Source organism: Nocardia sp. GP40, assembly GCF_050434125.1.
In the GTDB taxonomy this organism is placed as follows: Bacteria; Actinomycetota; Actinomycetes; order Mycobacteriales; family Mycobacteriaceae; genus Nocardia; species Nocardia albiluteola.
In genome coordinates, this window is the sequence record NZ_JBNPVW010000019.1 from 114,034 (window position 1) to 171,704 (window position 57,671).

Sequence of the window (57,671 nt, forward strand, 5' to 3'; positions counted from 1 at the left end):
GTTCACCGCCGACGCCGGTGCTCTCCGAAACGCCGCCGGTGGCTACCTGACTACCGACCACACTTCGGCGCAGGCGATCGTGCGGGCGGGTGCGAGCCTGGATCTTCCCGAGGTGTTGTAATGGCGGCCGATTACCGCGTGGATCTCGTCGGTTTGCAGCGCCTGATCGAAGATACGGCCAAAGTGGAAACCACGATCGAGGACGTCGCAGCCGAGATCGACAAGGGGATCGAACAGCTGCATGTCAACTGGACCGGTGCCGCCGCAGAAGCTCACCGAGCAGCCCACAACAACCGCATCGCGGCAGCAACCGAGATGCGAGAAGCCCTGAGCGCGCTCAGGGGCAAGCTCTCGGCCGCTTACGCGGCATATCACCAGGTCGGACCCGCCAACCACGGAATGTGGCCTCAGTGAGTCCGGCCCCGACTGTTCCGATCATCGTCTGCCGAGGCGACGAATATCACTCGGCGGGTGAGGTTTTCGGTCAGATCGCGACCGATGCGGCCACCACGCATGGCGGGCTGCTGACAGTGTTGAGCACATACGGGGGAATGGCCGGCAACGACAGTGTCGGCACGCAGTGGGCGGGCTCTTACGACCAGGCCGCACAGTTGGTCATCGCTACTGCGGCGAAACTCACCACCGCATGCGGTCAAACTCGCGATCTGCTCGTCATCAGCGCCTACAACCACGAAGTCGCCGAGATAGCTGCCAATCATCGAAACCTGCCAGCACCTACGAAACCACAACTCACCATCGATCCCTGTCTGGCCGAGACCGTTGCCTCGGCCGCCGGAAGCGGAATTCCCGAACCGTTCGGATGGTCGATCCTCAAGGACGCCGTCGGTGCCGCCTGGCCGGATGGCCATCAAGATCAGCTCGATGCCGCGAAAGACGCCTGGCATACCGCATCGAGCGACTACCGCGCACTCGCAGGCAACGTCTCGCCAGCGGTCGACCTACTGAACAATCAGCAGTCCCCCGAGATTCAAACCAGTATCGACACCTGCAACCAACGCAAGACCGACTTCAATGCCCTCGCCGATGCCTGCCAGTCACTCGGCGACGCCTGCGGCGAATACGCCAACCACCTTGACGAAGCCCACCGCAAGATCCTCGACGAGCTCCAAGAATTCTTGCTCGAGGCCGCCGCCTGGGAGGTCGGCGCCGCCATCCTCACCCCGTTCACCGGGACCATATCCGAATGGGTCGGCAACTCCGCCTTGGCCGGCAGGGTGGCAATGAAGGCCCGGCGTATCGCCACCATCATCGGCGAACTCGCCACCAAAGTGGCGAAACTGGTGACCGACGCCGTAAAACCACTGGTCGAACGACTGAGACCGCTCCTTGAGCGTGTCCGCAAATGGGTCGAGGACGCCTCGACGAAACTCGCACGTGACGGAAAAACATCCGGGCCGCGCACCGGACCAGCAGCAAGCTCCGCCGAACGCGATGAGATGATTCAACAACTCCAGAGTGAAGGAATCAAATTCGATCCCGACAAAGTCGTGCAAATCGGGCGGGACTCCGACGGCAAGATCATATTCCTCGAACAAGGAAACAAAAGGGCTGGACTCCAGCACATATTGTCTCACGCAACCGATTTCGCGAACAAGGGAGTTTCCCAGGACGAGATACCCGAACTGGTCACGCGAGCCGCAACGCAAGGCGAGAAAGTAGGAATATCAGGTAGGGATCGGCCGATTTACCAGATCATGCATAATGGAACTATGTTGAAGATAGCCGTCACTATCGGAAGTAATGGGTTCATTGTCGGAGCAAACCCTGTATCTTAGAGGAGTGCAATGCATCGCTTGAAACTGCAACCCGAGATTCAATGCTATCCCACGTGGGTCTACCGGGATGGGGTGTACGATAACGTTTCTCCGGCGTCGCTGAATGTATCGGGTGACCTTGCTGCCGCGTTGGACGAGTGGGCGGATCGCTGGGACGCAACTTACGATCTCGTCAACGATCCCGCCAATCCGCACTTCAGCTCACCCAACACCGAACAGCAATTCTGGGCAGACGGTAGACGCCTCGCAATTCGCCTTCAAGAAGAATTGAACCATGACTGGACGGTTCACTTTGATCCCGAGGAGCTAACCTAAACCAGACGCTCTGTATGAGGGCTGTGCACCCATGGCGATCTCGTGACTATGAGAGGGTTTTTCCAGTGGTGAATCTCGACGAATGGGAGCAGCAACTCCGGCGTCGCGTCGCCGAGATCCATCATCACGGCGAACAACTCGCAGCAAAGGCGGCCGCAGTCCGGGGCCGCGGCGAGGTCAACGGGGTTCATATCGAAGTTGACGCCAGCGGCGACATCACCAATCTCCACATCGCCCCGGGCGCGATGCGATGGTCCAGCAATCAGCTCACCGCCGCGCTACTCGAGTGTCACCGCAAGGCCCGCGCAGATGCCAAAGCAAAAACCAACCGCGCCATCGACGAAGCCGACCCACGCATCCGGACCCAACTCGAACAAGCACACACACCCGAATCAGCACCTCCTCCTCGCCAGGCATCGCTCACCGAGAACGACATCCAAGCCGCCGACGACGAGTACTTCGAACGCCGCAACCTCTACGGCGGATGGACCGACAGGCCTTGAGCGTTGGACGCTCTTACTGCCCTCCAGAAGTCCCTCGCTCAGGAAGAGGTGAAGCTCAATACCACTTGGACGCAGCCCGAAGGCTGGAGGTGAGTAGCCGGGAGATCGAAACACCCCGGTCTTCAACTGGGCGAACCTAGTGTCACGTAATTGAATGTCATTTATGTTTGATTTCGGTTGGTGTCGAGCAGTTTCTGATAGTCGCGTTCGAGGATGCGGACCTTGCCGATGATGCCGTCGGCGGTGGCTGTCCAGGTGAATGGTTCCGCGTTCTCGTTCCAGTGGGTGATGTAGTTGTCGATGTGCCGGATGAGTTGCCGGACGGATCCGAAAGTTCCTCGGCGAATCGCCTGCCGGGTGATGATCCCGAACCAGGTTTCCACCTGATTCAACCACGAGCTTCCGGTGGGAGTGTAATGGAATTTGACATTTGGGTGTTTCTCCGTCCACTCGTCGATTTGTTTTCCGTCGTGCGTGGATAAGTTGTCCACGATGACGTGGATCTCTTTGCCTGGGTGACGCGAGGTGACATAGTCGAGGAACTCGATGAATTCCGCCGTCCGACGCCGCGGGAAACAGCGGCCGGTTACCTCGCCCGTCAAGGTGTTCAATGCCGCGAACAGACTGGTAGTGCCGTGACGGACGTAGTCATGCGTGCGCTTCTCTGTCTTGCCGAAATCCATCGGCAGCAACGGCTGTGTCCTGTCGAGAGCCTGAACCTGCGTCTTCTCGTCCATCGACAGCACCACCGCCCCCTCGGGTGGGTCCAGGTACAGGCCGACCACATCGACCACCTTCGCCGCGAAATCGGGATCGCTCGACAACTTGAATGTGCCCTGCCGCCACGGCTGCAAGCCGTGCTCGCGCCACAATGTCGCGATGAAATTATGCGACACCGAGATGCCTTCGCGGTATTTCAGATATTTCGCCATCTCGTTGCTGGACCAATGCGTCAATCCCGTGCCGTCCGGCGGCGTGGTCCATGTCAACGCCAGTATTCTGGCGCGTGTCTCGGCCGGAACCGATCGAGGCCGACCTGTCGACTTACGACCCTCCAACCCGTCCACGCCGGACTCCGCATAGCGGTCGATCCACTTGTAGACCGTCGGCCTTGACGTCCCCGCCATTTCCGCTATCTCCGCCGCGGAATAGCCCTCGTCGTCCCACAGGACGATCTGCGCGCGCCACGCCACCGAACTGTCGTAGGAATCTGAATAAAGTTTCGACCGCAACTCGCCTCGCGCCTCACCGGAAAGACCCACCAGACAATACTTCCACAGACGTCAACCCAGGTAAAGATAATTCAATTAAGCGACACTAGGGCACCGCCACTCGGTACTAGGATATCTGACCTCGACCGAGCATGCTGCCCGCATCACAGTCGCCACCCGCAGCATCAACTGAAATTGGATCGAGTCGACCCCGGACTCAAGTATTGGGTTGCTGCATCGGGGATCGGCCATATGCGTTGGAGGACAATCTGAATCGCCACCGATGCACGAGGTGCGTCGGAAACGTGCGACAATGTGCACGTCTCATCGAGCGAACCAGCGACACGCAGTCAGATTGGTGCGCAGGGTGTGAGAATCCCCTGCACCCTCAAACTTTCGACGGACTCCACGATGTGCACCGCGGCCGATCTGTCGCGCAACAGAGCGCCCAGCTCAATGTTGCGCTGTCAATGCGCAGCATTGCAGTACTGGTGATGTTTGCGGACGCGACACCTGCGCTGGCAGTCCGCGCGGAGGCAAGACGACGAACCATCTGGCCATCTTCGCGCACAAGTGACGGAGACAGCGATCCCGATCGGCATTTCGCCTCTGAGTGGCCTGGGCCCATGGTTCTGCGGGGGTTACACAGACCGCCGCTGGGGCTTGCGGTGGGCATGGCGGTGGATCTCAGCGAGGCCCGGTTTGGTGGTGATGTCTCAGGAGGCGGATAGGCATCAGCGTGATCGCGATGGCCCGCACCGATCTGGCTTGTGGTTCGGCGAAAGGCTCTAAGCTGTGCAAAGTTTCGGCCGCGCGGTACTATCGTGCCTCGGCTCAATCAGAGTTCCGCGGGACATCGGGGGTGTGGTGGAAGGCAGCGGCGAAGCTTACGAGACGTTGATGGTGCAGGTTTCCCGATTGTTTCCCGAGGTGGCTGCGCAGGTCTGAGCCGATGTGACTGCAGGGCTGGATATTCCGTCCGACAACCAGTCCTCGTACGGGTACATGAAGGCAAGGACGCGGTCTATCGAGATCACGACACGCAGGTTCTCTGACGACGAAAAGCTGGAGATCCTGCTCGCCGCCTTGATCACTGCCACCAGGACAGCGATTGAATCACGCAAGCGAATCGCCGAGTTCTTCGGAGCCGGCGAGGACTCTGCAGGGCAGGGAGATCGCCTCACTTTCGCCTCACCCGAAACCGCCGAAGACCTATTCACCGTGTCCGCCGGGCAGATGGCGCAGATCGGTGAGATGGCCGAGGCGCTTGGAGATTTGGAGCAGGCACTGGCGTTGCTCGGATCCCGATGAAGGCGGGGGTCGGCAAGGTCGAGCTGGTTCAATTCGTCGAGCGATCACTGGGCGTACTTCACGCGAGCTATCGAGGATTCGCGAAGGAGTCCGACCTATACGAGGCCGCTCTGCTCTACATAGCCGTCGTTGCCGCGCACGCCGCGGGCGGCAACTCGATGATCACCTACGCGCATGGTGGGGAAGATTGCTCTGCAGACCGGCAGCCTTGAGGGGCCATGGCGTGAGAAGCTGGAGCATACCGTTGCCGCACACCCATTTGTCGCAACGGGCAAAGTGACGGGTAGACGGGTTGGGGACTGAATGGCCAGGAAAGTGGTGAAGGCGATGGCCGAGCGGTAAGACACCCTCATGAACCTCCGGTCGTACCCTGCGGACAACAGGAATCTCCTGCTATTGCCACAGCCCGGATCGCCGCCACGGATGGTTCGTCGATCAGCAGCGCGCCTGCGGTTTGCGGGGCCTGCTCCGACCACTGCGGCGATCTTGAACAACCTCAACGGCAAACAGTCTGCTAACCATATGGGGTAGCTGATGGACTGTGGTCTGCTACCGACTTTTTACCGAAACCGTCGCTTGATGTGCTGAGAGGGCCGTTTCGGTGGCTGTGGACGGTGGATGTGGCACCCGTCGATGCTGTAGGTCGGCCGACGGTCAGGTCGTTGAACAGCTGTTTTAGTAGTTTGGATGCCAGAGCGGTGGGCCGCGCCGCGCCGCCTCAGCTCAGTTTGTAGAGCGCTTCACCTCTAGCGAAAGGGTCGTAGTTCGAGCGCCTCGATACTCGATTTCGCGGGTCTGCAGCCGACCAAGACTGGCTGGATACAGCTGCCTGGCCTGCCGATTTCGCCACGTTGACCAGCGGTTTTCGTGATCCTGGCAGGAGACGATAGACTCGCCTGGCCGAAAGGTACGCCGCCTTAGCTCAGTCGGTAGAGCGCTTCACTCGTAATGAAAAGGTCGGGGGTTCGATTCCCCCAGGCGGCTCCATGTTTTCTTCCCCCTCGCGGAGCCATTGACGGCAGTTCTCGACGACAGTCAGGCTTTCCCGCCTGAACAAGCCGTCGATGTTGGCCACCGCTTCCCGCTGCACCTTCTCCACGACTTCCAGATAGAAGGTCGTCGTCGTGTTGATCGAGGCATGGCGCAGAATCCGCTGAACCGTCGCCACATCAACACCCTGAGCGAACAGCAGCGTCGCGCAGGAGTGACGGAGGTCATGCAACCGGATCGGCCGGCCGCCGGCCCGGGGTGAGTAGTCAGTGGGGGACGTGATCACGCTCCGATCTCGGCAGCCACTTTCGAGTGTCGGTGTGCCGCAGCCAGTATCGACCTTGCTACTGCCAAGGACCGAACCGAGCACCACGCAGAACGCTGAGCACGGCCAGGAACATCGTCAGGGCAGATGGCTAACCCGCCAGGAACTCGGTCGTGGTCACCAGGCTCACAGCCAGGAACAAAGTGAGCAGTCCTGACCAACTCCACCTGGCACGCAAGAAGCGAAGCCTGGCACGCAAGAAACGCCGTGTCGGACGGTACTCATCTAGGCCAAGAAGTGTTCAATCGCATCCTTGAATGGTGCGGGTTTTGCCTCGTCCGTAGCGTGGAGCAGCTTGCCCCAACGATCGTGCGCTGCTTGGCGCGAGACACCGCAAGCCAAGCCGATCGCAGCCCATGTTGCTCCGGCTTGACGTGCTGCCACCACAGCCTCCACCAGCTCCACATGGGCAGTGTGACGAATCCTTAGCTTCGTAAGCTCCAGCGCCACACGCACACGGCGAGAAGGCTGCTTCAACCCAATGGGTTCTGGCTGACCTTTCCGTCTTGCCGATTCATTGATCAGTTCAATAGCCAGCTTGTCAATCTCTCGTCTGAGAATCACGCTTAGCTGCCCTGCCGCGCGGGCTATTTCCCATTCCTCTGGCTTTGCTACCGGACTATTGTCGTTTGCTAGTAGTCGATGGCCGCTGACTGCTTGCTCTTTGTTGCTGTCAGATTCACTACCCTTCATGCGTCAAGTAAATCAGTACATGCTGAGCTATGTCAAGCAATGCTTGACAAGGATAGGCTTGGATAAGTAAGTGCAGAGAAACCAGCCGTACGGCAACGCCTATCGGTGGATGAAGGTCGAATCTGGGGCGGATGTCATCTTACTCGAAAGTAAATTGGTGATTCTAGTCACATATAGGGCGAATAACTGTGAATTGCGAGAAGTTTGCTAGCGAACTCGGTTCATCCTTCAACTTGCCTGACCTGGATATTCCCGACCATCAATGTGAAAAGCAATCGTGCCAGATGGTTTGAGAACGCTCACATGGGTGTTGCAGATCTGTTATTCGTGTCCGAAGAGGGGGCTAGAGTGGACCCCGCACCGCGACGAAGGCTCGCCGCTTGCTCAAGATGAGCCGTGCCCGCCCTTGGCAGAGGGCGGAGCACGACCCCGGCGGCCTCAGCCCGATGCACAGAGTGATTTGCGTACCAAACGACATCGTAGGAGAAGAGACGCCAGTGCTCACAGTATTCGCTAGGCTGCATCTGTTCAATCGAACGGGAAACATTTCGTCAAATATCACATCGCGTGGCGGCCACTACACGCACCTGACCGACCTCGGCGCCACTGCCGCGGCGAGCACGTCAGCGGGAGGTCTGGCCGCCAACCACCTTGCGTTCGTGCTGGCGATCTTGCTGGCCTTCGCGATCGCGACGATCTTCGCGGTGGCTGTCGGTTTCTTCTACAAGTTGGATGGCGGGCGAACCATCGGAGCGATGAAGTGCGGAGGCGCGGCCTTCGCGACGGTGGTCGGCATCGGCATCGCCGTCATCACGCTCTGCTGTGCCATGACATAGCCCTTCCCGCAGGCAACTAAGGAGCGGCGAACGGCTGGCCGTGCTCGACACACGGGACAACGCCAGCCGTTCGCTGCTCACAGCTGCGCCCAGCCCAATCTGACCCCGTGTGTAAAGAGTCGCGTGCTCACGCTGACGACATCTTTGACGACAACGGCGTCGACATTCCACGCCATCGACGCCGTCACCTGCTGGTGTCGTTTTTTTCTGTTTTCGCTGCTCACGCTGACCCTCGTAATGAAAAGGTCGGGGGTTCGATTCCCCCAGGCGGCTCCAGGTCAATCCGGCCCCTGACCAGCCGGTTTCCGGCCATCCGCCGTTTCGGGGCGATATCGGGGAGTTCATCACATCGTGAAGGCGCTGTCGGCGTGACGGAGCCATGCCGGGATCACCGCAATCCGCGACGAAATACTGATCACCGGGTTCACACACGTGGACCGATACCGCCGCGATTGGCCGTTGGTCCTCGAGCGCGGCCCACGGGAGGTCGCCGAGCTTGTCGCGATGCCGGTCGGCGTTGTCTGAGGCTCGAGCGAATGACGGCCGGCCGTCCCGCTGCCGTGTACTACCTGCGCGCTACCGGTCGTGGTGACCGTGTGGAATCGGAGTCGCACCGTGCGGCCCGGCCGAGGTGGGTGGGCCGCACGGGCACTCAGGCGCCGAAGTCGGCGCGGTGGTCGGCGGCCCAGTCGGCCAGGGTGCGGCCGGGTTTTCCGGTCACCGTGGTGACGGGGCGTACCCGGTCGGGGGTGGTGACGGTGTCGCTCCAGTAGTCGAGCAGCATCTTCATGATCGGCTCGGGGATGAATTGGGCCATCTCGGTGCGGAATTCGTCGGCGGTGATCTCGATCAGCGGGATCTCGCGGCCGATGGCGGCGGCGAGGGTTGCGACCTGGTCGCTGCGGGTGACCGCCTGCGGGCCGGTGATCGGGATGATCCGACCGGTGTAGTCGTCGGAGAGCAGCGTCTCGGCGGCGGCCTCTGCGACGTCGTATTCGTGGACCGGCGCCTGGGCGGATGCCAGGTACGGGGCCCGAATGGGGGCGCCCGAGCTGATCTGCCAGCGCCATTCGAGCAGGTTGTTGGCGAAGGTGCCGGGGCGCAGGATCGTCCAACCGCCGGTGCGATCGGTCACGGCGGCCTCGATGGCAGTGTGGTGCAGCTGACTGGCCGAGCCGTGGTCACGGGGGAATTCCTTGGCCGCGGCCAGCGAGGACAGGACCGTGAAGCGCTGCACGCCGGCGGCGACGGCCGCGTCGAGGAAGACGTCGATACCGCCTGCCGGGAAGACGAAGACCCGATCGACACCCTCGAACACCTGCGCGCCGAGCGTAGAGGCATCGGCGAGGTCGCCCGCGACGACCTCGACGGCCTCGGGCAGGTTCGCGTCCTCGGGCTTGCGGGTCAGGGCGCGGACGGTGGCGCCGCGCTCCAGGAGGGTGGCGACGAGGTGGCGCCCGACGGCGCCGGTCGCGCCGGTGACGAGGATGGTGGGGCGGGAGGGGCGGATCTCTGTGCTGTTCATGACATTTACTTTTCTCGTAAAGCCCCCGTCGCCACATCACGAGAATTCGTTATTTCCCGCCGCCTCCGGGGCCGGCGGCGATGTTCACACCAGCTGATCGCGCAGCCAGTTCACCATGAGCGGGATCACCTCGGGGAGTTTGGACGCCGCGACGTGCCCCGTGTCCGGGATGAGGTGGACTTCGGTGTCGCGGCGACCTGCGAACAGGAGGCTGTCCTGCTGGACGATGTGCACATCGTCGGCTCCGTTGACGATCAGCATCGGGCAGTTGACATCCTGGGCGATCAGGTCGGCGCGAATGAATGGTTGTGCGGCGGTGAGGATCTCGTCGATGGTGGGCTGGGTTGTGAAGCCGAAGGCATTGCCCGCGATGTCGGCCATGCCGAACATCAGGTGCGTGAAGTTCTCCGGTGTGAAGGATTCGACGATGGGCCCGCCGAGATCGATGGCGGCATCGACGATTCCACGTAGACCCGAGGCGGCGGCGAAGTTGCCGCCGTAGGACAGGCCGAAGTGGGCGACGCGGCCGTTGCCCAGGGCGCGGGCGGCATCGACGAGACCGTCGATCACGGTGTCGGCGTATGCGTCGAGCGGGGCGGGGGTTTCACCGGTGCCCGGGTGGTCGAAGGCCAGCACCGTCACGTTCGCGCTGCGGACGAACGCCGTCTCGATGGCGTGCAGGTCCATCTTCCAGCTGTCGATACCGCCGCTGACGAGGACCACCGGGCGCTGCGCGAAATCCGGTGTGGCCGAGAGCAAATGGACCGGCACCTCGGTGGAGCCGCCGCGATAGGGCAGCTCGAGGATGCGGCGCTCGAAGTGGATTCCGAAAGTGGTTGCGGCCTTGGTGTACTGCTCGACCTGCAGCGCCATCGCCGTGCGCTTGGCATCGTCGGCCAGCACCGGGAAGCGAGCCACACCGTAGGCCAGGGCGGCACGATAGTGTTCGCCGGCGTCGGCGTATTCGGCTGCCAGCGAGGAGAATTCGTAGGTCCAGCAGCCGGGGCCGTCCGACCACATCCGGTCCACCCTCGCCATGGCGCGGTCCAGATCGCCGGCGGGCAGGCCCTGATTGATGAACTGCGGGCGCCGCTCGTCGTAGAGAGCATCGAGATCGACGGCGAATTCGTAGGCCACGGCAACTCCTGATGTCCAATTGCAACTGAATGTTGTGTTAGTGAGTGTGGCATGATCGGAGTGCAAACGCAACAGGAGGTTGTATTTATGGCTGGGAAGGATGCCGGCACCGCCGCGCCGGGGACCGTCCGCGCCGGCGGCAGGACCGCCCGGGTACGTGCGGCCGTCCTCGAGGCCGCACTCGAGGAGCTGGCCGCCGACGGGTACGCGACGCTGTCGATCGAACGCATCGCGGAACGGTCCGGCGTGCACAAGACGACCATCTATCGGCGCTGGCAGTCCAAGGAGGCAGTGCTCGCCGATGCCGTCGGAGACCTGGTCGAGACGTTGTTCCCGATCCAGACCACCGGGGTGATCGACCACGATCTCCAGGTTTTCGCCCGCGCCCTGGCCGATCTGCTCAGCAGCGACTCCCCGATCGTCATTGGTGCCGTACGCGCACTGTTCTCCGACGCCGCCCACGACCCGCGCATCGCCGAGCTCAAACGCAATCTGTACGCCCGTCGCTACGACGAGGCCCGGGCGATCGTGCGGGCGGCGATCGAACGCTCGGATCTGCCGTCCGACACCGACACTCGTGAACTGGTGGGCCTGATCTCCGCGCCGATCTACTACCGATTCCTGGTGACCCAGGAGCCGCTCGACCACGCCGTCGCCGACCGGGCCGCCGCCACCGCCCTGATCGCCGTCCGCGCCGGAGCCTGCCGCACCCGATAGGGCCGATTGCTCGTGGCATTCGCTGGCCTCCGCTGATCGAGTGTGATGCGATCGAACCGCGAAATGTGACGCAGGTCATTGCCTGCACCGGCGTCATTGGGCATCGTCGTCGAATCGTTAACGGAAAGACCTGGTTGGAGTGCCCAATGGCCGACCTCGATTTTGCTTATGACCTCACGCTCGACGAGGCACGGCGACGTAGCGCCGTCCTCGCGGCGCTCGGCGACAACTGGGATCCGGTCGCGGTGCTCGCCGAGGAAGACCGCGCGTACGACATGCTGTACTCGAACCTCGACGACGAGCAGCAGCGAATCTACGACGAACTCGTCCAGGCCGGTGTCCTGCCGGATCGAGCCCCGCGCTCCATCGCCGACTGATTCAGCTGGAGTCTGCATCGGGCGGTCGGCCCGACTCTTGGGCTCCGAGGTTGGCGTCCAAGGTCAGTGCCGCACCCAGCTCTGCGCCCTGTCGGCCAAGTTCCACCACGAAACAAACTGTGCGTCTTCGGATTCCAGTTTCCAGTCCGCCGCCAGGGCGTCGAAGAACGCGTCGTCACCGGTCTTTCCGCCCTTCGGCTCGCCGATGTACACCACACGCTCGCCACCGGACGCCGTGAAGGCCGCCAACGCGTGGGATGCCATGGGGTTCCCCCATCCCGGCGGCCAGCACAGGAACAACACATCGTTCGCTCCGATGCCGCCGCGGGCCTCCAGCTCTTTCAGGTCACCGACGCTGTGCCACACGTCGGCTGGCCTAGTTGCGGGGAGGAACGAGGGGTTTTCCGTCCGATCCGGTGGCTCGGACTCGAACGCTTCGACCCGGATTCCGGCCCCCGCGAGCTGTGCGGCCCAATACCCACGGCCCGCCCCAAGCTCGACCACCGACCGTCCATCGGCGAACTCGGCCAGCCAGGTGACAGTGTCTGGCGACGGGGCCGCGTAGGCGTACGCCGCCTGCAGGATCGTTTCCGCGAACCCGAGCCGAGCACTCCCGTTCGGCCGGCCACCATCCACCACACGACGGCCCTCACGCATCGATACCGACGGGGAAATGATGTCCCAGTACGGGTTTTCGCTCACCATGTGGCCGCCGGTCATGAAGTGCACGAACCGCAGATCGAACGCGGCATCCGCCGCATCGTCGCCAGTGCCGGACAGCATCGGCGCGGTATCCAGATACTCCGAGGCCTTCGGATACCGATTTCGAAGAAGGTAGGTCAGCCTGCCGCAGCAGCATGGACCGACCATATGAGTTCGGGGACTCGCTCCGACTGTCGTCCTGAAGGGATCAGCCGTGGTCACTGCTCGTGAGCTTGTTCGGGACTGTTCTTGTCTCTTGCTCGACTTCGATGGGCCGATCTGTGGGTTGTTGTCCGAGGCTCTCGATCAGGTCGCTGCTGCCGAGATGGTGGCGGTTGAGGTGGAGCGGCGGTTTGCTGGGTGTGCGCGCCGACTGGTGCTGTGCTCAGTGGGCTTTCGGCTCCGCGTGCAGTAGCAGGAGGGCGAGGGTGTCTGTGAGCCACTGCTCGTAGGCATCGGGTGTCCAGCCGGCCTCGGTGACCAGGCTGTGGTAGACGTCGTCGGTCATCAGGGCTATTGCGACGTCGGTGGCGTTGGGGGGCAGGGAGATTCCGGTGTTGCGGATCTGCGCTATGACTTTGCCGATTTCGGTGCGGTTGCGGCGCATGCCGTCGGTCCAGGCGGTGGCTATGTCGGTGTCGATGGCTACGCCCGAGTGGAGGAGGGTGAGGATGTCGCCGCAGCGTTCTCGGACCTGGCGGCTTCCCTTTGCCAGGGTTCGGATCAGCTCCATGGGGTCGGCGAAGTGCTCGGACTCGGCCCGCAGGTCGATCAGGCCGGCCTCCTCCTCGAGCAGGTCTATCAGGCCTCGTAGCACTCCGGCCTTGGAGCCGAAGTGGGAGTAGATCGTTTGCGGTGCGACGCCGGCCTCCTGGGCGATGCGTCTGATCGAGGTGCCTGTGTATCCGCTCTCGGTGAAGAGGCGGCGTGCGGTGGTCAGGATGGTTCGGAGCGTCAGCTGTTCGCGTCGATCGCGCAGGCGGATCACGCCGGACTGTTCCACTGACATCTACTCCTCCTTTTGGGCGCCTGTGCCTGCGCTGCAGCGTATCGAGCCCTCGTTGACGGCTTGCTCGTGCCGCACTCAGTCTAAGTGAACATCGGTCCGCCTGCTAGACCAATGTTCCATTTAGAGGTCACTTGTTCTAGTATCGTGATCGTCATGGTGGCCGACGCGAACGGGCAAGACGTCCGAGGCAGGCGCCGAAGATTCGACAAGGACCCCGGATGAAACAGCTCTACTACGCGACGACCCTGTACACCGTTCTCGGACTGGTGGCCGGATTCTTCTATCGCGAATTCACCAAGGCCCACAATTTCACCGGAAAGACCGAACTCGCGGTCACTCATACGCACCTCTTGGCATTGGGCACGCTGTTTTTCCTGATCGTCCTGGTGTTGGACAAACAGTTCGCACTCTCCTCGCAACGGTTGTTCGGCTGGTTTTTCTGGACCTACAACGCGGGTGTCCTCTGGACGGTCGCGATCATGACGGCGATCGGCATGCGTACCGTGCAGGGCCGCGCCGAGAGTGATCTGCTGGCCCACATGGCCGGAGGCGGGCACATCCTCCTGACCGTCGGACTCACCCTGTTCTTCATCTGCCTGTACTGGCCGATCGCGGCCCGTCGGGAAGAACCCGCGCCGGTGTGACCGATCGGCTAAGCGCCGGGCAGGATGCCGAGGTGCCAGCCGCCGCCCTGGGGATCGGTGGTTCCGATGTCGTAGCTGCCGTCGTCGTTGCGACGTAGGTAGACGACCGGTCGGCCCGGGGTCGTGACGAGTTGGTCCACGACCCTGCCGTGCTGCACGACGGCGATGTTCGTTCGGGTCAGGTGGGCGCCGGCGAAGAGGGCGAAATTGATGGCGTCGTGGCCCTGTGCCTGGCCCGCGGCTCGGATCAGCCGGAAGACTCCCTGGGGGGCGAAGCCGTAGATTCGGGCGCCGGGCAGATAATCGCCGTCGGCGAAAGCCCGTTAAAAGTTCTCGGGTGTGAACGTTCCGAAACGGTCACCGTGTGCGCCGATTTCGTCGAAGTTAGGGGACGCCCGGGGCGACATCCGATGCCTCCGAGGAGGATTCGCCGAGCCCGCCGTCGGTTTCGGAGCCGTGTGCGGCAGGCTCGGCGGATTCGTGTTCTGCGCCGGGCTCTTCGAGGGACTGCGCGGGTTCGTTGGGCGGCTCCTCGGCCGGGTCGCCCTCCGCGAGGACTTCCTGCTCGTCGGGCGGCGCCTCAGCTGGGGCGTTGTCCGCGAGGGCTTCGCCGGGCGGTACCTCGGGGACGGGCGGCCGATAGTTGGGGTTGGGGATTGTTTGCTTGGTCTCGAGGTCGTAGACCTCGACGATGTCCGTGTTGGGGATGGTCTCGGTGAAGGCGACCTCCTTCTCCCAGTTGAAGACGTACCTGTGTCCCTGCAGGGCAAAGGTTTCGGCGACGTCGATACCGGAGGTCGTGGAGCGGATCTTGTATTTGTAGCGGTAGTGCTTGTGCTTGTAGGTCTCGTCCAGCGACGTCGATACGAACTGTGATTTTCCGGTGGTGCTGACGTGGGTGTGGATGGTTTGGGGATCGGCCGGGTTCTTGGGTGGAATGCCGGTGTTGAACGCCGTGTCCGGGCCGAGCTCGGTGGTGTGATAGACGATGGCGCCGGGTTCGGACTCGACGACCTGGCCGCGGTCCTCCGGCACGAGCAGGTCCTGGTTGACCTCCGGCGGCAGGTCGAACTCGTGCTGGGGGTGGTGGTCGGGCGAGGACTGCCGGGCGGTTGGCGCGGGGCGCGCGATGGCGGGGTCGGCGGGCAGGTACGGGGCCGCTACGTCGACGATCTGGGCCAGGTGGTGGTCCAGGACCCGGAAGGGGCCGTCGTTGTTCATCGCGCCCATCACATCGTCGGGCTGCGCCTGCGCGTTCGGGCCGGTCGGGCGCAGCAGGCCGCGCGGGAGCCGGTACCCGTCCTGCGGACCGTACGTGTGCAGGATCTCGTGTTTGAACTTGTCCGGCGCCGCCCCGGCGAACCAGCGGAGCTGATTCATCGGCTCGTCCTGGCTCGGCAGCCCCGGCATGGCCTCCACCACCAGGTGCGCGGTGGCCGGGTCGTCGACGAACTCCACCCTCGACGACATCGTCGCGTCGGTGCCGGGCAGCGTCAGGCCGGACTCGCCGATGTCCCGATTGATGCCCCGGTTGGCGCCGGCCGCCTTCGAGATGATCTCGGCCAGCGTCGACTTCGTCGCTCCGGCACCGGGTTTCAGGTGGACGCGGAGCCGGAACTTCCATTCGTCCGGCGTGGTGTCGAGGTCGTATCGCACGATCTGCCGGGTGCCGCTGTGATTGCCGCGGCCGATCGTGGGCTGCCCGTCCGGGGTGTCCGGCGGCCGCATGACGAAGGCGTCCTCGAGGGCGGGATTCGAAGCGTCGGCCCGTAGCGGCCGCCATCGCTCGGTGTCGATCGAGAACATCGGGGTATGGGTGCGTGTCGGGTTGGCGTCCGTGATCACGATCATCGGATCGAGCGGATCGCCCTCGGGCGTCCATCGCGACGGATCCCGCATGTGCAGTTCGGCGAGCGACTCGGTGATCTCCGGCGCGGGACCCCGAAGTTGCCTGTCCGCGGGGATGTTCGGCATGTTCAGCGATGTCAGCAACTCCTGCAGGCCGATCGGCGAGTTGCTCAGCGCGGGATCCAGCACCTGCCAGCTGGGCACGCCGAATTCGACCGTGTGCACGAGGATTCCGACGTACTGCCGGAGTGGCACCTGGCGCTGCGCCATGCCCGGAATCCGCGCGTTCACCCGCATGTCCGGGCCCGTGATGATGATCTTGCGGGGATGGGTGCCCAGGCGGGTCAGCGCCGAGGCGATTCGCTGCGCCCGTTCCGGCGATCCGACCTCGAGCGAGGACAGCGGCAGGTCACCGGTCGGACCCTCGAACGTTCCGCGGTACAGCGCGCGGATCCACTCGGTCGTCTTCTCCTCCTGGACCGGCGTCGGCGCGGCATCGGATGCCCAGGCCAGGACGGTCGCGGGCGGCTCGGCGAAGACGTGGTCGATGTAGTCGTGCTCGCCGGGGAGCGCGTCGCGCAGGTCCGCGATCAGTTCGCGTCCGCCGGACGCCCGCCGGTAGGCGCCCTGAACGGCCCACAGCCGCGGCGGATCCCGGTCCAGCCGCGTGACCAGTGCGAGCGCGGCGTCGGGTCGGCGGGAATCGACGTACTCCCACACCGCATTCGCGTAGTTTCGCACCTCCGGCAGGTCCTCCGGGTGCTCGCCCGGCGGAACGTCGGTCCGGGGCGGAGTCAGGGTGGCGGGGGGCTCGGCATCGGGCGCCCAGCCCATCAGTCGCGCGATCCGGGACACCTGAGGGCTCGTCAACCGGTCCGCCCGGCGGGCCTGGCGCACCGCGTCGTCCAACCGCATGGCGCCGTCCGTCCGGTTCTCGTAGCCCGCCTGGTAGGCGGCCTCCACGAAGGCGCTGTCGCGTTGCGCGGTCGCGTGGCGCAGATTGTCCAGCAGCGCACGGAAGTCGATCGGGCCGGTGCCGCCCAGGATCGTGGCGAGTTGCGAGGCGTATTCGTCGTCCGAGTCCGAGGCCCGGGTTCCCGCGATGAGGGCATCGAACCGGGTACGCAGATGCGTTCGCAGCTGCGCCATGAGTCCGGGGCTGTCCTCCAGCAATCCCACCCTCGCCGGGTTGCCCCTGAGCAGCGACCAGACGATGTCGAGGATCTCGTCCTCGTCGGGTGTTGTGCCCTCGGCCTCGCGGGTGCGGAGATAGTCCTCCACGGCATCGGAGACCTCGCCGCCGAGTTTCCGGCGCGCGATGATGTTCAGGTTTTCCAGCAGGCGCTTATCGCTGTCGTCGCTCGCCAGCGCCCGGTCGAGCTCCCGCAGTGTCTTCGAATGGTGTACCTGCTGACCCCGGTCGGGCGGTAGCAGCCGGCCCGGCGCCAGGGCCATCGCGTGCGCATCCGTGACGACCACGGTCGGATCGCGCAGATAGCCGCCGGGCCTCCACCGCTCCAGGATCCGGTCGTTGGCGACATCCTCGGCGCGGCGTCTGCCGAAGGTGTCGGTGACGTCCTCGACCGGCCCCTCGAGGCGTTCCGCGGTATCGGCGTCGATGCGTATGGCCGCCAGCCACTCTCGCGCTGTCACCGGTTCGCGGGCGACCGACGGATCCCAGACCATCCAGTCGGCGTGACCGTCCTGGTCGCGGGTGTATACGAGATTGGCGACATGGTGGCGCCACGCGAGCCGATTGGTCCAGCCGTCCGGCAGGTGCTGCGTCATCAGGATGTCCTCGCCGTTGACGAGGATCTTGCGGGGCTGCGTGCCCAGCCGGATCAGTTCCAGCGCAACGTGATGCGCCATCTGGACGCACCCGGTGTCGATGTAGGCGTGGGGCAGCGGGTGGTGGCCGGTCCAGTGTTCGAAGCTCATGTTCCCGATGTGCTCGAACCATCCCAGTGCCGTATCCCACTCGACCGGCGCCGGCTCGCTGCCGGGATTCCAGGCCGTGGATTCCGCCGGTGGTTCGGCGAGTACGTGGTCGATGTAGTCCTTGTCGTCCGGTAGCGCGGTGTGCAGGTCCCGCGCCAGGTCGCGGCCGTCGGTCTGCGCCGTGTACGCGGCCTGTACCGCCCACAGCCTGCGCGGGTTGCGGTCCAGCTGCTCCACCAGGGCCAGCACGCCTTCGGTGCTGGTGGCGGATCGAATCGCCTGGACGTAGTCGCGCACCTCCGGCAGATCCTCCGGCGCCTGGCCCGGTGGTGCCGCCGCGCGGGGCGGGGCGGGCGCGTCGGCGGGGAGCGTCTGCTTCGGCTGCCAGCCCATCAGCCGAGCCATCCGCTGTTCCTGGGCCGGGTGCAGCCGCTTCTGCTGTACCGCCTGCCGGACCGCATCCCGCAGCGTCCGGTCGTGCTCGGCCGCGAACGCTCCGTCGAGCGGGCGCGGGTCCCGCGCGGTGCTCGCGTGGCGCAGCAGCGTCAGGACACGGGCGAAGTCGATCGGTCCCTGCCCGGCCAGCATCGTGCCCAGCGTCTGCGCGTACGGTCGCGCGGTGCCGGACAGGACCGGCTCGCCGGTCGTCACGTCCAACGAAACATCGTGTGCCTGTTGGGTTTCCGCGACCGACGCGGCCGGGTGCACCTGGTTTCCATGAACCGTGACGAGGGATGAATCAACGTGCGGTATCGCGGATTTCGCCAGCGATTCGGGCGCGAACAGCTGAATCCGCGCCGGTTCGGCACCGTTCTCGCCGGGGCGGCGTGCGGCGGCGAATGCCGAGATCGCCGTGCCGAGCCGGTCGGGTTCGCCGTGGCCGCGGAACATGCGACCGAGCGACCGGGATGGCTCCGGGGCCTCGTGATCGATCCATGCCACCGTCGCGTGATCCGGTTGTGTCGCAGCGGTGTGCGCGTGCCGCGTGGCAGCCTCGGTGATCGTGTGGCCCGTCGAGTCGCTCGCGGTGTTCCGCGAGGCATGCCAGTGCACCGTCGCCGCGGTGTCCACGGGCCCGAATGCGATGGTCGCGCCGGCGCGGCGGCCGGGCGTGGCCTGGTGGAAGGAGAGTAGACGCACGGGGGGTGTATCGATGCCGTTGTGCCGGGCGGCGATTGCGGCCTCGAGTTCCGCGGCGTGCAGGTCGGCCAGCGTAGTTTTCAGGTTCTGCGATTGCCGCAGATCGTCCGGTGTCGGGTCCGCAGCGGCGACCAGCCGGGCAATCTCCAGCTGGATATGCCTGCGGTTCAAGATATCTCGCACGTCGGCGGGGATGCCCTCGCCGTTGCGCAGCCCGGGGTGATCGGTGAGCAGGGTTGCCTGGTACTCGGGTGATATCTGCTCGAAATGCAGTGCGTCCCACCAAGAACGGCCGTGCTCGTGCCACCACGCCGCCCGTTGCGATGCGGTGAAGCCCGCGTCGTCGAACCCCCGCGGTGCCTGCGGGACGCTCATGCGGTCGTGCGGTCCGGTCGGTGTCGGGAGCGCGTAGAGCTGGTCCTTCAGGTCCGGCTGAAGCTGTTCGGCGGCAAGGCCTTCGCGCCAGCGGTTCAGCTCGGCCCGTCGCCGTTCCAGGCTGTCGCGTTCGGCCCGCACGGCCTCGCGGGAAGGTGATGCGCCGAGTGCGCTCTCCTGGCGGGCCAGCGCCTGGTCGGCGGCGTCGAGCAGGATCTGGCGGTGGGTGACCTCGGTGCGCTGGCGGTCGAGTTCGCCGGACCGCTCACGCGGCTGGCCGTTGAAGGCGCGCCGGACGAATCTGTCGCTGACCGCGAGACCCTGGCGCCGCAGCCAATCCAGCGCGTAATCGTTGACCTCCGGGCGTGGCAGGAAGTGTCCGCTGGTGTCGGTCATCGCGACCAGCAGGCCGTCGCGAACCTCGATCTCGCCGGCCGCGGTCACCCACGGGCCGCGCAGGAACGACGAGTGGTGCAGTCCGTCGATTTCGGGTTCGGAGGCGTAGAGGTTGCCGAATTCGTCCATGACGAACATGGCCAGGCCGTCGCCGTCGCGGCGGGTGGAGGTGATCTGCCTGGTGTCGAACAGCCGGCCGTCGGCGGCCCGGTAGAGCCTGCCGTCCTCGCCGATGAAGAGCCGATGGGCCTCGAGTTCCTCGGCGTCCATGCGCCGCACCGGGGTGGGAGCCACCGGGCGGCGCCCCTTTTTCTTGCCGGGGACCGCGTCGACGCCGGTCTCGATCGGGACGACGGGTCCGTCCTCGCCGATGTACTTTTTCTGCAGCGTCGCACCGCCGAGCAGCGGGGCGTGCGTGGTGGACAGCACCCGGTCCCGCGGCGGTGGAATCCGATCGCGGGGCACTAGCGCGAGGGGGGAGCTGAGCCGGGTGGACATGCCGAGCTGGCCCGAGGCCATGAACAGGCCCCCGACGTGGGTGAGGCCGATCTCGTAGTCGCCCTGTGCCGTGTTGCGCATGAACACCAAGGGTTTGGTTGGTTTCCCGATGATCTCGGTGGTCCGCCCATCCGGGTGCGTGAATACCACGTTCCTGCCGAATGCCTCACCGGCCAGCTGCAGCAGGTCGGTAGTGGCGGTCGCGTCCGAGGGGATGTGCGGTGTCGACGGATCGTTAGGGGCCAGCAGGCCTCTCCGGTATGCCAGCTGCCGGTCGAATTCCTGTCGTCGCGCCTGCTCCCGATCCCATTCCGGGTCGTCGATCGCCCCGTTCCGGCGGTCGTAGTCCGGGCGCCTGCGTCGGCGTTGTTCTTCTCGCTCGGTCCCGCCCAGGAACGAGTCGAGGCGTTGGCGGATGTCCGGCTCGGTCAGGTTCCAGATTCGGGTCATCGCGGCGAACAGCGGATCCCGATCGGCGGCGACCGGCTCCCAGCGGTCCGGCACGCGAGAGCGCGAGGGCGGGGCGGGCTCATGGGCAGGGGCGGCGGCGGGGGCGTCGCCCGTATCGGCGTTCTCATCGATAGGACTGGGGTCGGAACCTGTGGCATCCCGGCGCTCGGTTGTGAGAGATGTTGCGCCGTCACCTGATTGGGGGACCATCCGTGGTGCCCCAGGGGCGATCGGGTCGTGGGTGGGGGGTCGGCGAGAGGCGTCGCCGGTCTGCCCTGCGGAGGGATCGACGGCGCCGGCGGGATGGTCGAGTGCTTGGGGAGGTTCGACGGTGGCGTGCACGACGATGACCCCGGTGGGGTCTTCCCCCTCGACGCCTGTGATCCGGTAGTCGAGGTCGCGTTGGAGCAGGAGTTCGCGTTGTTCGGGTGCGGCGCCGTCGCGCCCGATGTAGAGGCCTCGAACGTTGGGGGGGATGGTCAGTGCCAGGCGATATTTCCGGGCGCCGCCGGGCAGTTCGGGCATGCCGGCGCCGATCGAGGTCGACATGTAGCCGCGCTCGTGCTGGACGGTGCCGCGTAGTAGCCGGGGGTCCCGATCGCCGAGTGGAGTGCCGTGGTCGTCGATGGTCATGAAGCCGACGTCCCTGAGCGCGCGGACGACGACGATCGGCTCGGTCAGGGGCAGTGGCCGGTGGGCCTGGTCGAGCAGGGCGATTTCGTGCCGGACGGCGCCCCGGTCGGCGGGACGTCCGTAACCGGGGTGGCCCGCGTAGCCGTGCTGGTAGTGGACGCGCAGGATGTCGTAGACCGCGGCGGCGTCGACCATCCGCTCCCAGGTGGCGGAGGGGTCCGGCGTGGACAGAATATCGCCCAGCGCCCGCAGTTGCGCGTCGTCGGCTCGAGTGCGGCCGTCATCCTTCCCGATCAGCGTATTCATCCGATCGACCAGCTCGTCGAATGTGGGAATGCTGGTATTCGAGCGGCTGACCGAGCGCACCGACTCGGCGTTTCTGGCCAGGTTCGCGATCCACCGGTCGAGTTCGTCGTCCGTGGCGGTCTCACGCAGCGCCTGGTTGACCACCTGTGCGCCGACGTACGCGTGCACCGCGTCGCGTACCCGCTCGGGCAGGTCGGACAGGGTGGGTAACCGGTGGAAGCCGAAGTTGTCGCCGGCCTCGTCGGTGTCGAACCGGCGCACGCCGTCCAGGCCGACCTGGCCTTGGTTCGGGTGTTGGACAAAGGGATCCGCCTGCGGCAGCCGGGCGGCCCCCGGGTGCAGGACCCGGTCGGGTCCGTGCGCCCTGTCGACCATGGCCGCCCACAGTGGTTCTCCGGGGTTGTGGCCGATGAAGTGCCCCTGCTCAGTTCCGGGGGTGACGTAGATGCTTTTCTCGACGCGGACCCACTTCGGGGGACCGTCGGAGGTTTCGACCGTGAAGCGGATGCTGGCGGTGCCGTCGCCGTGGTCGTGGAACCTGTCGGCGATCGCCCGGGGGGCCTCGCCGGCCTTGGAAGCGAGCTGGTCAGCCAGGGACGAGTCGTCGATGGCGCCGCGGCGCGCGTCCTGCGGTGTGGGTAGTCCATCGGGTCCGAACAGCTGATGATCATGCCGGGCGACCAGTGTCGGCAACTCCGGCAGGACGCTGTGCGGAGCGTTGACGATGAACCATTCCGGGCGGCCGGGGCGCCTGACCGACCGCAAACCCTGCGGGCCGGACCGGGCCACCACGGGAGTTTCGTGCGGCAGGTCGATCGAGGCGGGACGGCCCGCCTCGTCGGTGCCGAGCAGGCGCACGAGGCCGTCCGGGAAATTCCAGCTGAGTGTGTCGGGCCGGCCGTTCTCGCCGAAGTCGAACGCGAGGCCATCGGTCAGTGGGATGGGGATGCGGTGGGTCGATCCGTCCTCGAGCGTGAGTGCGTAGTGGGTGGCCGCCCCGAATATCGGCCGGATGGGTGTCACCTCGCCGGTGCCGGTGGCCGGCAGGTGTACGACCGTGCCGTATCCGTCGACCAGCGCCAGCGCGGGGCTGTGATCGGGCATGGTCGGGCGCGGGAGTTCGATCGGTACGCCGAGCTCGGGCAGCAGCCTGCGCTTGTCCTCGTCCGAGAGGATCTGCCGACCCGACGCGTCGAGTAGGCGCTCGTTGTCGGGCAGGGTGGGAGGTTCGAGTCCGTGGACCGAAACCGTTGGTGGGCCCCTGGTTTCGAGGACGTCGGTCGGTGCGCCGATACGAATGCCGGCCGGGAATTCGGGGATGGCGTCGCCGCGCGAACCGGTGGGGCGGGCCGTGGCGCCGGTGGGGGCGTAGAGGAGGGCGTGGACGCTCGCCGCGGGGCGTTGGCCGGGCACCGTGTGGGCGGGATCGGCCGCGTCGTCGACGACGATGGTGTTGTCCCGGTTGATCATTCGGTAAGCGTGCGCGCCGATGCCGTTCGTGCCGACGGCCGGGTGCACGCCGACGACCAGGGCCTGCGCCCCGGGGCCGAGACGTCGGAGTTGTTCGGCGATGCGGTCGTGGTCGGAGTATCCGAGGAGTTCGCCGCCCGCGGCCCGCTCGGCTTCGTGCCTCGAACGCCCGGGTAGTTCGGCGGCCTGCCGCGGTATCTCGATCGGCGCGGCGGGGAGGTCGTGTGCGATCGCGGTGAGCGCGTCGACGACGCAGTCGGGTGCGGTCTCGGCGGTGTCGTGCACCGCGGTGGACTGTGCCGGGGCCGTGGCGGTGACGTGTGCGGCGGTGCCGTCGTATCGGACAGTGCTCGCATGCGACGGGTGTTTGGAAGGTGGTGCGTCGCCGGATGGTCGGAGAACTGGTTGGTCGAATACCCTGTGGGACAACTCAGTCGAGGTGTCGCCGGGTGAAGTCGCATCGGGGGAGTCATGGGCTGGGATCTGGGAACTGAAGCGCTGCACTGTGTTTCGTACCGGCGGAGAGATGTCTGTACGAGTTCCGGTGCTTCCGTCGGATAGTCGGTCGGGTGTGCCGCGGCGTTCGGTCGGCGGGGTCGTCGTGCCGGTGCTTGGCCGGGGCGGGGTCCTGGTTCCGGCGGGCGGGCTCGGTGTCTGCGATCGGTTCCCGCCGGAGCCGCCCGCATCCGTTTCCCGATGCGGGGAGCCGGATCCGTCGCGGTCGGGGGTACGCCGCTGCGGCGGTTCGGGACTCTCGGCCGGTCCCGGGGATTCGGGTCGGCGGCCGCCGGGCGGCACGACACGGGCATCGAGGGTGACCATGCCGGTCGTCGGGTCCCGGGTTACGCCCGTGATGTGGTAGCGGGTGCCGCGCGGCAGCAGGAGTTCGGCGACATTCGGTATGACCCTGTCGAATCCGAGCAGTCCGACCCAGAGGCCGTGGGCCCCGACGGGCACGGTGAGATTGAGCCGGTAATTGTATCGGAGGCCGCCCGAAATGGCGATTGGGTCGCGGCTGACCGAGGTCGACAGGTAGCCGCGCTCCTCTTGCACCGTTCCCACGAGCCGGGACGGGTCGCCGTTCCCCAGGGGGTCCCCGTTCCGGTCGCGCAGGAATCCGATGCTTTCCAGGCCGCGCACGACACGGACATCCTCGGTGAGCGGCAGCGGCCGCTCGGTCGCCTCGTCGAGGAGTTCGATCTCGTGGTCGAGGGCGTCGAGGCTCGGTGTGGTGCCGAAATAGCGCTGGAAGTGGGTCGTGACGGCGGTATTGAAGTCGGCGTCGGTGAGTATCTGGTGCAGCACGCCCTCCGGGCGCGGGCTGTCGAAGATCGCGCGGAGCACCAGGCTGGTCCGGGTGCGGCGGACGGGGTCCTGGATCGTCGCGGGTAGGGCGTCCTCGCCGGCCCCACGGAACGGCGTCAGATCGGCCATCGACGGCCGCTCGGATCCGGTCAGTTCCGACAGCAGGTCCAGGGCGGCGGCCTGGTGGCGGAATCGATCGAGATACTGCTGCATCTGCTGTTCGCCGCGCCGGAGCAGGATATTGGCGATCGGCATCTGGTCGTAGGCGAATATCGCGTTCTGCTGCGGCGCGGTGAGCTCGGGCCAGTTGTTCAGAACGGTCTCGCCGAAGTTCAAACCCGCTGCGTCGGTATCGAATACCCGGACGCCGTCCCCGCCGACATGTCCGATGCCGGCCTGCTCCAGGCCGGTCGGCACCGATCGGCCGGTGACGGTAGCCGGCTGTACCGCGGTGGGGCGGAGAGACACGGTGGGGCTGGGGCCGGGCGGCGTGGCGGTGGCCGGTTCGGCCGATGGGGATGGGGCGGTCCGCGGGCGCGGTTGCTGGGACGCGGCGGTCGGTACGTCCGCGGCAGGAATCGAGCCTGCGAACAAATTACCGTTCTGCGGGGCGGTGGTTCCGACGTCGTAGCTGCCGTCCTCGTTGCGCCGGAGGAACAGGATCGGTTGGCCGGGGTTGGACAGGATCTGACCCTGTATCCGGTCACCATGCATGACAACGACATTCGTCCGCGTGATGTTCGCGGCGGCGAAGAGCGTGAAGTCGATGGCGTGGCGTCCGGCCACATGGGTGTCGGTGGCGGTTCCGGCGCGCAGCGCATCGATCACCCGCTGAGCCTGGTCGGCGCGCATCCGGGACTGCGTGTTCTCGAACTGAGCGGCGTGTTGGCGAACGTCGGCGGCACTGGCCGGGGTGGTGCCCTGCATGAGCCGGTGGACCCCGGCGCGATGGACGGACTGTGCGGCGTCGAAGACATCGGAGCCGATGCGCTCGACGAAGCGGCTCGAGCCCGGCGCGAGGCTGGCACGGCGATGGCCATTCAGATCGGTCTCCAGGAGACCGGCCACGTGGGTGCGAAGCTGGCTCGGGTTGGCGTTGTGCACAGCGGCCAGCGTCGTGATCACCGGGTCCTGGCCGGCGCTGTGGACGCGGCGCCAATGGGGCGGGCCCGGGTGGGTGATATCGACGGAGAACGGTGTCCGGCTCTGGGACAGGCGGTTGATGAAGTCGGCCCGGGTGACGGTGATCGTGTCGGTCGCCGCGCTCCCCGGTGGGCGGAGCGCGACGTTGCCGTCCGCCATCAGGGCGGCCTGGCCGCCCGAGAACCGGAATTGCGTGCCGGTGACGAAGTCGTTGCGTTGTTGCAACCGTTGTGCCAGAGCGGTATTGGTCAATTGCTCGTCCGGCCCGGGGCGGGCGGCGCCCGGCATGCGGACCACGATCGAGGTGAGTTCGCCGTTCTCGACGAGTCCGCCCACGAACTCCCGGGCTTCCTGCAGGCTGTACGACGCCCTGTCGTGGACGGAGAGGTCGTTGGACTGGTCGCGCCTGATGTACCCGTCCTCAGTCGCCGTCAGCCGAACTATTCCGCGGGGCGAGAAACCATAGATTCGAGTGCCGGGTCGGTATATGCCGCCGGTGAAGGACCGGTGGAAGACCCCGGGCTCGAATACGCCGACCCTCTCGCCCTGTGGGCCGGTCTCCTGGAAGGAGGGGAGCGCCGGGGCATCGTCCGACGCCGTCGAGGAGGTTTCGTCGCTGTCGTTCTCGTTGTCGCTGTCACTGTCGCTGTCGTGTGCAGCCGGTTCGGTCCGTGGGGTCTGCTGCTGATCGCCGGATTCGGTGGTGTTCGTTGCGCCGCTGGGGCGTTCACCGGGCGGGGTGTGCTGGGTTGTATCGGGGGTCGGGGTCTGCTGCTGATCGCCGGATTCGGTGGTGTTCGTTGCGCCGCTGGGGCGTTCACCGGATGGGGTGTGCTGGGTTGTACCGGAGGTTGGGATCTGCTGCTGATCACCGGATCCGGCAGTGTCCGTGGTCCCGGTGTGACGGCTGCCGGATGGGGCGCGCGGGGCCGGATTCGGTGTGCGGATGTCGGTGATGGCGGGGTCGGTGAGGAGGTCGTCGATGGTGACGGTGACGGGATTGTCTGTGGCGTCGCGCAATTCGCCGTCGGAGGCCGCGTCGGCGGGCGGCAGCCAGAGGTAGCGGGCGCCCGTGCGGTCGCCGAACGCGATGACCCGATCGGTGGCGTCGGGGGTCTGGGTGAGGGATTCGGAGGTGTGCCGCAGGGGGTCGGGGCCGAGGAGGTCGGCGAGTTCGTCCCAGTTCCTGGCGGGCGGGTGGATCCGGGGCACGGCGAGGTAGAAGTGGTCCTCGTGGAGCAGGACCGCGGCGTCGGCGGACGCGAAGGTCTCCGGCCCGAGGATCGTGTCGGCGGCCCCGCCGTGCAGGGTGGTCCGCAGGCTGACCAGGAGGTTCATGCGGTCGAGGACGGGAGCGCTGGCGTTGGGGACGAGATGGCTGATCGCGTTCTCCCAGATACCGAGGGTGCGAATGTCCTCGACCTGTTGGTCGAAGACGTCGCGGAGTCGGCCGTTGCCGCGCGCCTGGATCAGTGCCCTGACTTCGCGACGATCGAGGTTGCGGAAGGCCCGTCCGGTGGACGTGCGTTCGGCGGCGGCGACGATCGATTCGAACTGTTCGAAATAGTCGTTGGCGTTGGCGGCGAACTCGTCGGCGACCTGGTCGCGAAGGTCGCGGATGCGATTGTGGAGTTCGCGGAGAGTGGCGGGCGGATCATTGCGGTGGATGATGCGTTCGAGGGTGGAGAAGTAGCAGTCGCCGTCGAGGGGCATGGATTCCCAGACGTGGCCCGCCGGCGGGGCGACGTTCCTGATCGAGTCGAATCGGGGGCCACGCTGCCGCGCGTCGGCGGCGGGTTGCCGGGCGGGCGGTGGCGGCAGCTCGTCGTCGGAAAGATGGGCAGACTCGTCGTCCCGGGGGATGCGGCGGGTGGTGCCGGCGGACCCGACGGAACTCGCGGGCGAGGTGCGCTTCCCCTTTCCCTTGGATTCCTTGGGCGATGTCGTCGTTTCGGCGTCGGCCGCGCCCGCCGGTGCGGGTGTGGACTTGGATGCGGGCACGACGGTCTCGGCGGACCCGTCGGACGACGGGGGTCGGTAGATGTCCGCGGGCGGGCTGGGGGGCTTGTCCACCGAGAGGTCCCGGTGCTCGGCCTCGTCGTCCGAGGCTTCGCCGTCCTGCTTCAGGGCGTCGCGCATGTCCTGCTGCCATTGCTTCACCCGGTCGTCGGCGCCGGGCTGCTGCTTCGTGCGACGGAGTTGTTCGACCGTGTCCTCGGCGGGGGTTTCCTCCGAGGACTCGGGACGGCTCGGGTCGGTGACCGGTTTCCCGGCGGTGTCGGCCGGTTTGTGCAGCACGGTCTCGACGCTGCCCGCGGACGACGAGGCGAGGGGCTTGGGCGTGATGGGCGCGGGGTCTTCGTCCTCGCTCTCGCTGTCGCTCTCGTCGACGACCTTGGCCTTGGTCTTGGGCTTCGGTGTGACGGGCGGGGCCTCCTCGTCCGAGTCCGACAAGTCCGAGTCCGAATCTTCGTTCTTCGCCGTCGCTTTCGCCTTGGCTGCTGCCTCTGCGTCTGCCTTGGCTTTATCGGCCTTGGCCCTGGCCTCGGCGTCTGCCTTCGTCTTGGCTGCTGCCTCTGCGTCTGCCTTGGCCTTATCGGCTTTGGCCTTGTCCGCCTTGGCCTTATCAGCCTTGGCCTCGGCGTCCGCCTTCGCCTTGGCCGCCGTATCGTCCGCCGTCTTGGGTTTGGTTTCGGGCGCCTTGGGTTTGGCGGGGTCGCTGACCGGCTTCGGGGTCTTCGGCGCGGGCGCCTCCCGATCGGGCTCGGGGAAGTCGGGGGACAGCGGGAGGTTGTCCTCGGTCGTGCGCAGGACCACGTCGCCGGAGACCCAGACGGTGCCCCTGGGGCCGGTGACCCGCAGCAGCGCGACCGCGCGCACGCGATGCCCGACCGCGCCCTCGCCGTCGGCGTTCAAAGCCGGCGTGCCCCAGCGCAACAGGTTGCGCCGGACGCTGGCGAGGTTCGCGGTGCCGCCGTGCCCGGCGACCTGGCCGCCGAGCGGGATGGTGGGTGTGCCGCGGTGGTCGCCGTCCTCGGTGTAGGGCGAGTTGAGCCCGAAGGTCGGGTTGATCGCGATGGTGTTGTCGGCGTGGGTTTGCACGCTGCTGTTGGTGAACTCGAAGCGGTCGATCGCGATGGTCGAGCTGGACTCCTCGATACGCGGCGAGTGCAGCGTGAGCTGGACCGAGGTCTCGGTGACCCGGGTGCCCCGCGGATGTCGTTGCGGGGTAGGCAGATCGGCGGTGTCATCCAGGTTCAGGAACGGGGCGGTGCTCTCCGGGCCCAGGGGGGTGTCCGCGCCGCTTTCGGCCAGCGTGGTCAGGCGCACGCCCATGCCCTCGAAGCTGCGGGTCTGGTTGTTGTCGCGCAGCGAGGGGTCCACGGCCAGCAGCGCCCGGCCGAACTCGGGCAGGCCCTCGAAGTCGTAGATCGCGATCGGTCGCGTGGGCCGCCACACCGGCCCGGTGAGCAGATTCTGTGCGTGCTGCGCATCGGGCGATCGCATGTCGACGGCGACGCTGCCGGGCGGGGGCGGCGGGACCGGGATGGTGGGGTCGGTGCGATAGGTGTCCGGCTTGGTGTGGGAGGGACCGAGATCGGGCTCGGACTCGCTGTCGGAGCTGGCGTCCGAATCGGTGTCGAAGACCTCCGAGAGATCGGATTCCGAGTTCGCATCGGACTCGGTGGGTGCGTTGGCGCTGTGCAAACGGAAGCGCGACAACGAGTTCAGGGTATCGCGCTCGGTGTGGACGGGCGGCTCCGGAAGGTCGTCGGGATCCAGTTCCGGCAGGACATTCATGTACCGCCCGGCCCGCACGAGCAATTTCCCGGCCGCGGAGAGGGGGGCGCCGGCCGCCGTGCCGATCTTGTCCAGCACGTAGGTCGACAGCGACTCGGTCCAGGGGCGCCAGTTGACCTCGACCGAATGCAGTGTGCGGAACTGGAATTCGACGCCGTCGTTGCTGCGCTCCCAGGCGCGGCGATCGCTGCTGGTGGTGAGGGAATCGCTGTGGGTGCCCGTGCGCTGAATGTTGATGGTCGCCGAGGGCCGCTCGCCGTTGTCCTGCCCTGTCGGGTTGAAGCTCAGCTGGTGTCCGCTGGAGCGGCTCGTGCCGGTGCTGGTGCCCAGGGCGTGGCCGAACACGTTGTCCAGGGCCGCGGTGGCGGGGACCACTTTGCCGCGCACGTCCTTGAGCTGGACGTCGGGGTGGGGCTTGACGTTGAAATTGATCTCGATCAGGCGCGGACCCCACACCGGATGGCGGTGGACGAAGTGGATCGAGGTCTTGCCCTTGGAACCGGCATTGGGGAGGGTGCGGGTGCCGAAGCTGGTGGTCTGCTGGTTGATGCGCTGCAGCGGGCCGGGGCGGTAGTTGGCCGATTCGACCTGGGTGGCGCCGGGGGCCAACCGCTCCACCAGTTCTCGGACGGTGTTCTCGTAGGCATCGCGGCCGTCCTCGAATTCGACCTCGGTGGCCGCGCCGAAATCGATCAGGTTGTCCTTGTCGGGGTTCTTCTTGTCGAAGAACGCGGTCGACAGCTTGCGGTTCGCGGGCTGCTCGTCGGCGATCTTGGCGTTGATGCCGCGCTCGGTGTACGCGCGCTGCACCCGTTCCAGCAGATCGGGGTTGGCGTGCAGGTCGTTGTCGGTCAGGAAGATCTCCATGGCCTCCGGCGCGTCGACCATGCGGGAGCGACTGTCGCGCAGGTGCATGCCGCGGGCGAGCTTCCCGGGGACCAGGGCGGTGCCGACGTTGCGGGTGCCCGACTTCACCGTGACCAGGTAGTGCCCCCGCGCGCGGAGCCGGTGGACATTGCCGCCGTAATCCGAGGTGACCCTGAGGGTGTCGGTCGTATCGGTGTTGGTGATGTGCGTCGCGGTGGACCGGTTGTGCTGGTACGAGCCGATCGGATTGAAGCTGTGATCGGCCTTCTCGCCGTAGCGGCCGCCGAGGCTGCCGCTGGTCTGGTGCCCGTGCTGATCGGTCTCGGTCTGCGACGAGGCGTTGGTCGACTCCAGCCAGTGCTCGGTGTCGATGGCCGCCGGATCCAACACCTCCACGTCGTCGAGATAACCCTTGATCTCGACGGTGTAATCGGTACCGGCGAGCGAGCCGGGGGTCTCGACCTCGAACTTGTAGGAGTCGCGGAAGATCAGCGGCGCATAGGAACTCATGTGATGCGTCGACAGGGAGGTCTGCACGATGGAGTGGCCCATCGACTCCGGATTCGCGGTCGGCTCGCCGAAGTTGGTGCGCCACACCCACTTACCGGCGCCGGTGGCCTGATCGACCACCCAGTGTGCCGCGCCCTTCGCGAGGGCCTTGCCGATGTCGGCCCAGCCCGCCGCGTCGGAACCGCCGTCGCTGGCGCGGTCGCTGTGCAGGGAGGGGCCCGACGACGACGAGTCGGTGCCGCTGTCCGGCGAGTTGCTGCGGGTGGCCGCGGGGAACTCCGGCGGGGCGATGTCGTGCTCCTCGCCCCCGGGGCTGGTGAGGACGATTCTGGGTCCGGCCGGAGCCTCGGTATCGGTGGTAGTGGTGCGGCGCGGCCGGTTCCGGGGCGGCCGCATGGCGAAGGAGCCGGCGGGATCCTCGTCCTCGGTCAGGTCCGCGTGGTCCTGGTCGGAATCGTCGGTCGTCGAGTCCGTCCGGGCGGCCGCGGCCTCCAGTTCGCTGTGCCGGATGAGGTCGTTCACGACCTTGATGAGCGTCTTGCTCGGGTTGTGGCGGGCCACCACGGCGGACAGCGGGAGTTTCAGCACCCCGTCCTCGAGCGAGCTGCCGAGGCCGGGCACCGCGAGGCGCTGGATGTCCCGGTCGGTGGCGTCGTTCGGGTCGATATCGCGGACGGTGGGTGGCGGCGGTGGCGGCGTATTGCGCTTCTCGGTGGTGGTGAGATACGTCGGGACGGCCAGGTGGAGGGTGCCCGCATCGTGTATCGGGGCGGGGTTGTCGCCGTGGCTGTGGTCGATGTTCATCCACAGATCGGTCGGCACGGTGAAGACCTGATTGCCGGGCTGGGTGCTCTTCGGGCCGGGGCTGAAGGTGTAGTTCTCCTCGCCGAAGCCCGTGTCGTACTCGCTGCTCGACGTGTGGCTGCTCGAATAGGTATACGACGGAGCGAAACTCGACAGGCCCTCGCTGTGCGGCTCGCTGAACGGATTGGTCACCGAGCCGCTGGCGCCGAGATTCCACGCGCGCGGCGTCTTCGAGTCCGACTCGCCGCCGGGCATGACCGCGCCCGTGTAGTTCATCGTCTGGATCTGCGGGAGCGTCCAATCGTGGGAGACGCCCTGGTGCGGATCCTTCTCCGAGGCGTAGCGGCGCAGGGCCAGGAGGCTGACGGTGATGCGCTGATTACCGGTCGGGGTGGGCTTGACGAAGGTGACCTCGGTGCCGCCGGTGATCTTCCCGTCGTCGTCGATCTCGCCCTGGACCATCTCGTCCGCGGTCGACAGCAGGCCCATCCGGCTGCGGAGCTGCTCGAGCTTGCGGACATTGTTCAGCCGCTGCGTATCGGTGGCATCCTGCGTCGCGGAGTCCAGCACGCCAGGCGTGTCGACCCGGGGCGGGAGGAACCCCTCGGTGTGCAGGACGTGCTCGAGCCGGGCGAACATTCTCGGCGGGACCTTGACCTGCAGCGGGGTGGTCATCAACCCGAGATCCTTCAGGTGCAGGAGCTCGGAGGGCAGGTACCGCCGCTCGGTGGGCGCGTGGCCCATGGCGCTTTTCGGCGGCACCAGCATGTTGACTGGATAGTCGTTCCCACCGGACAGCGGCGTCCTGGCCCGTGGTCCGACGGCCCGCCCGTCCGGGCGCACGAACGTCACCCGCAGCGTCATGGTGGGTGTGGTGTGCAGCAGATCGTGGACCAGGCGCAGGGCGCGCGAGGTGTAGGCCCGGCCGCCGTAGTTCAGCGAATGGGAGTTCTGATGGGACATCCCGAAGCGGAAGGGGTTGATCGTCCCGCCGACCGGTGCGTAGCCGGTCTCCTTGTCGGCCTTACCCTTTCCGAAACCGAAGGTGGGCCCGAGAGAGCCGCCGAGCGAGCTGGTGACCGTGCTGCTGTTCTGGGTGCGCAACGACCGCAGCACATTCGACTCGAGCCGGGAACCACCCTTCATGGTCGGCCCGGTGAGGGTGTCCCCGCCGTTGAAGTCGACGATCTCGAACTGGAAGTGCCCCAGCGCCTTACCGGAATTCGTGTACAGGGTCGGCGAGGCCACCGAACCGCCGTGCATCATCGGGATGTTGCTGCGGAAATTGCCCTCGCTCATGAATTCGCGCAGCGCCTCCACCGAGGCCCCGGAGGCGCCCCGGATGCGCCTGCGGAACCCGGCCATCAGATCGGCGAAAATCCGGTCGTGGTGGGGGATGTCGAGCACACCCTGGAGTGGTACCTCCTCGAGGGAGATATGCGGTTCCGGGTCGGCCGGGTCGCGGTGGAACCCGGGGGGAACGGTGGCCGGATCGTCCTCGTCGACCGTCGGCAGCTCGGTGGCCTCGGCCATGTACTTCGGGAACCAGGCCCGTACATGGTCCGGCACGGCCGCGGCGCCGGGCGCGGGGCGCGGCGTGTGTCCGCCGATGTAGAGCCAGCGATCGTTCAGTACGCGCGGCGACAGCACATCGTCCGGGTCGTTGACCCGTAGCTCCCACTCCATCTCGTAGTCGAAGGGCAGCGAGGGGCCGGTGCTGCGCTTCTTGACGATCGACTGCACCGTCGAGAAGACGCTCGAGGCGGTCGACAACTGCTGGTGGGTCAGGTTGCCCTGCAGCCCCACGCCCGCCGTGAGGAATTTGCCCTTGTCCACACTCCGCTGGTAGGCGTACGCATACGACAGGGACCGCTGGTTGCGGGCGCTGGCGGTATCGCCGACCTCGGAGACGCCGTACGACCATCGCTGCAGGCTCACCGGCAGATCGTCGCCCACCCGCTCGATGGGCTCGGCGGACGGTCCGCGCAGGTTCAGGTTCAGGCGCACCGAGATCGGGTACTGCCGCCCACGGTATTTCACGTTCAGGGGCAGGCCCGATTCGCTCAGCAGGCTGGCCCATTCCCCGGAGGTCATGCGCGAGGTCAGCTTCTTCTCGACCTCGGCGCGGAACTTCGGGTCCGGGCCCCGGGTGCGTTCCAGCCTGGTGATTACCTGATTGCGCAGCCACCGGATCGTCGACTCCGGAATCGGCTCGATGTGCAGCAGATCCTTGGTGCCGTCGCGCTGGGTGCCGAACTCCCGGACCGGAGGGCTGTAATCCCCTGGCGCGCCGGAGGATACGGTGGAATTGCTGCCCGACCGACGATGCCCGGAGCCGCTGTCGACCGGCGACTTCGGCTTCGTCGAATCCTTCGCCGAGGAGGTGGTGGACTGCGACGACTTGCTGCCGGTACGGGCATGGCCCGTAGAGCTGGCCTTGCGCTTGCCCTGCTGTTTGCTCGATTGCGGATCCACGGTGGGATCGTCCGAATCCTCGACGCTGTAGGAGAATTCCGGCTCGACATCCGAGAGATGATCGTCCTTCTGCGTTTCCAGGACGGGTGGCGTGCTGGCCCGCGACACCTCGGTCTGCCGGGAGTCCCCGGAGAGCCTCGAGTCCACGGACAGCCTGGATGCCCTGGAGCTCGCCCGGGGCCTGACCGGCGTCTTCGGGTCGGATTTGCGCGTCGGCGACTCGGGATCGCGCGCCCGCGAATCGGATGTGCGCCTGGGAGATTCGGGCGTAAGTGCGGACGAATCGGTCGTGCGCCTAGGTGATTCGGGCTCGAGCTCAGGCGAGTCGGATTTTGTTGTGGACGAATCAGACTGACCCGCAGTCGAATCCGCCGGTAGTGTCGGGCGGGCCGCGTCCTCATCGATCGTCCTCGTACGGCCCTCGGGATCCTGCACGGAGATCGTCGGAGAGTCGACATCGCCGTCCCCGTACAGCGCGTCGAGGTACAGGCCGTCATCGTCGGAGGACAGGATGTCCGCGTGTCGATCCTCTGGCCGGTCCCCGCGCTCGATCGCCGGATCCGAAGAAGGGGCGCCGGTGCTGGGGAAGGTTCGCTGCCGGTCCCCGTCGAAGGTGTACTCCTCCTCGTCGGAGTCGCTGTGGTCGCGGAGATAGGCCTCGCTCAGCTCGCGTTGCAGCCGGGCCGCCTCGGCCCGTACCGCGTCCGTCGAACCCGAACCCGCTGTGTGATCGGTGGTGTCCTGCCGCTCGATGGAGAGCAGCCGTTCGATCTCGGCCCTCGGGATATGCGTCAACGCCTCCAGCCCGGAGTCCTCGATCCTGGCGAAATCGATCGAATCGAACGCCCGGTGCAGCCGGTCCAGCAGGTCCCGGGATTCGGCGTCGTCGGGGAATTCCCTACCGGCTCCGAACCTCTCGGCCGCCTCGGCCAGCAGCGTGTACGGATCGTCCGCGTCGTAGTAGACGGACTCGGGCTCGGTCTCGGTGTCCGTATCTTCGTGTAGTTCGCTTCTGGGGATCGGACGTGTGTTGTCGTAGGTGGCGCGGAAGGCCGCGCGGTCGCTGATCGGGCTCGGATCGATGGGGCCCTCGGGGGAGGGAGTCGGAGCCGGGTGGTGCCCGGCGGCGGGGTCCGAATCGTCTTGGGCGGGCGTGGTTTCGGCTGCTTGCGTCGAGGTCGCGGGTGCGCCGATGCGGGTGCCGGACGGGAATTCCGGGGTGTCTTCGCCGTGGAGGCGAACGGGGCGCGCGATCTTGCCGGTGGGGGTGTAGAGGATGGCGTGGACGCTGGCGGCGGTGCGTTGTCCGGGGAGGATGTGGGTGGGGTCGGCGGTGTCGTGGACGAGGACGAGGCCGTCCTCGTCGACGACCATGCGGTACGCGTGCGCGCCGACGCCGTTCGCGTTGGGGGTGTTGTGTACGGCGACTACCAGCGCCTGGGCGCCGGGGCCGAGGAGGTCGAGTTGCCGGGCGATGCGGTGGATGTCGGGGTAGCCGCGGAGCTTCCCGCCCGCAGCCCTCTCGAGTTCGCGTAGTGTGCGGCCCGGCAGGGCCGAGGAACGTTTCGGCAGCCGGATCGCGGAGCTCTCGGTGTCACTCTTGATGCCGGTGAGCGCGTCGACGACGCAGTCGGCTCCGGCATCGGGGTGGCGCAGTTCCGTTGCGCGCGTCGGGTTTGTGACGGTCGTGTGTGCGGTGGCGCCGTCGTGGGCGGTGCTCGGGTCACGTCGTGGGGTGGAAGTTGTTGTGCTGCGGTGTGGCCGGAGTACCGATAGCCGGAAGATGTTGCGGCTGCGGCCGCTTGCCGTGGGCTGCGAGGCCGTCCGGGGAGTTCCGGCGGTCGAATCCGGGGTGGTGTCACGGCCTCGCAGGCGGTCGACCAGGCGTCGCAGGCGTGCGCGCACGCCACCGGAAGTGCCGCGGGTGTGGGTGACCCCGCCATCCCATGTCCGTGGCGCCAGGCGCGGGATTTCCTCGTGTCCGGTTGTCCGGGGCGCCGTGCCGTCCTGCTGCTGGGAGTGCGACGTGGAGGCGGTGTCGTCGATCCTGCTCGTGTCCTCGGATGTCGCCGGTTCGGTCGGACGGAGTTGGTCGCGGGGTTCGACGGGGGAGTCGGTGTCGGTGAGCCGCGACGTTCCGCTGGTGACCAGCGGGAAGGATCGCTGTGCCGGCCGGGGCCTCGTAGGCAGATTGTCCGCCCAGCGCACACTCGGGGTCGGTCGGTTCGCTGGTTCCGTGCGATCGCTGCCCGATCGGGGTGGTAGCTGGGGCAGGTCTCGGGATTCGGTGGTGCGGACTGGTTCCTGGTCATCCTGGCTGTAGATCGACTCGTCGCTGTCATCGCGGCGAAGTTCGTCCAGGAACGCGTTCAGGTTGAAAGGCCGGTTCTCGGCGCCGGTTTCGGTGATGTGCGGGTCTTGCGCGTCGGTCAGGTCGGATTCCGGGACGGCGGTCCCGTGTGGGGTGGCGATGGCCTGTTCGCTCGGTGCGGCCGGTTCCTGGCCGTCGGTGCTGTAGACCGATTCGCTGTAGGCGGATCTGTCGTCGTAGAAGGACGTTTCGTGGTACCGGAGGGGCGCCAACCGGGGGGTTCCGGTCGGCGAGGAGGTTCCGGTGCCACGTCGCGGGGGCTGGGCACCGAAGACCTCCTGGACCTCGAACCCGTCATCGTGCTGTGCGAGCTTGTGCGGACGTCCGGTTGTCGGCGGAGGAAGTTCCTGATCGTCGTCGGTGTCGTAGACCGGTTCATCGTAGGGCGACTCGTCGTCGTGGAAGGTCGGTGGGCGGTTGCGCCGCGATGTGCCGATGGGCGTGGGGGCATAGCCCAGCGGCTGCGGTTCGAACGGCGGGGACAGGGCTTCGTCGCCCATGTCGAACTGGTCGACGTGCTCGGGCGGTCGGATCTGCGGCGATACGAGTTCGGCGGCCGGTGTGGTCTGCTCGCCCTCCTCGGTGCTGTGGACCGATTGCCCATCGGACCGCGGGTTGTCGATGACCTGTTCGCCCTCCACCGGGGCGGTGTGTGCCGCGGCGGAGGATGCGGTGACGGCGACGGCGGCCTCGGGGTCGGTCACGGTGTCGTGGGACGAGGTGGCCGGGGTCTCGAGGTCGGCCAGGGATGCGGCTATGGCCGCGGCCAGCTCGGGGTCGTCGTCGTCGGGGACCGGGGCGGCGGGTGTTTTGAGGTCGGCCAGGGATGCGGCGATGGCCGCGGCCAGGTCGGGGTCCGCCGACGGCAGGTCCGGAGTGGCGTTGTCGACGGCCGAGGCGGACGCGTGCACGACGGTGATGGCGGGGTCGGCTAGAGCCTGGTCGAAGGTGATGGGCGCCGGTTGGCTGTTGGCGTCGCGCATTTCGCCGGGCCAGGTGCCGGTGGGCGGGTACCAGATGTAGTGCGCGTTGTTCTCGTCGCCGAATACGGTGATCCGAGTGTGGTCCGGGGCGGACTGGCCGGGGGTGTATCGCTCTGCGTCGAGGCCGAGCAGGTTGGCGAATTCACTCCAGGGCTTGGTCGGGCGGGTGCCCTCGGGGGTGCCCAGGGCGTCCGCGGGTGTGTGCCTGGTGGTGGGTACCGCGAGGTGGTAGTGGTTGTGGGCGATGAGGGTCGCGCCGTGGGCCCGTGCCCCGGTGTTCTCACCGAAGGTGGCCCCGTTGGGGAGTTGCCGGCTGTAGACGCGCACGACGGCGCCCCGGCCGGCGAGTGCGGCGGCGGCGGCGCGGGGGACCAGGTGGAAGGCGTCGGTGCGCCAGATGCCCCGCTCTCTGATCTGTTCGACCTGCCGGTGATACTCCGCGAGGTGGCGGGCCGAATCCGACGGCGATATCGGGGCACGCAGCTGCGCCGCGGTGAGTCTTCTGCCGCGGTTCTCGGCGGCGACCCTGATGTTCTGGAAGACCTCGAAATATTCTCTCCATCTGGGCCCCGACAGTTCGCCGGCGGCCAGACCGCGCAGGCGCCGAATGCGTCGGTCGAGTTCGGCTTCCGAGCCGGAGGGGTCGCGGTAGATGATGCGTTCGAGGGCGTGGAAGAAGCAGTCGTTGTCCGGTGGCATCGATTCCCAGACGTATCCCCGCGGCGCGCGGACCCCGTCCACGACGGCCCGTCGTTCGCCGACGCTGCGCCCGACCTTCGGTGCGCCCAGCAGCGAGGAGAAGAAGGACTCGAGCTTGCTCTTGCCCTTGGTCTCGGCCGCTGCGTCGGCCTTTGCCTGGGCGTCCGCTTTGTCCTTGGCCGCCTTGTCTTCTGCCGCTTGCGCTTCGCTCGTCGCCTTCGGTTCGGACGTCTTCTTCGTGTCGGGTGCGGACGTCTTCTTCGGTGTGGACGTGGACGATGTCTTCGGATCGGACTCGGATGTCTTGGCATCGGGTTCGGTTGTCTTGGTTACGGATTCGGATGTTTTCTTGGTGTCGGGTTCGGTGGTCTCCTTGGTGTCGGGTGCGACCTTCTTCGCGTTGTCGGACTCGGGTGTCGTCTTGGCCTCGGACCCGGCGGACTTCTTGGTGGTCGTCTTCTTGGCGCCGGAGCCGGAGGCCTCCTTCTTCTCGGTTCCGGTCGTCTTCTTGGTCTCCGAGCCGGACGCCTTCGTCTCGGATCCGGATGTCTGTGCCGGGGCGGTTTCGGTGTGCTCCTGCGGCAGCGTGGGATCCGGGGTCTCGGCCGGGTCCTCCGTGTCGGTCAGGGGCGGTGCGATGTGCGCACTCGACGGTGTCTCGGTGGCGCGGAACAGAACGTCGCCGGAGACCCAGACCGTGCCCTTGGGGCCCTTGACCTCGAGGAGGGCCACGGCGCGCAGGGTGTTTCCCTTGAACGGCGCGTTGGTGCGCTTCAGATCCCGCGTGACGCCGCCGAGGGCGTCGGATTCGCCGTGACCGGCATTCTGGCCGCCGAGGGGGAAGCTGTTCAGGCCGCCCCGGGTGTTGCCGTCGTCGGTGAAGGCGGGGCCGCTGATGCCGAAGGTGGGGGCGAGGTTGAGGTTGTGGCTCTCGTGGTCCTGGGCGCTGGAGTTGCCGAATACGAAGCGGTCGATGGCGATCTGCGTGCTGGTCTCCGCGGCGCGGGGTGAGTACAGGCTCATCGTGACGGTGACGCCGTTGACGGTGACACCCCGGCGATGGCGTTGTGGGGTGGGCACAGTGTCGCTGTTCGGCGTGATGTTGAGGAACGGGGCCGTGTTCTCGGGCCGCAGGGGCGTGGGCAGGTTGCTCGAGGCCAGCGAGACCAGCCGGGTGGACATGTGCTCGACCGAGCGACTGTTGTCGTTCGGGTGCAGGGAGGGATCGACGGCCAGCAGCGCCCGGCCGAACTCCTCCAGGGCGTCGAAGTCGTACATCACGATCGACCGCTCGGGCACCCAGTTCGGGACCGACATCAGGTGCCGCACGTCGGCGGGGACGTCGATCTCGATCGCGCGGTGGTCCGGGGAAGGGGGCGGCAGCGGAATCGTGGGGTTGTAGTTGTAGATACCGGGCTCGGTGCGGGGGACGACGGGCTTGGCGGGGGTGTCCGCGGTGCGGTACTTCGGGGCGAGCTGGGTGTCCGTGCCGTGGAGACGGAGCCGGGAGACGCCGTTCACCGAGGCGGGCTTGGAGAAGCGGGGCCTGCTGTGGAACCGGGTGGGGTCCACCCCCTCGACGACCCCCATCCAGTGCCCGGAGGCGATGTGGAGCCCGGAGTTGATGAGCAGGTCGCCGATCTTCTCGACCAGGTACCGCGACGCGGCCTCGGTCATGGGCCGCCAGTCGACCGTGACCGTCCACTCGGTGGGGACGTCGAACTGGTCCTGAGGCGCGGTGGTGCGCTCCCATGCGCTCAGAGCGCGGCTGTCGGTCATCGTGGAGTCGAGGCTGCGCGCCTGGCCGACGGCCATGCCGAACGCGGGGCGAATCTTGTTCCGCTGACCGCCGAGGGTCAGGCTCGTCTGGTCGGTGCTGGTGTGGGTGCTGCCGACGCTGGTGGCGCCGGGCTCCAGGAGCGAGTTGCCGTCGGCGTGATCGTGGCGGTGGACGTTGTCCAGGGCGGCGGTCGAGGGCACCGTCCGGCCGCGGAGTTGATCGAGCTTCGCCTTGGGATGCGGGCGCGCGGTGAACGTGACGCCGACGACGCGCGGGCCCAGCAATTCGTGGGTGTCGACGAAGTGGAACGAGTGATTGCCCTCGGAGCCGGCGTTGGCGAGGGTCCGCAGCCCGAATGTGGTGGCGTACTTGTTGATCAGGGGCAGGACCTGGGGATGGTGGTTGTTCGAGCCCGTCGTGGTCGCCCCGGGCGACACCTCCTCCACCAGGTTGCGGGCCGTGTCCTCGAAGGCGCTGCGGCCGTCGTTGAGGATGACGCTGGTGACGTGACCGAAGCTGAGCAGGCCCTTCGCGTTGGCGTCGCCCGCCTTCCGCTTGCCGGTGAACGCGTCGGACAGCGCGCGATCGTTGCGGCGCTTGGGCGCGATCTTGGGCTGCTCGCCACGGTCGCGGGCGGCCTTTTGCACGAGGGCCTTCAGCGGCGGGTTGTCGTGCAGGTCGTTGTCGACCACGAAGTATTCGAGCCGTTTCGGGGCGTCGACCACCCGGGTGCGGGTGGTGTGCGGCTTGCCGTGGAAGAAACCGGTGACCGCGTTGCGATATCCGGCCGTGGCGGTGACGACCAGGTGCGGGGTCGCGCGAATCCGGTGCACGCCGTTGCCGCCGTAGTCGGAGGTCACGCGCAGGGTGTCGGTCAGATCGGTCGCGGTGACGTGCTTGGTGTGAGAGGTGTTGCGCTGCTGGCTCAGCCCGCCGGTGAAGCTGCGGTCGGCCTTCTCCCCGAGCCGGGCGGTCCAGCCGCCGCTGCCCTGGTGGCCGTGCTGATTCAGCTGGGAGCGCGCCGCGGTGTTGATGGCCTCGAGCCAGTGCTCGGTATCGATGGCCGACGGCTTCAGCACCTCGACGTCGTCGTAGTAGCCCTCGATCTTGAATTGATAGGTCGTGCCCGCCACCGCGCCGGGGATCTCGACCTCGAACTTGTGGGAGTCGAGGTAGATCAGCGGCGCGAGGGAGGTCGAATGATGCGTCGACAGCTCGGTATTGAGGATCGAGCGCGCGATCGACTCCGGATTCTCCGCCGAATCGCCGAACGCGTTGCGCGCGAACCACTCACCGGCGCCGGAGGCCGCCTCGCCCGCCCCGTTCGCCCAGCTCTTCAGGGCGTCGGTCACGTCCGACCAGCTCAGGCCCGGCTCGTCGTCGGACTCGGTGTGCTCGGTCCCGGTGTCCCCGGCGAGTTCCGGTGCCGTGGTCGGGTCTGTCTGCGCCCCTTCCGGATCGGTGACGACGATCCTGGGGACGCTCGGCGTTGCGGGGGCCTCGGTCGAATCACGATGGGGTTCGATCGAATCCGTCTGCTGTGCGCCGAAATGCTGTGCCCCGTCGGGATCGGTGATGACGATGCGGGGAATGTCCGGCGGTGCGGTGTGATCGGTCCGATCCTGCTGGGGCACTGTCGGAGCCGTCTGCTGTGCGCCGAAATGCTGTGCGCCGTCCGGATCGGTGATGACGATGCGGGGCACCGGCCCGAGCGTGGACATCTCGTATTCGTCCTCGCCATGCGGTATCACCACCGAATCGGTTGCGGGCGTATCGGTTCGATGGTCATCGCCGGAGGTGAGGGTTTTCGAGACGTGCGGTCCGAGACGGGCGCCCCGTTCGATGTCGCGGATGAGACCGACCGAGACGTCCTGAAGTATCTCGGCGACGGGGTGGCTCGCCACGACGGCGGTGGCGGGGAACAGGGTTCCCTTGCCCTTCCTGAGCTGCTTCTGCGTCGGCAGGTCGAGGGCGCGGGCGTCCTGCGCGGGGGGCCGGGACCCATCGGTCGGATTCTCGCGGACCGTCGGCTCGGGCAGGCGCGTGTTGTCGGGTTCCTCGGTGGTGCGATAGGTGGGAACGGCCAGATGGGCGGTGCCCTCGGCGCGGATCGGGTCGGGGTTGTCGCCGTGGCTGTAGGAGATCTCCGCGACGACGTGGGTCGGCACGGTGAAGATGTGCAAACCCTTGGGGCTGAACGTGTAGTTCTCCTCGCCGAAGCCGAGGCCGGACGCCTCGTTCTCGGTGTTGCTGTGCGTGAAGTCGTACGACCCGGTGAGACTCGCGATCCATTCGCTGTGCTCGCTGCTGAACGGGTTGGTCAGCGCGGCGTTGGCGCCGATATCGAGGACGAACGGCGTATTCGAGTGCTCCTCCGAGCTGGTGAGGACCAGGCCGGTGTAGTTCATCGTCTGGATGTCGGGGAGTATCCAGTCGTGCGAGATGCCCTCGTGCGGATTCTCCAGCGAGTGATACCGGCGCTTCTGCTTGAGGGTGACAGTGATGCGCTCGGGCTCGGTCCCGGTCGCGGTGGACTTGAGGAACACCATCCGGGCGCCGCCGTGGGTCATCTCGATGAAGGTCGAGAGCTTCCCCAGGCGGCCGCTCATCTGCTCGAAGTTGCTGACGTTGTCCAGCCGCTGAGTCTTGGTGGCATTGGGCTCGAACCAGTCCCACAGACTCGACGTGTCCTTGCCCGACGGCAGGAATCCGCGATCGGTCAGGAAGGTCCTGATGTCGTCGAACATCTTCTTGGGGATGTTGATCTGGAGCGGGGTGGTGGTCAGCCCGATATCGGTCAGATGAAGGATGTCCGGCGACAGGAATCGCAGTTCCTGCACGCTCGGCGCATGGCCGAGCGATTTCTTCGACGGCACCATCATGTTGATCGGATAGTCGTTCCCGCCGTGCAGGGGCGTCTTCGAGTCCGGCTCGACGGCCACGCCGTTGGGCCGGACGAAGGTGACCTCGACGGTCGCCTGCGGCGTCGTGTGCAGCAGATCCGCCACCAGGCGCAGCGCGCGTGAGGTGTAGGCCCGGTCGCCGTGGCTCAGGGTGAGACTGTTCTGATGTGCCGCCCCGATCTTGAGGGGGGTGATCTGGCCGCCGATGGGCGAGTAGCCGGTGTCGTGATCGGCCTCGCCCTTGCCCAGACCGGCGGACACCGACACCGAGGCGCCGAGACCGTTGGCGACCCCGGAACTGGCCTGCGTGCGCAGCGCCCGCACCACGTTGTACTCGAGCCGGGAGGCGTTGCCGCCCACGGTGGAGGGGCCGGTGAGTTCGGTGCCGCCGTGGATGTCCGGGATCTTCACCAGGAACATCCCGAGCGGTTTACCGGACGATGTGTACATGACCGGCGAGGTCGCCGCGCCGCCGTCCATCAGCGGGACGTTGCGCTGGAAGGTGGAGACGAAGAACTCCCGCAGCTGTGCCGCGGAGGTCTCGGACAGGTCGTTCAGATGATCGGTGAACCCCTGCAGCACGTGATTGAGGAGCTGGTCGGGATACTTCAGGCCCTGCGGTCCGTAGAAGCGCAGTTCCTTCATGGTGAGCTGGGGGTTCGGGTTGTTCGGATCGCGATGCCACTGTCCGGGAATGGTGGCGTCGTCGTTCGGATCGACCCGCGGCATTTCGCGGCTGTCGGCCATATATTTCGGGAACCAGGCCACCACGTCGTCCGGGGCGGGCTCGGAGATGGGTTTCCAGTCCCCCGCTTCCGGCGCCTTGGGCGACAGCACGCCCGCCAATCCGTCGTTGTTGAGGCGTATTTCGAACCGCGGCTCGAGATCGAAGGGTATGGCGTTGGGATCCGTGCTGCGCATCTTGATGATCGACTGCACCGTCGAGAACACCGACATGGCGCTGGACCGCTGATTGTGCGTGGCGTTGAACTGCGGCGAAATACCCCAGTTGAGCAGCTTGGTCTTGAACAGATCCGTAACATGGGAGAACAGCAGCGATCCGGATCGCTGATTGCGGCTGCCGCTGGTATCGGCGGCCTCGACGAATCCGTACAACCACTGCTGGGTGCTGATTCCCGGACCGTCGTTCACCCGGGCGACGTGCCCCGTCTTCGGATCTCGGGCGTACAGGGACATCCGCAGGTACACCGGATACGGCCTGCCCTTGTATTTCACGCCCAGCGGCATGCCCGATTCGCTCAGCAGCAGATTCTCCTCGGCCTTGGTCAGGCGGGAGGTCAGCTTGTTGTCGACGGCCTTCCGGAATGCCGCGCTCCGGCCGTGGGCGCCCTGCACCGCGTCGATGATGTGGCGGCGCAGGTACTTCATGTTCTCTTCCGAGAACTGCTCGACGTGGATCAGGGGCTTGCCGCCCTCTCCCCGGTTGCCGAAGCGCTCGACGACATGGCCCAGAGAGGTTGCGGCAGAAGGTGATACGGGGGAGTCGAGCGGGATGTCGACGAACACGTCCGAGCCCGCCTCGGAGGTGTGGTGGCTCGCGCTGTCCGACGACAGCTCGAACTCCGCGGGATCGGGCAGCCGGAAATCGGCGGGCACAACCTCCCGGCTGTTCGAATGCGCGGACTCCTCGTCGGAGATCGTCTCCCAGTCCGAATCGTCGTCGGCGGGAACGACTTCGCTCGCCCGCGTCGGATCGACGAGCGCGCCGATGGTGGTGCCGGGCGGGAATTCGGGGACATGCTCGCCGCGGCGGCGGGCGGGGCGGCTGATCCGGCCGTCGGGGTTGTAGAGGACCGCGTGGACGCTGGCCGCGGTGCGCTGTCCGGGGAGGGTGTGGGTGGGGTCGGCGGCGTCCTCGACGAATATGGTGCCGTTGCGGTTGACCATTTGGTAAGCATGTGCGCCAACGCCGTTCGCGTTGGGGGTCTCGTGCACGGCGACGACGAGTGCACGCGCGCCGGCGCCGAGCAGGTCGAGCTGCCTGGCGATGCGGTGGACGTCGGGGTAGCCGCGGAGTCTGCCGCCGGCGGCCCGCTCGAGTTCGCGTTGTGAGCGGCCGGCTAGGGGCGCGGGGTCCCGCGGTACGCGGATCGGAGCATCGGGCAGGGCGCGGGCGATGCCGGTGAGCGCGTCGACGACGCAGTCGGTTCCGACGTCGGAGTACCGCCGGCCCAGGACGGGCGATGGGTTCTCGACGGCCGAATGCGAGGTGGTGCCGTCGCCGTGGGTTGCGGGGGTCGCGGTGGCGCTGCTGCGCCGGGTCACCAACCGCCGCAGGATGTCTCGACGCCGGGTGCGCTCGGTCGGCGGTGTCGGTGCCTGCTCGGTGGTGTGCGGTGTCGTGTCGTCCCGGTTGCGCAGGCGGGAGACGACGTTGCGCAGGCGCCGAAGCGATCCGCGCACGCCGCTGGAGGATCCCCGCCCACCGCGGGTATCGGTGCTGCCGTCGGATATCGGTGCGACGCTGCGGCGTCCGGTCGTGGCGGACGTTGTGGTGTCGGTGGGCCGGGAATGTGATGCCTGCGCGGCCTGGTCGATCCGGTGGGTGCCGAGGTCGCCGGTGCCGTCGGAGATCGCCGGCTCGGTGCGCCGGAGCTCGTCGCGGGGGCCGGTGGACGGGGTGGAATCCGTTGTCCGCGAGGGCCTGTTGACCAGCGGGAAGGATCGCTGGGTCGCCTGATATTGCGAGGTCAGCTCGTCCGAGAAGACCACATTCCGGGTCGTCCGGTGCGACGGTGTCGCGTGGCTGCCGCCGCTCGATAGCGGCAGCTGCTCGCCCTGGCTGTCGACCGATCCCTCGCTGTCGTCACGGCGGAGTTCGGCCATCGCATCCAGCATGCTGAAAGGTCGGTTCGCGGTATCGGTTTCGGTGAGCTGCGGGGTGTGGACCAGGTCCGTCAGGTCGATCTCGTCGTCCGTGAGCGATTGCGGCCGGACCGGGCGGGGCTGTTCCTGGCCGTCCGAGCTGTACACCGATTCGCTGTAGTCCGACCGGTTGTTGTCGACGGCCGGTTCGTAGTAGCGCAGAGGGGCGAAACGGCCTGTGCTCGTGGAGGTCCCGATGGTCGGCAGTTCCTGACCGTCGTTGCTGTAGATCGATTCGGTGTAGGCCGATTCGTCATCGCGGTAGGTCGGATTGTCGCCGGGGAAGTTCCTGGGAGCGGTGTACGAGCTCTCGGAGAACTGGCCGTCCTCGCCGTGGAAGGACTCGTTGTCGCCGTAGGCGGACTCGTTGTCGCCGTAGAAGGATTCGTCGTCGCCGGGGAACCGGTCGTCGTGGTACTCCGGTTCGTCGTCGCGGCGGAGGCTGGTGGGGAAGGGCGTCCCGGGTCGCGGGGGAAGGCGGAGGGTCCCGAGGTCGCCGTTGTCCGACAGTTCGTCGTCGGTCGACTCGTAGCTGCGGAAGGGCGCGGACCGAATGGTGTTCGTGGAGGAGATCCCGCCGCCCGGGTGGAACTGAGGGTCGCCCAGGTCGATCTCGTCGGAGAGTGCGTTGCGGGTCGATTCGTCTGTGATGGTCGGAGAACTGTTGTGGACGGCGTCGGGCCGGGCGACCGGATCGGTCTCGGAGTCGGAGGTGGTGTCGACGACCGCCGCCTGTGGCCGCCGTGGCGGTTCGGAGTCGGCGGTGTTGTGGACGACGGGATCGGTTGTGGCGGTTGTGTCTTCGGTCGACGCCTGCGGCCGTTGCTGCGGTGTAGTGGTGTCGGTCGTTCCGGTGCTGTTCTCGGTCAGCGCGCGGACGCTGTTGCGTAGCGCGCGGAACCGTTCGACCAGATCGGTTGCCGGAGTGGTACTTTCGGTGGTCTGCCGCGGCGAGGTGGCGGGGACCGTGGCCTCGCGCAGGTTGTGGACGCTGTCGCGCAGGGCGCGAAGCCGCGCGGCGAACTCGGCGATCTCGTCGTCCGAATCGGTTTCGGGCGTCTCGGTTTCGCTGGGCGGCTGGAGTTGCTGCTGCGGCGTTTCGGTGGTCGTGGAGTCGTGCGGGGTATCGAGCGCGGTCGAGGCGGAATGCTCGTTGGACTCGGCCAGGGATGCGGCGATCGCGGCGGCCAGGGCGTCGTCGGTCGCGGCGGAATGTGCCTTGAACTCGGCCAGCGATGCGGCGATCGCGGCGGCCAGCTCCGGGTCGGTCGCATACAGGTCCGGGGCGCCCGCTTCCACGGTCTCGGGGGACGCGTGCACGACGGTGACGGCGGGGTCGGCGAGGGCCTGTTCGAAGGTGACGTGCACCGGTTGACTGTCGGCGTCGCGCATTTCGCCGGACCAGGTGTTGGTGGGCGGGTACCAGATGTAGTCGGCGCCCTGTTCGTCGCCGAATACCGTGAACTGGGAGGGGAGGGGCTGTTCCGGGCCGCGTGGGTCGTATCGCTCGGCATCGCCGCCGAGCAGGGGGAGGAATTCGTGCCAGGGCTTGGTGGGTCGTGAACCCTCGGGAGTGCCGACGGCACCGGAAGGCACGTGTTCCCCGGTGGGTACGGCGAGATAGTAGTGGTCGTAGGCGACGAGGACCGAACCGTCGGACGGCGCCTGGGTGTCCTCGCCGAAGGTCAGTCCACGCGGGATCTGGTCGTTGTGGACGCGTACGACGGTGCCCCGGCCGGCGAGCGCGGCCGCGGCGGCACGGGGGACCAGGTGGAAGGCGTCGGTGCGCCAGACTCCCCGCCGCCTGATCTGTTCGACCTGCCGGTTGTACTCCGCGAGGTGGCGGGCCGAATCCGCCGGTGAAATCGGGGCCCGCAGTTGCGCCCGGGTGAGTCTTCTGCCGCGGTTCTCGGCGGCGACCCTGATGTTCTGGAAGGCCTCGAAGTATTCGTTCCGTCTCGGCCCCGACAGTTCGTCGGCGGTCGCATTACGCAGGTCGTGGATCCGCTGATCGAGTTCGTCCGCCGAGCCGTACGAGTCGGGGTGGACGATGCGTTCGAGGGCGTGGAAGAAGCAGTCGCCGTCGGGTGGCATCGACTCCCATACGTGGCCGTCGGGCGCGCGGACCCCGTCCACCACGGACCACTGCGGGCCCCTCGTGCGCTCGACCTTCGGCGAGAGGGCGCCCATCAGGCTGGAGAGCCAGGATTGGCTCTTGGCCTTGCCCTTTGCCGCGGTTTTCGCCTGGGCGTCGGCCTTGTCCTTGGCGGCCTGCTCCTCGGCCGCCTTCTCCGCGTCGGCTTTCGCCTTGGCGGCCTTGGCTTTCGCCTCGGCCTCGGCCTTGGCTGCGGCTTCCGCATCGGTGGCGGGCTTACTGGTGCTCGACGGCTTCTCGGCGCCGGTGGCCGGGGTCTTCTTGGTGTCGCCCGGCTGCTCGGCCTTCTTGGTTTCGGTGGGTTCGGACTTCTTCGTCTCGGCAGGTTTGGGCGTGGTTTCGGCAGGTTTGGGTGTGGTCTCCGCGGGCTTCTTCGCGGGCTCGGCCAGCAGGGGCTCTTCGAGCCGGCGTTCCTTGACGGCCTTCGGCTCGTGGGTGGGCACCGCCGGGAAGTCGCTCTCGGTGATCGCCCCGGGGTCGTGTGTCGGTACCTCGGGGAAGTCGCTCTCGGTGATCGCCCCGGGGTCGTGTGTCGGTACCTCGGGGAAGTCCTCATCGGTCAGGGGCCTGGTCCGCAGCGGCGGCGTCTCCTGGTACTGGCCGACGACGTCGCTGGTGAGCCAGACCGTGCCCTTGGGGCCGCGGACCTCGATGAGCGCCACGGACCGCAGGCGGTGCCCGTCGGCCGGTGCGTTCTGGCGCTTGAGCAGGCGCCGGACGCTGCCGGTCGCGGCGGCCTGGCCCTTGCTGGCGTTCTCGCCGCCGAGGGGGAAGCCCGAGATGCCGCCGCGGTGGTTGCCGTCCTCGGAGACGGGCCCGGTGTGGCCGAAGGTCGGGGCGACCGTGGTGGACTTGCTCTCCTGGGATTGGAAGCTGTCGTTCGAGAATTCGAAACGGTCGGCGACGATCGAATCGACGTCCCGCTCGGAGCGGGGTGAGTACAGGCTCACACGGACCGTGGTGCCGGTGACGGTGGTGCCGCGGGTGTGCGGTTGCGGCCGCGGCATCTCGTCGGTGCTCGCCGGCGTGACATTGAGGAACGGGGCGGCGGTTTCGGGCCGCATGGGGGTGTGAGTGTTGTTGGCGATCAGCGTGGTCAGGCGGGAGTTCAGGCCCTCGGCCGAGGTAGTGTAGCTGTTGGGCTTCAGCGAGGGGTCGACGGCCAGGAGCGCCTGGCCGAGTTCCTTCGCGCCGTCGAAGTCGTAGGTCACGAACGGAAGGTCGGGCACCCAGTTGTCGACCGACAGCAGCTCCTGCACGTCGTCGGGCACCGCCTCGGCGCCGGCGCGGTTCGCCTCCGGATCGGTGGTGTCGGAATGCCCGGCCGCGGTCGGGTCGGCGATGCCGTCCAGGGTCCGGCGCAGCTCGGGCGGGACGGCGGGGTCGAATCCGTAGAGTCGGGGCGTGGTGTGCGGGACGGCCTTCGAGGCCGGGTTCTCCGCGGTGACGTCCTCCGGGGCGGGTTCGGTATCGGCTTTGTGCAGACGCAGGTGCGTCAGGGCGTTCACGGGTGTGGACTTGGAATGGATGTCCGTCACGGGATGCTGCGGGTCCGCGAGCTGTTCGGGGTCCACGTCGGTGAACGTTCCGTCCCACTGCCCGGCGTGGATGAGCTGCCCGGCGCCGAGGGCGCCCTGCCCGAGCTGGATGAGGCCGTCGCCGACCATGTTGGCCAGGTATTTCGACGCGGTCTCGGTCATGGGGCGCCAGTCCACCGTGACGACGTACTCGGTCGGGACGTCGAATTGGTACTCCTCGTCGCCGCTGCGCTCCCAGGCGCTCAGGGCGCGGCTGGAGTTCTGGGTATCGCTGTGGCTGCCCCCGCGCGCGATGCCGACGCCGAGCGTGGGGCGCTGCTTGGTGAACGAGCCGCCGAGCGGGGTGGCGGTCAGCTGCTGGCTGCTGGTGTTGGAGGTGCCGACGCTGGTGGCGCCGGGCTCGATCAGCGCGTTGCCGTCGGCGCGGTCGTGACGGTGGACGTTGTCCAGCGCCGCGCTCCTGGGCACCAGTCTGCCGCGCAGCGCGTCGAGGTCGACTCCGGTCTTGGGGCGTTGGGTGAACGTGACACCGACCACGCGCGGGCCGAATACGTCGGAGCGGTCGACGAAGTGGAACGAGTGGCTGCCCTCGGCCCCGGCGTTGGCGAGGGTCCGCACGCCGAAGCTGTTGGTGTGCTGGTTGATGAGCGGCCCGACGCCGGGGTGGTAGTTGGCCGAGCCCACTTCGGTTGCGCCGGGCGATATTTCGTTGACGAGATCCTTGGCCGCGTTCTCGAAGGCGCTGCGGTTGTCGAAGATGACCTCCGTGGCGCCGCCGAAGGGAATCTTGGCCTTCGGCCGGTCGGTGCCCTTGATCTTCTCGGTGTAGCTGGAGCCCAGCTTGCGAGTCGGTGCCTGTTTCTGGGCGACCGGGGGTTCCTCGCCGCGGTCCTCGGCGGCCTGTTCGACCATGGCCAGCAGGGCCGGGTTGTTGTGCAGGTCGTTGTCGACCAGGAAGAAGTCGAGACTCTGGGGAATGTCGATGACGCGCGTGCGCGTGGTGTGCGGCCCGCGGCGCAGCAGGCCGTTGATGAAGTTGCGGGTGCCGGCCTCGATGGTCATGACGATGTGCGCGTCGCCGGTGAACTCGTGGACGCCGTTGCCGCCGTAGTCGGAGGTGACTCGCAGGCTGTCGATCCCGTCGGTGCCGGTGGAGTGCGTCGAGGTGGCGTCGCTGCGCTGCCAGCCGCCGGACGGCCGGTAGCTCGGGTCGGACTTGTCGCCGTAGGTGCCCTGCACGGTGACCGCGCCCTGGTTGCCGCGGTTGCGGGACGTGGTCCGGGACGAGGCGTTGACGGTCTCGAGCCAATGCTCGGTATCGACGCCGACGGGCTTCCTGACCCGGACGTTGTTGAAATAGCCCTTGATCTTGACCTTGTAGTCCGTGCCGGCCACGCCGCCCGGGATCGGGACCTCGAACTCGTAGGAGTCGCGGAAGATCAGCGGCGCATAGGAACTCGCGTGGTGCGGCGACAGCGAGCTATGGATGATCGAGTGGGCCGTCGACGCCGGATTCGTGGCCGCGTCGCCGAATGCGTTGCGCCAGACCCACTTACCGGCGTTAACGGCCTTGTTTGCGGCCCACGAGCCCCAGCCCTGCTTGGCGCCCTCGGCGGTGTCGCCCGGCGTCGTCTCGGGCGAATCCGTGGTCTCGGTGGTCGCGGGCGGGTTTCGAAGGGCGTTGAACCGTGCGACGAGGTCGTTGGGATCGATTGCCGGGGTTGCGGTCTCGGTGGTGGCGGGGTCGATCTGGATGACGACGTCGTTGGGATTGGTTGTCGGGGTTGTGGTGGCGTCCTGTGGCCGGGACGTCGAGCTCGACGCCGGGTTCCAGCGCGGCAGGTCGTACTCCTCGTCCCCGGTCCGGCGCGGCCGGAAGGACCGGAACAGCGAACCCATGTTCGGGAACCGGCTCGACCGGCGGGAGGTGTCGATGGCCGGTGTTTCGGTCTCGGCCGGGAAGCTACCCGGCAGTTTCGGGTCGGGTTCTTCGGCGCCGCTCCGGTCGATCTCGCCGATCATGTCGAACGCGTTGTCCTGCAGGATCTTTGCGATGGGGTTGCCCGAGATGACCGCGGAGTGGGGCAGGAGCCCGACGCCCTCGGGGAGCGTCTTCTCGGTCCGGTAGGCCGCGGTGGGCAGGTCGAGGAGTTGGGCGTCCCTGTCGGGAATCCGGCTCTTGTCGGTGGGGTGCTCGCGCGTGGTGGGTGCGGGCCGGGGGTCGCTGTGGACCGGCTCCTTGGTGGTGAGATACGTCGGGACGGCCAGGTGCATGCTGCCCTTGACGTCGTCGATCGTGTCCGGGTTGGGGCCGTGGCTGTAGCTGAACTCGACGCGGTAGCGGGTGGGCAGTCCGAAGAGCTGGACGCCGGATTCGGAGGTCTTGTTCTTGGGGCTGAAGGTGTAGTTTTCCTCGCCGAAGTTGGTGTCGAACTGCTGGGTCGTCGTCTCGTTGCCCGTGCGGTCGAAGGATCCGCCGAGGCTCGAGACGATCTCGCTGCGCTTCGCGTTGAACGGATTGGTGAGCGAGGCGCTGGCGCCGACATCCCACGCGAACGGCGCCTTCGCCGATTGCTCCCCGCCGGACATGACGACGCCGGTGTAGTTCATCGTCTGAATGTCGGGCGCCGACCAATCGTGCGTCACGCCCTGATGCGGCGCCGCCTCGTCCTCGTAATCGCGCTCGGCGATGATCTTGACGGTCAGGCGTTCGGTATCGGTCAGATTGGACTTCTCGAACACCATGCGGGTGCCGCCCTGGATCATTTCGTCCGCCTCCGCGAGCAGACCCAGCCGACCGCTCAGCTGCTCGAACTTGCGGACGTTCTCCAGCCGCTGATTCTTGCTGGAATTCGATTCGAACCAGTCCTTCCAGGTCGGTTCGCGATTGGGCGGGAGGAATCCGTGATCGGACAGGACCTTCTTGATATCGGTGAACACCTCGTCGGGCATCTTGACCTCGAGCGGGGTGACCATCAGGCCGAATTGATGCAGATGCAGCAGGTCCTGCTGCAGGTACCTGGCCTCCTCGGGCGCCTTGCCGATGCTCTGCTTCGAGGGCACCAGCATGTTGACCGGATAGCTCTTCCCGCCGTCCAGGGGCGTTTCCGCGAGGGGCTGCACCTCGGTGCCGTCGGGCCGGACGAAGGTGACCTCCAGGGCCATCCGCGGTGTCGTGTGCAGCAGATCCGCGACCAGGCGCAGCGCGCGCGAGGTGTAGGCCCGGCCGCCGTAGGTCAGCGAATGACTGTTCTGATAGCTGGCCCCGACCTTCAGCGGGGTGATCGTCGCGCCGATGGGCGAATAGCCGGTCGCCTTGTCGGACTTGCCCTTACCGAAGCCGAGGGACAGTGCCAGGGAGGCGCCGAGGGAATGGCTGACCGTGGAATTTCCCTGCGTACGCAACGCCCGCAGCACGTTGTATTCCAGGCGCGAGCCGTCCTTCATGGTCGGGGCGGTGAGTGTCTCGCCGCCCTCGAACCTCCGGAGCTTCACCTTGAAGAACCCGAGCGGTTTACCGGACGACGTCTTCAGCGTCGGGGATTGCATCGAACCGCCGTGCGCGCCCGGGGTATTGGCGAGGAAATTGCGGCCGAAGAATTCCAGCAGCGCGCTGGTCGACCCCGAGGTGATGCCCCGGATTTCGTCGGGGAATCCCGCCGCGATATCGGCAAGGAGATGGTCGTGATGCGGAAAGTCCTGCGGACCGTAGAAGGGGAACTGCGTCAGGGTGATGTCTTTTTGCTTCGGGTCGCTGTGCGCCGCCACGGGGACGGCGGCGTCTGCCGGGGGCTGCGCGGGCTCGAACGGTACGGGGACGGTTTCGGGCTTGCTCTCGTCGACCGTCGGCATCTCGGTGCTGTCGGCCAGGTGCCGGGGGAAGAAGACCACCAGATCGTCCGGCATGGCGGGCAGGGGTTTCCAGTCGGTCTTGTTCGGCGCGTCGGGTGACAGCACACCGTTCTGACCGTCGGTGTTGAGGCGTATCTCGAACCGCGGCTCGAAGTCGAAGGGTTTGGCGTGGGCGTCGGTGCTGCGCTTCTTGATGATCGACTGCACCGTCGCGAACGTGGACATGGCGGTGGACAGCTGGTTGTGGGTGGCGCTGAGCTGCGGTGTCAGGCCCCAATCGAGCAGCCCCTTGTCGAACAGATCGAACAGATCGGAGAACGGGATCGAGCCGGACCGCAGGTCGTGGCTGGCCATGCTGTCGCCGGACTCGGCGAATCCATACGTCCACCGCTGGGTGCTGACCGCCGGGCCCTTGTGCTCCAGCGACTTCTCCGGGGTGCGGGCATGCATTGTCAGGCGCAGGAACGCCGGATACGGGCTGCCCTGGTACTTCACGCCCAGGGGCATACCCGATTCGCTCAGCAGGCGGTCCCATTCGGCGACGCCCAGGCGGGAGGTCAGCTTCTGCTCGACCGCAGCGCGGAAGTCGTTGTCCCGGAAGTCGTTCTCGTTGACCCTGGTGCGCCGGCCGCCGCGGGTCTCCACCTCGTCGATGACGTGCTTGCGCAGCTCCCGCACCGTGCTTTCGGAGAGCGGCATGATATGGGCCAGGTCCTGGTGGCCGTCCCGCTGGGTGCCGAAAGTGCGGACGACATGGCCCGGGACGCCCGGGGCCCGCGTGGACGAGGTCGAATGATCGCTCGGCAGCGGGATGCTCGGGTCGCCCTCGTCGCCGGGCTGCTTGGCTTCGGGCTTTTGTTCGGCGGGCTTCTGCTCAGTGGGCTTTTGTTCGGCCGGTTTCTGCTCGGCAGGTTTCTGTTGGGCCGGTTTCTGTTGGGCGGGTAGCGGTTTGGAGGGGTCGTGGGTGGGGACCTCCGGGAAGACGATGTCGCGGACGGGCGCGGACTCCAGCGGCGTGGCAGTCTCGATGGGGGCCGCCGCGGGGTCGTAGAGGCGAACCTCGTCGTCGCCGGTGTCGAAGCGAACCCGTCTCTTCTCGCGGACCTTGTCGCCCAGCTCGGGAGCCTTGACCTGCGCGGTCTTGTCCTGTGGAATCTTCTCCTTCGGAACCTCTTCCCCCGGAACCTTTTCGGTTGACTTCGGGGCGGCCGAGGGGTCGTTGGTCGGTACCGTCGGGAGGCTGTTCAGGAGTGCTTCGACGGCTGCGGGGTCGTCGTGGTGCGACTCGTCGACGATGGAGATCGTGGGCTCCGCCGTGAGCTCGGTGAGATCCGGCTGCTTGGTGGCGCCGACGAGGGTGCCGGCCGGGAATTCGGGGATGTTCTCGTCGCGGAGACGGACGGGGCGGCCGATCTTGCCGGCGGGGGTGTACAGGACGGCGTGGACGCTGGCGGAGGGGCGCTGCCCCGGGAGCCTGTGGCCGGGGTCGGCGGTGTCGTATACGAGGATTGTGCCGTCCTCGTTGACCATCCGGTAGGCGTGTGCGCCGACGCCGTTCGCGTTGGGGGTCTCGTGCACGGCGACGACGAGGGCCTGCGCGCCGTCGCCGAGGAGGTCGAGCTGCCGGGCGATCCGGTGGACGTCGGGGTAGCCGCGCAGCTTGCCGCCCGCGGCCTTCTCGAGTTCGGGCCGGGTGCGGCCCGCGAGGACCGCGGGCAGCCGCGGCAGGCGGATCGGGGCCTTGTGGAGGTCCCGGGCGATGCCGGTGAGCGCGTCCACGACGCAGTCGAGCGGGGTCTTGGCGGCTCGTATCGGGTTCGTGACGGTCGTGTGCTGGGCGGTGCCCCCGTCGCGCGCGGTGTCCGATTCCGGGCGTGCGGTGGAAGTCTTTGTGCTGCTGAGCAATCGCCGAAGGGGGCGCTGGAAGATATCGCGGGTGCGCCGGCGCGGCGCGGCGGCGGTCGGTGTCGCGTCGCTCGATTCGTCGGACGCGGTGCGGTTCCGCATCCGGGAGGCGAGCCGCCGCAGGCGTTGTGCCGGTGTGCGTTTGCCCTGGGCGGGTTCGTGTGTGCCGCCGTGCACGCCGACGCTGCCGTCGGGTACCGCGACCGCGGTGTCCTCGCGCTCGGTTTCGTGAGGTGCGGTGACATCGGATGAGTGGGGAGCCGCCACCGCGGAAGCGGTGCTGTCGTGGGGAATTTCCGCATCCCCGGAATCCTCGGAATAGACCGATGTGACGGATTCCGCGCGCGGCGGCCGGATGGTGGATCCGGCCGTGATACGGGGATCCGTGCCGGCGCGAGGGAAGCCGGTGGGAAGCAGCGGGAAGGACCGCTGTTCCTTCCGGACGCCGGAGGGCTCCTCGTCCCACCACCGGATGCTCCGGGGCTGCCCGGGCGAATTCGGTTGCCGGGTCGGCGCATACGGGTTCGAGGTGGTGGCCGGGCTCTCGGATTCGGTGCTGTAGACCGATGCGGAATCGGGGCTGTAGACCGATTCGTCGTCGACGTGGAGTGCGGCGCGGATGGTGCTCAGCCGGAGTGGCTGCACGTGCGTGGGGTTCGGTTGGGCCGACAGCGTGTCGTGGGGCTGTTGTTGCGGCGCTTCGGAACTCGTCGCGGGTGTGGTGGCAGTCGCGGAGGGTGTGCGGGTCGTCGGCTCGGCGGAGTGCTGCGGCGGGGCAGTCAGGGGCCCGTGGTCGCCGCCGGGATCCGATTCGTCGTCGGACAGCGGCGGCAGCTCATCGTCGGTGAACACGATGTCGCTGGACTCGGCTGCGGGGATGCGAATGTCGGTGATCGCGGGGTCGGCGAGAACCTGCTCCAGGGTCGCCTGCACCGGATTGAACTCGACATCGTGCAGGATGCCGTTCGACGTGCCGGGGAACGACATCCAGACGTACCGCGCGCCGGACTCGTCGCCCAGCACGATGACCCTGGCGTCGTCGACGGCGGGCTGCGTGAGGGAGTCCCTGGTGTGCCGCTGGGGATTCGGGCCGAGCATGAATGACAGGTCGTCCCAATGCGCGGCGGCCGGGTGTGCCGGTTGCTGCTCGTCCGAGTGCGAGGAGATCGCGTGGGCCGGCGTGGTTCCGAGGGGCAGGTTTTCGTCATCCGAGGAGTCGGACAGTTCGAAGTGTTCGGGTGGCGGGAGCTGGGCGAGCGACGTGTCGTCGCCCAGCGTGATGTGTTCGGGGGACGCGAGTGTGGTGAATGGGGTGTCGTGCGGTCCGACGGCTTGGGCCGGTGTGGTTGCCAGGGGCTGGAGTTCGTCGTCCGAGTCGGTCAGTTCGAAGTACTCGGGCGGCGGCAGCTGGCTCAGTGGAGTGGTCTCGAGGTGTTCGTCGTCCGAGGCGGTGATCGCTGAGACATGCTCGGACGAAGTAGATGTGGTGAAAGGGGCGTCGGTCTGCCCGAGGTTCCCGGTCGACGGGAGTTTGGTGGGTTCGGTGTCGGCGGGGGAGAGGGATTCGGTCGGCAGTGTTGGGACGATCGGTGTGGACTGCTGGTGGTCCTCGCTGCTCTGGACCGAGCCTTCGTCGGTCAGTGGGTCGTGAATGATTGTGCCCGTGGGGGATTCGGGCGAGAGGCTGAAGTCTCCGGCGAGGCCCGGGAAGTTCGTGTCGAGGGGGCCCAGGTCGGGTGTCTGGATCGTCGGTGTGGTGATGGTCGGCGTCTCGTCGCCGGGCGTCTTCGTGGCCAGGGACGCGGCGATGGCGGCATCCAGGCCCAGGTCGGTCTCGTTCTTGAACGTGGCCAGGGAATTGGCGATGGCGGTGGCCAGTTCCGGGTCGGCCGAATACAGTCCCGGGTCGATAGTGTCCGTTGACGCGGCGGACGTGTGGACGACGGTGACGGCGGGGTCGGCGAGGGCCTGATCGAAGGTGACCTGCACCGCTTGGCCGTTGGCGTCGCGCATCTCGCCGGACCAGGTGCTGGCGGGCGGGTACCAGATGTAGTGGGCGCCCTGTTCATCGCCGAACACCGTGATCCGGGAGGGGCCGGGGACGGGCTGTGCCGGGTCGAGCGGGGCGTACTGCTCGGCATCGTCGCCCAGCAGGGCGGCGAATTCGTGCCAGGGCCTGGTGGGCCGCGACCCCTGGGGCGTGACGAGCGTGCTGGAGGACGTCTGATCCCCGGAGGGTACGGCGAGGTAATAGTGTTCGTTGGCGACGAGGGTCGAGCCGTGGGGCTGCGCCTGGGTGTCCTCGCCGAAGGTCATACCCTGCGGGATCTGGTTGTTGTGGACGCGCACCAGGACGCCCCTGCCGGCGAGCGCGGCCGCGGCGGCGCGGGGAACCAGGTGGAAGGCGTCGGTGCGCCAGACTCCCCGTCGCCTGATCTGTTCGACCTGGCGGTTGTACTCCGCGAGGTGGCGTGCCGAATCCGCCGGTGATATCGGGGCCAGTCGCTGCGCCGCGGTGAGCTGTCTGCCGCGGTTCTCGGCGGCGACCC

Annotated in this window: 21 protein-coding genes, 1 tRNA gene and 1 pseudogene (2 of these 23 only partly in view); 13 read left to right on the forward strand and 10 right to left on the reverse strand. The window is 67.1% G+C overall.

The genetic code is table 11. The annotated features are described in order from the left end of the window. The 5 genes from ABH933_RS39905 to ABH933_RS39925 all read left to right on the forward strand — a co-directional run. Nucleotides 1-121: the final stretch of a WXG100 family type VII secretion target gene (locus ABH933_RS39905; RefSeq protein WP_429426975.1), read on the forward strand. It extends 209 nt beyond the left edge of the window; only the last 121 of its 330 coding nucleotides appear in the window; its start codon lies off the left edge, out of view; its stop codon occupies nucleotides 119-121. Beyond that, the gene (locus ABH933_RS39910) at nucleotides 121-414 is read left to right on the forward strand and encodes a WXG100 family type VII secretion target (protein WP_429426977.1); all 294 of its coding nucleotides are present in this window, start codon (nucleotides 121-123) and stop codon (nucleotides 412-414) included. Before ABH933_RS39905 ends, ABH933_RS39910 begins: the two co-directional genes overlap by 1 nt. Beyond that, nucleotides 411-1,796 (forward strand): hypothetical protein, encoded by a 1,386-nt coding sequence (locus ABH933_RS39915; RefSeq protein WP_429426979.1) that lies wholly within the window; start codon nucleotides 411-413, stop codon nucleotides 1,794-1,796. Before ABH933_RS39910 ends, ABH933_RS39915 begins: the two co-directional genes overlap by 4 nt. 9 nt (nucleotides 1,797-1,805) lie before the next feature. Next, a complete protein-coding gene (locus ABH933_RS39920; protein ID WP_429426981.1) occupies nucleotides 1,806-2,111 on the forward strand; it encodes a hypothetical protein in 306 nt (101 codons plus the stop codon). 65 nt (nucleotides 2,112-2,176) lie between these two features. Further along, the gene (locus tag ABH933_RS39925) at nucleotides 2,177-2,614 is read left to right on the forward strand and encodes a hypothetical protein (RefSeq protein WP_429426983.1); all 438 of its coding nucleotides are present in this window, start codon (nucleotides 2,177-2,179) and stop codon (nucleotides 2,612-2,614) included. A gap of 161 nt (nucleotides 2,615-2,775) precedes the next feature. On the opposite strand, the gene ABH933_RS39930 is transcribed toward ABH933_RS39925, so the two are convergent. Then, complete coding sequence (locus ABH933_RS39930; protein ID WP_429426985.1) at nucleotides 2,776-3,876, reverse strand: IS630 family transposase; 1,101 nt, start codon at nucleotides 3,874-3,876, stop codon at nucleotides 2,776-2,778. 903 nt (nucleotides 3,877-4,779) lie between these two features. Between ABH933_RS39930 and ABH933_RS39935 the strand changes: the two genes are divergently transcribed. The 4 genes from ABH933_RS39935 (at nucleotide 4,780) to ABH933_RS39950 (ending at nucleotide 6,388) form a co-directional block, all read left to right on the forward strand. After that, a complete protein-coding gene (locus ABH933_RS39935) occupies nucleotides 4,780-5,136 on the forward strand; it encodes a hypothetical protein (protein ID WP_429426987.1) in 357 nt (118 codons plus the stop codon). Then, nucleotides 5,133-5,348, forward strand: coding sequence for a hypothetical protein (locus tag ABH933_RS39940; RefSeq protein WP_429426989.1), 216 nt, complete (start codon nucleotides 5,133-5,135; stop codon nucleotides 5,346-5,348). The genes ABH933_RS39935 and ABH933_RS39940 overlap by 4 nt, the downstream gene beginning before the upstream one ends. A 699-nt stretch (nucleotides 5,349-6,047) precedes the next feature. Further along, nucleotides 6,048-6,123, forward strand: a tRNA-Thr gene (locus tag ABH933_RS39945). Nucleotides 6,124-6,148: 25 nt separating this feature from the next. Continuing rightward, the gene (locus ABH933_RS39950; RefSeq protein WP_429426991.1) at nucleotides 6,149-6,388 is read left to right on the forward strand and encodes a hypothetical protein; all 240 of its coding nucleotides are present in this window, start codon (nucleotides 6,149-6,151) and stop codon (nucleotides 6,386-6,388) included. Here the strand turns inward: ABH933_RS39950 and ABH933_RS39955 are convergent. Together ABH933_RS39955 and ABH933_RS39960 are read right to left on the reverse strand one after the other, a co-directional pair. After that, a pseudogene (locus ABH933_RS39955) lies at nucleotides 6,299-6,499 on the reverse strand (hypothetical protein); the annotation flags it as partial. The gene ABH933_RS39950 and the pseudogene ABH933_RS39955 overlap by 90 nt on opposite strands. Nucleotides 6,500-6,676: 177 nt before the next feature. Further along, on the reverse strand, nucleotides 6,677-7,144 hold the full coding sequence (locus tag ABH933_RS39960) for a hypothetical protein (protein WP_429426993.1): 468 nt from the start codon (nucleotides 7,142-7,144) through the stop codon (nucleotides 6,677-6,679). Nucleotides 7,145-7,641: 497 nt separating this feature from the next. On the opposite strand from ABH933_RS39960, the gene ABH933_RS39965 reads away from it, so the two are divergent. After that, nucleotides 7,642-7,980: a hypothetical protein gene (locus ABH933_RS39965; protein ID WP_429426995.1), complete on the forward strand. Its 339-nt coding sequence runs from the start codon at nucleotides 7,642-7,644 to the stop codon at nucleotides 7,978-7,980. 77 nt (nucleotides 7,981-8,057) lie between these two features. Here ABH933_RS39965 and ABH933_RS39970 read toward each other — a convergent pair whose 3' ends face one another. The 3 genes from ABH933_RS39970 to ABH933_RS39980 all read right to left on the reverse strand — a co-directional run bounded on the left by ABH933_RS39970 (nucleotide 8,058) and on the right by ABH933_RS39980 (nucleotide 10,642). Continuing rightward, nucleotides 8,058-8,204, reverse strand: coding sequence for a hypothetical protein (locus ABH933_RS39970; protein ID WP_429426997.1), 147 nt, complete (start codon nucleotides 8,202-8,204; stop codon nucleotides 8,058-8,060). Between the two features lie 428 nt (nucleotides 8,205-8,632). After that, on the reverse strand, nucleotides 8,633-9,505 hold the full coding sequence (locus tag ABH933_RS39975) for an SDR family oxidoreductase (protein ID WP_429426999.1): 873 nt from the start codon (nucleotides 9,503-9,505) through the stop codon (nucleotides 8,633-8,635). Nucleotides 9,506-9,589: 84 nt separating this feature from the next. Next, nucleotides 9,590-10,642 carry an alpha/beta hydrolase family protein gene (locus ABH933_RS39980; RefSeq protein WP_429427001.1) on the reverse strand — a complete coding sequence of 351 codons (1,053 nt, stop codon included), beginning with the start codon at nucleotides 10,640-10,642 and terminating at the stop codon, nucleotides 9,590-9,592. 87 nt (nucleotides 10,643-10,729) lie between these two features. Between ABH933_RS39980 and ABH933_RS39985 the strand changes: the two genes are divergently transcribed. Then, a complete protein-coding gene (locus ABH933_RS39985; RefSeq protein ID WP_429427003.1) occupies nucleotides 10,730-11,359 on the forward strand; it encodes a TetR/AcrR family transcriptional regulator in 630 nt (209 codons plus the stop codon). A gap of 146 nt (nucleotides 11,360-11,505) precedes the next feature. Beyond that, nucleotides 11,506-11,736, forward strand: coding sequence for a DUF6400 family protein (locus ABH933_RS39990; RefSeq protein WP_429427004.1), 231 nt, complete (start codon nucleotides 11,506-11,508; stop codon nucleotides 11,734-11,736). Nucleotides 11,737-11,799: 63 nt separating this feature from the next. Here ABH933_RS39990 and ABH933_RS39995 read toward each other — a convergent pair whose 3' ends face one another. After that, nucleotides 11,800-12,519: a hypothetical protein gene (locus ABH933_RS39995; protein ID WP_429427006.1), complete on the reverse strand. Its 720-nt coding sequence runs from the start codon at nucleotides 12,517-12,519 to the stop codon at nucleotides 11,800-11,802. A gap of 304 nt (nucleotides 12,520-12,823) precedes the next feature. Beyond that, the gene (locus tag ABH933_RS40000) at nucleotides 12,824-13,447 is read right to left on the reverse strand and encodes a TetR/AcrR family transcriptional regulator (RefSeq protein WP_429427008.1); all 624 of its coding nucleotides are present in this window, start codon (nucleotides 13,445-13,447) and stop codon (nucleotides 12,824-12,826) included. Nucleotides 13,448-13,665: 218 nt separating this feature from the next. Between ABH933_RS40000 and ABH933_RS40005 the strand changes: the two genes are divergently transcribed. Next, the gene (locus ABH933_RS40005) at nucleotides 13,666-14,091 is read left to right on the forward strand and encodes a DUF2871 domain-containing protein (RefSeq protein ID WP_429427010.1); all 426 of its coding nucleotides are present in this window, start codon (nucleotides 13,666-13,668) and stop codon (nucleotides 14,089-14,091) included. An 8-nt stretch (nucleotides 14,092-14,099) separates the two neighbouring features. Here the strand turns inward: ABH933_RS40005 and ABH933_RS40010 are convergent, their stop codons facing one another. Then, complete coding sequence (locus ABH933_RS40010) at nucleotides 14,100-14,249, reverse strand: hypothetical protein (protein WP_429427012.1); 150 nt, start codon at nucleotides 14,247-14,249, stop codon at nucleotides 14,100-14,102. A 226-nt stretch (nucleotides 14,250-14,475) separates the two neighbouring features. Further along, nucleotides 14,476-57,671: the 3' portion of an ADP-ribosyltransferase gene (locus ABH933_RS40015; protein ID WP_429427014.1), read on the reverse strand. 217 nt of this gene lie beyond the right edge of the window; the window shows 43,196 of its 43,413 coding nt (coding positions 218-43,413); its start codon lies off the right edge, out of view; its stop codon occupies nucleotides 14,476-14,478.

Excerpts from the sequence above, each read along its gene's own strand:
- ABH933_RS39975 (WP_429426999.1), bottom strand. The coding sequence starts at position 9,505 with ATGAACAGCACAGAGATCCGCCCCTCCCGCCCCACCATCCTCGTCACC.
- ABH933_RS39995 (WP_429427006.1), bottom strand. The coding sequence starts at position 12,519 with ATGCTGTCCGGCACTGGCGACGATGCGGCGGATGCCGCGTTCGATCTG.
- ABH933_RS40005 (WP_429427010.1), top strand. The coding sequence starts at position 13,666 with ATGAAACAGCTCTACTACGCGACGACCCTGTACACCGTTCTCGGACTG.
- ABH933_RS39910 (WP_429426977.1), top strand. The coding sequence starts at position 121 with ATGGCGGCCGATTACCGCGTGGATCTCGTCGGTTTGCAGCGCCTGATC.
- ABH933_RS39940 (WP_429426989.1), top strand. The coding sequence starts at position 5,133 with ATGAAGGCGGGGGTCGGCAAGGTCGAGCTGGTTCAATTCGTCGAGCGA.
- ABH933_RS39920 (WP_429426981.1), top strand. The coding sequence starts at position 1,806 with ATGCATCGCTTGAAACTGCAACCCGAGATTCAATGCTATCCCACGTGG.
- ABH933_RS39985 (WP_429427003.1), top strand. The coding sequence starts at position 10,730 with ATGGCTGGGAAGGATGCCGGCACCGCCGCGCCGGGGACCGTCCGCGCC.
- ABH933_RS39960 (WP_429426993.1), bottom strand. The coding sequence starts at position 7,144 with ATGAAGGGTAGTGAATCTGACAGCAACAAAGAGCAAGCAGTCAGCGGC.
- ABH933_RS40000 (WP_429427008.1), bottom strand. The coding sequence starts at position 13,447 with ATGTCAGTGGAACAGTCCGGCGTGATCCGCCTGCGCGATCGACGCGAA.
- ABH933_RS39990 (WP_429427004.1), top strand. The coding sequence starts at position 11,506 with ATGGCCGACCTCGATTTTGCTTATGACCTCACGCTCGACGAGGCACGG.